Here is a 55502-nt window from a genome sequence, read left to right as displayed (position 1 = left end):
TTCGCGGATGTGGTCATTCTGAATAAGGTCGAGGATGCAGGCCCGCAAAAGGTAGATGCGGCGCGCAAGATCATTCGCAGCCTGAACGCGGATGCAGAGATTATTGAGACTAATCATTCTGAAGTGGCGGCTGAAAAAATCCTCGACACAGGACGGTTTGATTTTGAACAGGCGCATGAACACCCGATGTGGGCGAAGGAGCTTTACGGATTTGCCGATCACGTTCCGGAAACAGAGGAATATGGTGTTGTGTCTTATGTGTATCGTGCGCGTTTGCCGTTTGTGCCGCAGCGCATTCTGGAGGTTTTGAATGGCGATCTGCCGGGTGTGATCCGTGCCAAGGGGCATTTCTGGATTTCCACGCGGCCGGATTGGGTGGCCGAGTTTTCGCTGGCGGGAGCGTTGTCGAGCGTGAAGCCTTTGGGCACGTGGTGGGCCTCTGTGCCAGAAGAGCGCCGTCCGAACCATGATACCGCCCGCGACTATATGCAGGCGCATTGGCAAGAGCCTTGGGGTGATCGCCGGCAAGAGATTGTGTTCATCGGTGCGGGAATTGACTGGGAGGTACTGAAATCACGGTTGGATAACTGCCTTGTGCCCGCTGTTGCGGCTTTGGGACCGGATAATTTGCCGGAGTATGATGATCCGTTCCCGATCTGGAAACGGGCAGAGGATGCAGCATGAGCGCTGTTGCGGAACCGTTGACGGCTGGCGTTGGGATTTGTCTGGATCCAGCGGCGTTGAGCACGTTGTTGGAACCCGATTGCGCCGCTGCGGTATGGCAGCGCGAGATGTCGGTTGATGTTCAGTCGTGGTTGGCAAGCTTGCCAGCCGATTCCCTGCCGCGTGGTCGAGTTGTTGCACCTGTCCAAACCGTTGGGACAATCATCGAGCAGCTTTTTGAAATGGCGGGGGCACCGCGTGGGATTGAGCGTGATTGGCTGACGGCGGATATTGTAGAACTGGCCGAGCTCTTCGCGGAGGTTGTTTCAGCAAAGTACCTGAGGGTCAGGTTAGATGTGATCACCACAAATGCATGCCGAAGGTTCCATGTTGACGCAATCACGGCGCGTTTGGTCTGCACCTATCGTGGCACCGGAACGCAATATGGTGTCTGTGAAGGCGAAGGCGATCCGGCGCGCATTGAAACCGTGGCCACCGGCGCGCCGATCTTACTGCGGGGGACAAGGTGGCCTGCAGGGGAAGCGCCAAAAGTGTTACACCGGTCGCCGCCGATTGAGGGAACGGGTGAGATCCGTTTGGTTCTTGTTCTTGATCCTGTTGCGGTGCCGGACGAACTTGATGTTTATGACGCGCAATCGCTGGCAAATATCGGGACGCTCAATTAGGGGCATTTAGAGTTAAGTGATCATATCGACTAAGGCTAGGGCGGGCGAACGCTCTGCGAAGCATGGTGACGCCTCGAAGGACCAAAACCTTCTGTCGCTGAGCCTCCGAAGGCTTGTCTTGACCCAACCCTCACCCCCGTCTATATGCCCCTGGTCGGCAATGAGCCGATTCATTTTTAACGCCGTGTGCCTGATCTTCGCTGGGTCAGGTCTTCCGGCAAGGAGACAGCGATATGAAACTCAATGAATTGCGCGATAACCCAGGCGCGGCCCGTTCCAAGAAACGTGTTGGCCGTGGTCCAGGGTCTGGTGTTGGTAAAACAGCCGGTCGCGGTATCAAAGGTCAGAAATCCCGTTCCGGTGTAGCCATCAAAGGCTATGAGGGCGGCCAGATGCCTTTGTACCAGCGTCTGCCAAAGCGTGGCTTCAACAAGCCAAACCGCAAGTCTTTTGCTGTTGTGAACCTTGGTCTGATCCAGAAGTTCATCGACGAAAAGAAAATCGACGCCAAGAAAGACATCACAGAGGATGCTTTGATCGAATCTGGCCTGGTGCGTCGCAAAAAGGACGGTATCCGCGTTCTGGCCAAAGGCAATTTTTCTGCCAAAGCCAACATCACAGTGACTGGCGCATCCAAAGGCGCAATCGCAGCTGTCGAAAAAGCTGGCGGTTCACTTACGGTCACAACTGCAGCAGCGGCTGAGTAAATCCTTGTGAGCGGCCTATCGGTCGCTTACATATCTTTCAGATTTCCCAAACGCCGCTGATCGGGGAACCGAGGCGGCGTTTTTTATGAGAAGAGAGACATATGGCTTCAGCAGCAGAGCAGATGGCACAGAACATGAGCTGGGGCGCGATCGGTAAGGCGACCGAACTGCGTCAGCGTATCTTCTTTACCATCGGTCTTTTGATTGTGTACCGCTTGGGCACGTACATTCCTGTTCCGGGTATCGACACAGCGCAATTGCAGGCCTTTATGGCCGAAGCTCAGGCCGGCATCGGTGGTATCTTGTCGATGTTCACCGGCGGTGCGCTGTCCCGCATGGGTATCTTTGCGCTGGGCATTATGCCGTACATCTCTGCCTCGATTATCGTGCAATTGCTCGGTTCTATGTGGGAACCGTTGAAGCAATTGAAAAAAGAGGGTGAGCAGGGACGCCGCAAGCTGTCTCAATATACCCGCTACGGTACGGTCGTTTTGGCCACTGCACAGGCGTATGGCCTTGCGGTCAGCCTTGAAGCTGGTGGTTTGGCTGCCGATCCGGGCCTGTTCTTCCGCATGTCTTGTATTATTACGATTGTCGGCGGCACTATGTTCCTGATGTGGCTGGGTGAACAGATCACGGCGCGCGGCATTGGTAACGGTATCTCTTTGATCATCTTCGTTGGCATTATTGCTGAAATCCCAGCTGCGATGGCCCAGTTCCTGAGCCAAGGTCGTTCTGGCGCGATCAGCCCTGCGGTGATTGTCGGTGTGATTGTGATGGTTATCGCCGTCCTGACCTTTGTGGTCTTTATGGAGCGGTCGTTGCGGAAGGTACACATTCAATATCCACGTCAGCAGCGCGGTATGAAGGTCTATGACGGCTCTTCCAGCCACCTGCCAATCAAGGTGAACCCAGCCGGTGTTATCCCTGCGATCTTTGCCTCTGCCCTGCTGTTGTTGCCGACAACGATCAGTACGTTTGGCGGGAGTAGTGAAGTCCTTAACACGATCCTTGCTTATTTCGGTCCTGGTCAGCCGCTTTATCTGATCTTCTTCTCGGCCATGATCATCTTCTTCACATACTTCTATACCAAGGAAGTGGCGTTTAAGGTGGATGATGTCGCTGAGAACTTGAAGAACCAGAACGGCTTTGTTCCCGGTATTCGCCCGGGCAAGCGGACAGCGGAATACCTGGATTATGTCGTAACCCGCATTCTGGTGCTTGGTTCCGGTTATTTGGCACTTGTAGCATTGCTACCAGAAATCCTGCGCGCGCAGCTCTCGATTCCGTTCTACTTCGGTGGTACGTCGATCCTGATTATCGTGTCTGTGGGGATGGATACGATCCAACAGATCCAGTCGCATCTGCTGGCACACCAGTATGAAGGCTTGATCGAGAAGTCGCAGCTGCGCGGTCGTCGCGGCGGCGCGAAGAAGAGGGGGCCTGCGCGCCGATGAACATTATTTTGCTTGGCCCGCCAGGTGCGGGTAAGGGAACCCAAGCGGGGCGTTTGGTCGAAGAACGCAACATGATCCAACTGAGCACCGGCGATATGCTGCGGGCTGCGCGGACATCAGGCACAGAAATGGGCAAGATGGTTGCGGGCGTTATGGATCGTGGGGAGCTCGTTACGGATGAGATCGTGATCGGTCTGATCCGTGAGCAATTGGAAGCAGACAACGACGCGACTGGGTTCATCTTTGACGGGTTTCCACGTACATTGGCACAGGCTGACGCTTTGGGCGAGTTGCTAGCCGAAATGGGTCAGCCGCTGGATGCCGTCATTGAGCTTGAAGTGAATGACGAAGTTCTCGTCGATCGCATTGTTGGCCGCGCGAAAGAGGCGGCGGCAGCTGGCCAGCCTGTGCGGGCAGACGACAATGAGGAAAGCCTGAAGGTCCGTCTGATGGCGTATTACAAGCAGACCAGCCCTTTGATCGGTTACTACTATGCTAAGGGCAATCTGACATCGGTTGACGGATTGGCAAGCATTGATGATGTGGCTGCGTCGATCAACGGCGTGTTGGGTTAAACGCGATGGGTGCGAAGGCCGGAGCCGTCTTAGCCGTTGCCGTTGGCTGGTTTTTGGCCTTTGGCATTTTCATGTTCCTGCGGACGTTTGAGAACACCATGATCCTATGGCTCTGGTTCCTCGTCGTGATCGCGTTTTTGCCGCGCGAGACCTACAAGGTGTACAAGCTGCTAACACAGAAAGACGACGAGTAATTTGCAGCTTACGGTTCCGGTACCTGAGGAATTGAAAGTATCGCATGCAGAGTTCGAGAGAATTCTGGCGGAACGCAAAACACAAAAAGTGGCAGCATTAAAATCAGGTGGTTTGATTGTGGGCCTTTGTTTTTGTGCCTGCTACTCGGTCATATATTTTGTCAACTGGCCCGATTTTCTATCACTAGCGCCTTTTCTAATAATCTTCTATTTCCAAGGCTTGTGGCAAGAAAAGCGACATGAATTTGAGCGACGTTTAAAGCCGATACAAAAGATTTTTCACGCAAAGGGATACAGCATTGTAGAGGATGCGGGGCGGGGTCGTGGAGCTCTTGTTTTAAAAGACTATCCCGACAACCCACAAAGCCCTTGACGCAGTTTAGGTTCGCACCTAGATAACGCCATCTCTGATGAGAATCAAAAAACCGTTAATGGGTCGCTCCCAAGCGCGGTTGACCACCTGATATGACGCAGCCCGGCGCCCTAAATGGTCCGGGCTTCCGTTGTGAAAAAAGGGTCTGGAGTTACGGACCCGCAACGAAAAGGAAAAGCACACGTGGCACGTATTGCCGGCGTAAACATCCCGACTGCAAAGCGGGTTCCAATCGCCCTGACATATATTGCTGGTATCGGTCCAACGACCGCCAAGCAAATCTGCGAAGCAACAAAAATTGATGAGACACGTCGTGTAAACGACCTGTCCGACGCTGAAGTTGTTTCTATCCGCGAATTCATCGACGCAAACCTCACCGTTGAAGGTGACTTGCGCCGCGAAGTTCAGATGAACGTAAAGCGCCTGATGGACCTTGGCTGCTACCGTGGCCTGCGCCACCGTCGTAACCTGCCAGTTCGTGGCCAGCGTACATCTACAAACGCACGCACTCGCAAGGGCCCTGCAAAGGCCATTGCTGGTAAGAAGAAATAAGGAGACGCACCGATGGCACGTGATACCCGTCGCGGAGGCAAGCGTAAGGTCTCCAAGAACATCGCAGCTGGCGTTGCACACGTAAACTCCAGCTTCAACAACACAAAAATCCTGATTTCTGACGTGCAGGGCAATGCGATCTCTTGGTCGTCTGCTGGCACCATGGGCTTCAAGGGCTCTCGTAAGTCCACACCTTATGCGGCTCAGATGGCTGCTGAGGATGCGGGCAAGAAAGCACAGGAACACGGCGTGAAAACGCTTGAGGTCGAAGTGCAGGGTCCGGGTTCCGGCCGTGAAAGCGCGCTGCGCGCACTGGCTGCTGTTGGGTTCAACATCACATCTATCCGTGACGTGACCCCAATGGCGCACAACGGCTGCCGTCCACCAAAGCGCCGCCGCGTCTAATTTTTCTTTATGGGACCGCGTGCATTTGCACGGCCCCATTCCGTCATTTTGAAACCTCGGGCGTTGGCCTTTTGATCATGAAGGGCTGACAGGAATGGAGGGATACATGATCCACAAGAACTGGGCAGAGTTGATTAAGCCAACTCAATTGGAAGTGAAGCCGGGCAACGATCCTGCGCGTCAGGCAACTGTCGTTGCTGAACCGCTTGAGCGTGGTTTTGGTTTGACACTTGGCAACGCGTTGCGTCGCGTTCTGATGTCATCTCTGCAAGGTGCAGCGATCACTGCCGTTCAGATCGACAACGTGTTGCACGAGTTCTCTAGCGTGTCTGGTGTACGTGAAGACGTCACAGACATCGTTTTGAACCTCAAAGGCGTTGCAATCCGTATGGAAGTCGAAGGTCCAAAGCGTTTGAGCGTTCAGGCCAAAGGCCCCGGCGTTGTGACAGCTGGCGACATTTCCGAGACAGCAGGCATCGAGATCCTGAACAAGGATCACGTGATCTGCCACCTCGACGATGGTGCGGATCTGTACATCGAACTGACTGTGAACACTGGCAAAGGATATGTCTCTGCGGACAAGAACAAGCCAGAAGATGCACCAATTGGCATGATGTCCATCGATGCGATCTATTCACCTGTTAAGAAGGTCTCTTACGACGTTCAGCCAACTCGTGAAGGTCAGGTTCTGGACTATGACAAGCTAACAATGAAGGTCGAAACAGATGGCTCGATCACGCCTGATGATGCAGTTGCTTATGCGGCGCGTATCCTTCAGGACCAGCTGTCCATCTTCGTGAACTTTGATGAGCCTGAATCAGCTCAGCAGGGTCAGGAAGATGATGGTCTGGAGTTCAACCCACTTCTGCTGAAGAAAGTGGACGAGCTGGAACTGTCTGTTCGCTCTGCAAACTGCCTGAAGAACGACAACATCGTCTACATCGGCGATCTGATCCAAAAGACCGAAGCAGAGATGCTGCGCACGCCAAACTTTGGCCGGAAGTCTTTGAACGAGATCAAAGAGGTTCTGTCCGGTATGGGCCTGCACCTCGGTATGGACGTCGAGGACTGGCCACCAGACAACATCGAAGATCTGGCGAAGAAATTCGACGACCAGTTCTAAAAATTCGGGCAGGCTTTAGGGCCTGCCCAACCAATGCCGGTGCGAACCGGGAACATCTGGGCAATCCCGCCCCAAGGAGAGTGGCAGACACGCATCTGACCGCCAGACAAAGCATAAAGACTTAGGAGAGTAACAAATGCGTCACGCACGTGGATACCGCCGCCTGAACCGCACACATGAACACCGCAAGGCGCTGTTCGCGAATATGGCCGGCTCGCTCATTGAACATGAGCAGATCAAGACAACTGTGCCAAAGGCGAAGGAACTGAAGCGAGTCGTCGAAAAACTCGTAACACTTGGAAAACGCGGCGATTTGCATGCCCGCCGTCAGGCAGCCGCTCGTTTGAAACAGGACTCGCATGTTGCAAAATTGTTCGACGTTTTGGGTCCGCGTTATGCGAATCGGAACGGCGGGTACGTTCGCGTCATCAAAGCGGGCTTCCGCTACGGTGATATGGCTCCAATGGCCATTATCGAGTTCGTTGAGCGTGATGTGGACGCCAAAGGCGCTGGTGATCGCGCTCGCCTAGAAGCAGAAGAGGCCGCTGCGGTCGAAGAATAGTCTGTTTCCCAAATTGGCATAAAAACAAGGGCCCTCGATACAGATGGGCCCTTTTTTGTTGTCTTTGTGGCGACAAAGAAATCGATAAAGAGTTTATTAATACTTTTCCAATCTACATCGCCAATAAGTTAACTTTTCCGTGGCGAGTTTTTGAACTTCAAACGTCGGATTTAAGGCGGCTTAATCAACTTTACGTTGCGTCATTCCGCTCATCAATTTTTGAGCCCAATTTATGGTTGACCTGAATACGACCAACTTGTCTAAAAAGATATGTCTTTGCAGTCGGGTATAGACCAATATATGACTCGCTTGGCTGCGTTGGCACCCGGGGGCTTTTCATATTCGTTGCATATTCGCTTTGCGATGCCACTGTTAAGCAACCAGACGTTCCCACAAGGCTGGACTGATCGTTACGCAGAGGAGGCTTACGCGCTTCGAGATCCGATTATCGCTTGGGGGTTTAGCGAGACCGGCGCACAAAGATGGAGCGCAATAACAATCCCTGATCCGTTTGACATCCTGGGTCAGGCCCGTGAATTCAATATGAATTATGGAATTTCTATTTCCTGCGGGCCAATGAAATCGCGGACAATTGCCTCGGCAGCTAGAAGCGATCGTGAGTTTACAGACGACGAGATGGACGCCTTCTCGAAGATGATAAACCACCTCCATGATGTAACACAGCCGCCAGAGGCTCTTACGGATGCTCAAATCGAGGCCTTGAGGTGTATTGCTGAAGGGGATCGTCATGCAGCCGCCGCGGCGCGTTTGAACATTTCGGAAAGTGCATTGAAGGCACGTTTGTCCTCGGCGAGGTCCAGCCTTCTAGCTCGTACAACAGCCGAAGCGATACAACGCGCAAGAGATTATCGACTGCTCTGACTTTTCTATTGCTGCGAATCTGCTGAATGGGTCAAAATCGACGCATACGTGGGGTTATGCATGCAAGGAACGACATTGTCATTTTCGAACATTCACCGACATGGTGAGTTGTTCGGCAAGATCATGGAGGCGCGGAAGCCAACTCAGTTGCCAAGCAACTGGGAAGACACTGGCACGGGCAATCATGATTTTGATCAGTATGACACTCCACAGTCCCGCTGGCTGGCGATCCAGAGCGATGATGGCGACGTGCTGGCGAGTTTGCGCCTGACGCCGACCACAGCTCAAAGTGGCGTTTACAGCTATATGATCCGCGACGCGCAAAAGGGTCTTTTGGAAGACGTCCCGAAGGATTTGCTTTTTGAGGACGCCCCTGTCGATGAAGGCACTTGGGAGATGACCCGGGCAAATCTGAAGCCGGGTATGTTTGGTGTGGACCGAGACGTCGTTCGATATCGGCTTTTGCAGCAGCTTTCCGAGACGGCTAAGACTGAAAAGATCGCGAAATTTGTAGCCTTGCTTCCCACCAATTGGAAAAGCTGGGCGTTGGATCATGATTTCAAGATCAAGCCTGCCGGGCGCGTTTGGCGGGTCGGAGGCCGTGATCTTCAGGCGCATATTCTCAGCGTCGGCTGACTCACCATCCCTTCAATTGCGTTTGTCGTAGCGGTAGTGTGTCGCCATGGCCGATCTATTTTCACAAGAAACTTCCATTGCACCGCAAGCTGGCCCGCTTGCGGATCGTCTTAGGCCGTCGAATCTGGCCGAGGTGATCGGCCAAGAGCAGGTGATCGGACCAGAGGCGCCTTTAGGAGCGATGCTTGCTGCCGGTTCTTTGTCATCGCTGATCTTGTGGGGGCCACCGGGTGTTGGGAAAACCACAATCGCCCGATTGCTCGCGAATGAGACTAACCTGCACTTTGTGCAAATCTCCGCGATTTTCACCGGTGTTCCTGACCTGCGCAAGGTATTCGAAGCCGCCAAGATCAGACGGCAAAATGGACAAGGCACATTGCTGTTCGTTGATGAGATCCATCGTTTCAACAAAGCGCAGCAAGACGGGTTCCTTCCCCATATGGAGGACGGCACGATCTTGTTGGTGGGTGCTACGACCGAAAACCCAAGTTTCGAGTTGAATGCGGCGGTGTTAAGCCGTGCGCAGGTTCTGGTTTTGGAGCGCTTGTCGCTCGCTGATTTAGAGCGTTTGGCACAGCGAGCAGAGAAAGAGCTGGACCGGAAATTACCCTTAGACGGCCCCGCTCGAGAAGCTCTCCTAGAGATGGCAGATGGGGATGGTCGCGCGCTGTTGAACTTGATCGAGCAAGTGACGGCTTGGAAAGATGACACGGTTTTGAAAGTCGATGCGTTATCGTCCCGATTGATGAAACGGGCGGCGGTCTATGACAAATCGGGGGAAGAGCATTACAACCTGATCAGCGCCTTGCACAAGTCTGTACGCGGGTCTGATCCGGATGCCGCGCTTTATTGGTTTGCACGGATGCTCGAGGGTGGAGAAGACCCGCGTTATCTGGCGCGGCGGATCACCCGGATGGCTGTCGAGGATATTGGCTTGGCTGATCCGCAGGCGCAGACGGTCTGCTTGCAGGCATGGGAAACCTATGAACGGCTTGGGTCGCCTGAGGGTGAGTTGGCGATTTCGCAAGCGCTCGTCTACCTCGCGCTCGCGCCGAAATCGAACGCGAACTACGTGGCTTATAAGGCGGCGCGGAAGGCAGCGAAATCTACAGGGTCGCAACCGCCGCCAAAGCATATCCTGAACGCGCCGACGTCATTGATGAAGGATCAGGGATATGGCGACGGCTATGCCTATGACCATGACGCTGAAGACGGGTTTTCGGGCCAGAACTATTTCCCCGATGGTATGAAACGAGGGGTTTACTATTTGCCCGTCGATCGCGGGTTTGAGCGGGATTTGAAGAAGCGCGTGGAGTATTTCGCCAAGCTACGAGCGAAGCGGCAATCATCTGAGAATTGACAAGCTGACCGGAAAGAGCGAAGGCGGTGCCATGTTTGCATCCTTCCTTTCTGTAGCCCTTGGCGGTGCCATTGGGGCCTCTCTTCGCTTTGGTCTCGGCCTCGTGATCATACGCGCGTGGGGCGGTGGGTTTCCTGTGGCGATCATCACGGTGAATGTTATTGGGTCGTTCTTGATGGGGCTTTTTGTGGTGCTTTCGTTCCAACGCGGTTGGGAAGGTCTGAACCTGTTTGTTATGACCGGAATCTTGGGCGGCTTCACAACGTTTTCGGCGTTTTCGCTTGAGGCCTATACACTGTTTGAAAAGGGGCAAGCGGGTGCGGCGCTCGCTTATGTAGGCTTGTCGGTGGTGGGCTCGATCCTTGGGCTTGTGGCCGGTGTTCTTTTGGCGCGAGAGGTGTTCGGATGAGCGGTGTTCAAACACGGACGATCGGGCCTGACGACGGGGATCAGCGCTTGGATCGCTACATGCGGCGCTTGTTCCCGCATCTGACACAGGGCCGGATTGAAAAGATGTGTCGCAAAGGGGAGCTCCGCGTCGATGGTGGGCGGGTGAAATCGAACACGCGTCTTGAGGTCGGGCAGGTGGTGCGTATCCCGCCGCTGCCGAGTGAGGAAGAGGTTGAAGCCGCGCGGCAGTTGCAAAAGTCGGGCGTGTCGAAGGCTGATGCGAAACTGATCCAGTCCTGCGTGATTTACCGCGACGATCATATAATCGCGCTGAATAAACCGCCGGGGATTGCGACGCAGGGCGGCAGCAAGACGACGCGACATATAGACGGCATGGCCGAGGCTTTGACCTTTGGATATGACGAAAAACCCCGTTTGGTGCATCGCTTGGATAAGGACACGTCTGGTGTTCTTTTGCTGGCACGCACGCGGATGATGGCGAAGAAACTGACCGAGAACCTCAAGCATCGTGAGACGCGCAAGATTTATTGGGCGGCGGTTGCCGGGGTGCCAAACCCGCGGGCCGGGACGATCAAATATGGACTGGTGAAAGCTCCGGGTCATGGTAGGGGCGGCGAGAATGAAAAGATGCGCTGTGTGCATCCGCGTGATGTGCCGCATGTTGAGGGCGCAAAGCGGGCGACGTCGGATTATGCGGTGATGACCACCTTGGCCAATCGCGGATCATGGGTGGCTTTGGTGCCGATCACGGGACGGACACATCAATTGCGTGCGCATATGGCCGAGATCGGGCACCCGATCATTGGCGACGGCAAATATGGCGGCTCGCATCAGGAAAACTTAGGCGATGGCTGGGGCGCCGGCATGGGCAGCGAAATCGGGCGCAAGATGCATCTTCATGCACGGACGCTGATCATAGAACATCCTGAAACCGGTGCGGAATTGCATCTGACTGCGCCGCTGCCAGAGCACATGCAGCATACGTGGGATTTCCTTGGCTGGGATGTGACGCATGCGCCTGTCGATCCGTTCAATATGCCGGAGTAAGCCATGAGTGAGTGGAAAGCGAAACGGTTTTGGTCTGAGGCGGCCGTCAAGGCAAGCGAAGATGGTTATTCAGTCTTGCTAGATGGTCGGCCTGTGAAGACGCCTGCGAAAACGCATCTCGTGGTTCCAACGGATGCCATGGCCCAAGCGATTGCGGCGGAGTGGGACGCGCAAGAAGAGGCGATTGATCCGCTGACGATGCCGGTGACGCGGGGTGCGAATGCCGCATTGGACAAGGTATCGGTTCAGTTCAAAGAAGTCGCTGAAATGCTAGCAGAATACGGTGACACGGATTTGCTTTGCTATCGCGCCGAAGGGCCGGAGGGGCTAGTCCAACGGCAGACTTCCCTCTGGGACCCGTTGCTTGATTGGGCGCATGACACTTATGACGCGCGCCTATTGCCCGCTCAGGGTGTGATCCATGTTGCACAGGACGGGGCCGCATTGGCGAAGCTATCTGCACCTGTTCAGGCGATGACGGCGTTTGAGCTCGCTGGATTTCATGACCTGGTCAGCATTTCTGGATCATTGGTTCTGGGGCTTGCAGTGACTCACGGGCGCCTGCCTGCAGAGGAAGCCTGGGCGCTCTCTCGGTTGGACGAGGATTGGCAGATCGAACAGTGGGGCCCAGACGAAGAAGCTGAAGCTGTGGCGGATAAGAAGAAAGCAGATTTTTTGAACGCTGCAAAATTCTACCAACTGTCGCGAAGTTAGGTCTTTACGTAGGGTCAACTACTAAACCTAGTGAATTCACGATTTTTTTTGGGCTCGAAAGGTCCGTTTCGGACCTGAGCCACTTGACGAGTCGGGGTGATTCCAGTCACTCTTTACCAATTGGGGGCTGTGCCCTCATTTTTCGGGACGGTCCCATGTTTGGGACCACAAAAAAACTGACCGCCCCAGTCACTCGGGGCGGAAACTCAGGAAGAGGTAAATATGAAAAAAACCGTACTTTTCGGTGCGCTGACCGTAGCAGGTCTGGCAGCAGCTGGCGCTCAAGCCGCCACACTCGACGACGTGCAAGCACGTGGCAAGCTGAACTGCGGTGTTACAACCGGCGTTCCAGGCTTTGGTGAGCCTGACGCGAATGGCGTATGGCAAGGGTTCGACGTGGCTGTTTGCCGCGCGGTTGCCGCTGCTGTTCTGGGCGATCCAATGGCTGTTGAGTTCGTTCCAACAACCGGTAAGACACGCTTCACTGCTCTGGCAGCAGGCGAGATCGACATGTTGGCACGTAACACCACTTGGACATTCTCACGTGACGTTGACCTGAAGTTCGAATTCGTAGGTGTTAACTACTACGACGGTCAGGGCTTCATGGTTCCAAAAGCATTGGGCGTAAACTCTGCTAAAGAACTCGACGGTGCGACTGTATGTATCCAAACTGGTACAACAACAGAGCTGAATCTTGCGGACTTCTTCCGCTCCAACAACATCTCTTACGAGCCTGTTCCAATCGAAACTGGTTCTGAAGCTGTTCAGCTGTTCACAGCTGGTTCTTGTGACGTTTACACAACTGACGCATCCGCTCTGGCTGCTCAGCGTGCAAACTTCGCGAACCCAGGTGACTACGTTGTTCTGCCTGAGATCGTATCCAAAGAGCCTCTCGGCCCACTTGTACGCCACGGCGACAACGAATGGGGCGACATCGTTCGTTGGACTCTGAACGCACTGATCACAGCTGAAGAGCTGGGTGTAACATCCGACAACATCGATGAGTTGGCATCTGCACCAGGTTCCAACCCAGAAGTTAACCGTCTGCTGGGTACAGAAGGCACACTGGGCGAAATGCTCGGCCTGTCTGCTGACTTCGCGAAAAACGCGATCTCTGCTGGTGGTAACTACGGCGAAATCTTCGCTAACAACATCGGTGAGAGCACAAACATCGGTCTGGCGCGCGGTCTGAACGCGCAGTGGACTGAAGGTGGTCTGATCTACTCTCCACCATTCCGGTAGGATAGACCTCAAAGGGCGCGGTCAACACCGCGCCCTTTTTTCATCTTCTGATTGAAGATGGCCGACACGCCAAAAGAGCGTGAAAACCAATAAGTCATAGCCAACAAGGGGCTACTATGTCGACGACGACCGATCCGGATACGCGCCCGGACGGCTTCCGCCTAGGAATGCTGATCAATGATACGCGTTACCGGTCTTACACCTTTCAATTCATAGCGCTGGTTCTTCTGATCCTAGGCTTGGGGTATCTGATCTCGAACCTTCTGGATAACCTTGCGCGTGCTGGTCTTAACATTTCTTGGGCGTTTCTGGGTGAACCCGCAGGATATGACATCAATCAGCGTCCCATCGAATATACATCTCAATCAACGCATGCTCGGGCCTCTATGGTCGGAGCGATCAACACACTCATTGTCGCGTTTCTGGCCTGTATCTCGGCCACTGTGATCGGTGTTGTTGCCGGTGTTTTGAGATTGTCCAACAACTGGATCGTTTCAAAACTGATGAGCGTCTATGTGGAAGCATTCCGCAACGTTCCAGTTCTGATCTGGATCTTGATCATCTTCCTCGCCATGTCAAATGCGTTGCCGCAACCGCGGACGTTCCGAGGCGACGATGCGACATCGAGTATGCTGTTCGACGCCATCGCGGTTACGAACCGGGGTGTCTATATTCCGTCGTTTGTAAATGGCGCGGGCTCGCTGATCTTCTGGATTGTTGTGATCGCCTCTATCGTGGGGGTCTTCTGGTATCGCAAATACGCGAAGAAAGTCCTTTATGCGACGGGCCGCATGTTGCCAACGTTCTTGCCGTCTCTCGGTATTTTGATCGTTCCTGGACTTCTGGCCTACTTCATCTTGGGTCGTCCGGTCACATTGGAGTATCCAGAGCTTTCTGGCTTTAACTTCAAAGGCGGTATCCACCTTCGCCTTTCATTGATTGCGCTGTGGTTCGCCTTGGCGATCTATACAGGCGCCTTTATCGCTGAAAACGTGCGTGCAGGTATCCAAGCGGTCAGCAAGGGCCAAACGGAAGCTGCTGGCGCGCTGGGCCTTCGCCCGGGTCGGATCATGAACCTTGTGATCTTGCCGCAAGCGCTGCGCGTTATCATTCCGCCGCTTATCTCTCAGTATCTGAACATTACCAAGAACAGCTCTCTCGCGATTGCTGTGGGGTATATGGATATCACGGGAACCTTGGGCGGTATTACATTGAACCAAACCGGTCGTGCGATCGAAGCAATCTTGCTTCTGATGCTGTTCTACCTCGTGGTGTCCCTATCGATTTCCGCGATCATGAACGTCTACAACAACCGAATGAAGTTGCAGGAGCGGTAAGATGGCATCTGAATATTCATACGTACGTACGGATTTCCTTGGGGAATCCCCGCCACCTGCCCGTGAAACCGGCGCAATTAAATGGATGCGAGAGAACCTGTTCTCAGGCTGGCTGAACACAATCCTGACTGTTCTGGCGATTTACTTTGTCGTCTGGCTCGTGGTCGGTGTTTGGCCGTGGTTCGCCAATGGCGTTTGGGACGCTGACAACCTAGCTGAATGCCGGGCCATCCTTGATGGAGCGACTGGCGCTTGTTTTGCGGTGCTTTCGGATCGCTGGACACAGATGCTGTTCGGTATCGCCTATCCGGCGGATGGGTTCTGGCGTCCGACCTTGGCGTTCATCCTGTTGTTCCCAAGTGTCGCTCCGGCTTTGTTTGCGCAGTATGTTCCGCGTAAATTCCTGATCGCAACGGCGCTTTACCCCTTCTTGGCCTACTGGCTGATCTGGGGCGGAACCATCATGATCCCGATCGTAACATTGATCGGCTTGATCGCGGCTTACTTTGCCTTCATCCGTCTAGAAAGAGCCTCTGGCTTCTTCATGGGCCTTGTTGGCGGTGTCGTTGCCGCAGCGATCATTTGGTATCTGGGTGGCTTTGTAACAGATGCGATGTCTGGCTTCCTTGCTTTGCCAGAGGTCGCCAGCCGCGACATGGGGGGCTTTATGCTCAACATGATCCTTGGTGTGGTCTGTGTGTCGCTCTCGCTGCCTCTGGGCATTGTTCTGGCGCTGGGACGTCAGTCTTCGATGCCGATCATCAAAGGGATCTGTGTGATCTTCATCGAGTTTATTCGCGGGGTGCCGCTGATTACGTTGCTCTTCGTGGCGAACGTGGTTTTGGCGTACTTCTTCCCGCCGGGCACAAACCTCGATTTGATCCTGCGGGTTATCATCATGATCACGATGTTCTCGGCGGCTTATATCGCTGAGGTGATCCGTGGTGGCCTCGCAGCTTTGCCAAAGGGCCAGTATGAAGCAGGCGACAGTTTGGGGCTGAACTATTCCCAGGCGATGCGCCTGATCATCCTGCCGCAAGCGCTCAAAATCTCCATCCCGGGGATCGTGAACGTGGCCGTGGGCCTTTTCAAAGATACAACGCTCGTATCGGTGATTTCGATGTTTGACCTTGTTGGTGTGATCCGGGGACCAATCCTCAGCTCGACCGACTGGACGGGCGTCTATTGGGAGGCCTTCGGCTTTGCTGCGCTTCTCTTCTTCGTCATCTGCTACGGCATCTCTCAATACTCGCAGTGGCTCGAACGCCAACTCCAGACAGATCATAGGTAATCCCCATGGCACAAACACAAATGAAAGTGAGCGACGAGGTCGCGATCCAAATCAACCAGATGAACAAGTGGTATGGCACGTTCCACGTGCTGCGCGACGTCAATCTGACAGTGAACCGAGGCGAGCGGATCGTTATCTGTGGTCCATCCGGTTCGGGTAAGTCGACGTTGATCCGGTGCATCAACCGTCTGGAAGAACATCAGGCGGGCGACATCATCGTGGATGGGACAGAGCTGTCCTCTGACCTGAAGAACATCGACAAGATCCGGTCAGAGGTTGGCATGTGCTTCCAGCACTTTAACCTCTTCCCGCATCTGACGATTTTGGAGAACTGCACGCTGGCCCCGATCTGGGTGCGCAAGACGCCAAAGAAAGAGGCGGAAGAAACAGCGATGCATTTCCTTGAGAAGGTGAAGATCCCAGATCAGGCGATGAAGTATCCTGGCCAGCTGTCTGGTGGTCAGCAGCAGCGCGTCGCGATTGCGCGGTCCTTGTGCATGAAGCCACGGATCATGCTGTTTGACGAGCCGACATCGGCGCTTGACCCAGAGATGATCAAAGAGGTGCTCGACACCATGATTGAACTGGCTGAGGAAGGCATGACCATGCTTTGCGTCACGCACGAGATGGGCTTTGCCCGTCAGGTTGCGAACCGCGTGATCTTTATGGACCAAGGCCAGATCGTAGAACAGAACGAGCCAGAAGAGTTCTTTAACAACCCGCAGTCCGAACGGACGCAGTTGTTCCTGAGCCAGATTATCGGTCACTGATCGGGTCTGAGAATTAAGGGAAAGCCGGGCCTGCGGGCTCGGCTTTTTTTGTGGGAAATGCCTTGGAGCGGATATTGAAACTCAGAGAATATGTCGATCAAGGCCTTGCCGATGCCGAGATCATTGTCCTGTTGAATATCGTTGCCCATGGTTTTCGATATCCCTTGAAGGTAGCAGAGTTCGACGTTGAAAGGGTCTGTGTCTTCTGCATTTGCCAGAACGGTTAGAACGCTTCGACCATCTTCGGTATCAACGTCCAAAATGTTGCACAGCGGGTCGGTGACGACCAAACTGGAGATAGCGTTAGAGAGACCTTTATCGTTGAAATCGGTCAACTGGCTTGGGATTGGCTCCCCTTCGACGAACTGAGCGGACGCAAGCAGGATGAGGACGTCATGCTGGAAACCTAACGAGTTGTTCTCGGCCTCGCTGACGGTTTTTAGGAGCTTCAAGATCGATCCCGAGAAGTGTAGTTGGTCGCGTTTTGGCGCTACGACCAGAACGTCGGCACCCATGACTTTATCCGTAAATGCGGACAGTTCTTCTTAATCGGCGAAACTCAAGTTTTGCGCATTGATGTGGGAAGGAGGCGCGATAATCGAAGCAAGAACTAAAGCTGCGATTAGATTTCGGGGCTTGGATTTTCCGTGCATTTGAAGAAACCTCAATAGCGATTTTTGACGTCTTTGACGTTCTCAATTTTTGTTGCGCTGTTCAGGTTCGGGATCAAGCGCGAAGCGCGCCGAACCAACACCTGACCGTACCTGCGGTCTGGTGTTTAGGGTTCTGTTGATTTCAGAAAGTCTGTGGAATGTGCTTGGCGACCATTAAGCGCTGTCGGAGGGAGGGCGGAACACCAGCCCACGGTCAGGTGTTGGTTCGGCTTGGTCTGAATGATCAACCTACTCTGGCTTTCCTAACCAAGTGTCTCACTCCAAAATACGTGATCCAGATGAAGAAAAGACTGGCAGCGGTCATGCTCCAATTCGCGTATCTCAGGAAAGTTGCCAGTTTGGGATCATCAATCTGCTCCATAGTGCTTAAGCCAAGTTCAATTAGCTCCGCCCTTCTGAGATCGGAAAGTGTCAGAAACACAATGCTTAGCAAGGCGGATACGACAAAGCCAAAAATGGAAAAGCGAAGCGCATCGTGCACGGAATTCCAAGTCTTTTCTGCCATGCTGAATTACCCCAAATCCCGCGGCACAATGAAATCCAGGCAGCGTCCCTGACCAATCCGCACCCCCGCCTCAAAATCAATCACTGTCGTCGCACAGGTTGGATAGTCGCTGAAGCGGTCGTGCTTGGGGCGGTCCTTCACCAACCCATGGGCCAGCATGGCGATGCCGGGGTTGTGGCCGATGACGGCGATGGTCTCGTCCGTTTCGCGCAAGATTAGATCAAGGATCGTGTCGGGGCTGGCGTGGTAGAGCATCGGCTTGAACACGACAGAGGCGTTGCAGCCAAGCGCTCCGAACAAAAGCTCGGCGGTTTCCTTGGTGCGGGCGGCGTCGGAGACCAGCATCCGGTCGGGCAGGTAATCCATCCGGCGCAGCCAATTGCCTATAGTGGCAGATGCTTTGCGGCCCCGCTCGGTCAGCACCCTTTGGTGATCATCGGCGAAGGGATCATCCCAGCCGGATTTCGCATGGCGGATCAGGATCAGGCGCTTGGTCATAGGAAGGCTTTCATATGGAACGCGGATTGTTCAGGCAGCCGACGGTCGCGCCCAATAGCGCAGGCGCGGCGCGACAGGCAGCCGCCTTTGCGGCAGTCTTGCCCCTGTGGCGAGGCGACGTGCGTTTTGCAGGCCGCCACATCGTAGCCGTCAGCCAAGGCATCGACGGGGCAGGCGGCTGCGCACATCGCTGTGGCGGAAAGAGCAGGGGCCGTGTTTGGGGCAAGGGGCCAAAGGGCGGGCAGCCAAAGCGCCCCCCGGAAAGAGGCAAAGAGCCCGCGTTCGTCATGAGCCAGAAAACCGATGGCAGAGTTGGCAAAGCGGCCAGTTTGCAGCGCCCATGTCTGGAACGGACGGTACGGCGGACCTTGAAACGGGAAGAACGGTTTCGCGCCGAGGTCTTGTGCAACTTCCGTTAGGACGCGCAGCGACCAGCGGTCCATCGGGTTGGTGTCGCCGTCTTGGTATTCAGGGCTTTGTTTGAAGGCGGGCCAGAAGGTGGGTTCATCCGGCCCGATAAGGCACAAGGTACCGCCCTCCATCGGGCAATGGCCCAACGATGTCAGGTGGTGCGGTGCAAGGGCGCGGGCGAGGTCATCTTCTGTCACGACGCGAAGTCTAGCAGCCTTGCGCGTGGCGGAAAGGTAAAACTACTCCAGCCGTGTCCAAGACCGAGGGATGGTTCCCAGCTCATTGGCTTCAAAGGCAATGCCGGTGTCGGTACAGCCGTATATGCCGGTTGAGGTGCCCCAGCCGCCATCGGCTTGGGTGATTGGGATGTCCATTCGTTGGCCGAAAACCTCGGCGGACCCGACAAGCGAATATTGTGCCGCGACCGCGCGGTAATTGTGGCCATCGTTGGCGTTCATGGCGCCTTCGGAGAAGCCGTTCACGCTGACCTCCATCGCGGGCATTTCTGGCGCTTGGATCGCGTATGTCATGTTGTCAGATAGTAGGGTCAGGTTTCCGAATTCATCAATGTCCATGATGGTTTGGCCGCTGAGATAGGTGGCTTGGGCGTTCATTTGTTTTGCCAGAACGGAGGCCATATCAGCACCGTCCGCTTGCCATTTTCTGACAAGGCTGGGGTCAATGGCGAGTGCGGGGGTGGCCGTGAGTGTAAGGACGAATGCGAAAGGTGTTTTGGTCATGAAATCTCTCCAACTATGGCTACAGCAAAGCACGGTAGCGTTGCTGCGCATAGTCAGAGTTTCGTGACCTTAGCGGATAAGCGATCCAGCGCCGTGATCGGTGAAAAGCTCAAGCAAGCAGGCGTTAGGTGCGCGGCCATCAAGGATGACAACGGCGCGGACGCCTTCCTTGATCGCCTTTGTTGCGGTTTCGGTTTTAGGGATCATGCCGCCCGCGATGGTGCCATCCGCGATAAGGTCAGAGATTTTGAGCGCGTTGATTTCAGTTAGCACCGCGCCGTCTTTGTCTTTGACCCCTTCCACATCGGTCAACAGCAAAAGGCGATCCGCCTTCAAAGCGCCCGCAATGGCACCGGCGGCGGTGTCGCCGTTGATGTTCATCGTTTTACCGTAGGGGCCGACGCCAAGCGGGGCGATGACGGGAATCGCGCCAGCAGCGAAGAGATCGCTCAAGATGGTTGTTTCCACCTTGCTGGGTGTGCCGACAAGGCCGAGGGCTGGGTCGGCGATGTCACAGGTGATCAGGTTTGCGTCCTTACCGGACAGACCGACAGCCTTGCCGCCTTGGGTGTTGATTGCCTGCACCAGCCGATTGTTTACCTGACCGGACAGCACCATTTCCACAACGTCCATCGTGTCCTGGTCCGTGACCCGTTTGCCGTTCACAAACTCGGACTGGATGTCGAGTTTATCGAGAAGCGCGTTGATCATCGGACCGCCGCCGTGGACGATCACGGGGTTCACGCCGACCTGCCGCATCAGCACGACGTCGCGGGCGAACTCGGCCATCGCTTCGTCGCTGCCCATGGCGTGGCCGCCAAGCTTGATCACCACGGTCGCACCGGCATAGCGCTGCATGTAGGGCAGGGCTTGGCTGAGTGTTTTGGCGGTGGCGGTCCAATCAAGGTCCATGTCTTGCGTCCTCATGCGTCGATCCCTGCGATAATCGCCCGAAGGGTGGGTATGCCTTCCCCCTTTTCCGAGCTGGTCAAGATCAGCTCAGGATAGGCTGCGGGGTGTTTTGACAGCGCTTTGCGGGTTTTGGCAAGCGCGTCGTCGAGCGCGCCCTTTTTGACCTTGTCGATCTTGGTCATCACCACTTGGAAGGTCACAGCGGATTTGTCCAAGAGGGTCATGATCTCCTCATCCACTGCTTTGGCCCCGTGGCGGGCGTCGATCAGCACGAAGACACGGCGCAGGGTTTGGCGGCCGGAGAGGTATTGTTTAAGCAGGTTCTGCCATTTTTCGACCACCGCCACGGGCGCGTTGGCAAAGCCATAGCCGGGCAGGTCGACGATATAGCGGTCGCGGGCGGTGAAGAAGTTGATTTCTTGCGTGCGGCCAGGCGTGTTGGAGGCGCGGGCAAGGCCCTTGCGCCCTGTGAGCGCATTGATCAAAGAGGATTTGCCGACGTTAGAGCGGCCAGCGAAGCAAACCTCCACCCGATCTGCGGGGGGCAGGCCGGACATGGCCACGACGCCTTTGAGAAAGTCGGTTTCGCCTGCAAACAGGAGCCGGCCTTTTTCGAGTGCGTCTGCGTCTGGCTCTACTACGAGTGGGAAGGTAAGGTCCATTAGATCACCTTTGCCGTATCGCCGCAGGAGACGCTGCCGCTGTCCACCACGGTTGCGTAGACGCCAAAATCTTGATGGCCAAAGCCTTCGTTCAGCGCGGCCAGAGTGTCGGTGTCTCTAACGCCGGACGCAGGGTTGGCCATGGTGTGTTTGCAACGTTGGATGGGTTCGATGACTTCCAGGACCGCACCGCCGATCTGGATGCGTTTGCCGATCCATTCAAATTCTTCCCAAAGTGCTGGCCCATCGAGCCAGATGTTGCCGCGCCAGCGTTCGCGCTCAAGAGGGCGACCAATGCGCCCTTCGACAGCGCGGTGGCTTGCGTTGGTCATGATTGAAACGGTTGGGTAGTCCGTGTCCGTCATGCCGCGATTGGGAACGGCGGCCAATCCGAAAGGTTGCCTTTGATCCGCAGGGCAGATGGGGCGGACCCAATCGAGGAAACGTGTATGATCCTCGGCCTTGTCAGGCCAGAAGGTTAGCTCACCAAGTTTGCTGTGCCGAAGGGTCAACGCCTCTTTCTCGGCGTCCAACTCGGCCGAGATACCGGCAAGGCTGGGGGTGCTGGCTCCGATCATAAAGTTCCGGCACATGACCCAAGCGGGGTTGTCCGCATCAAATTTGCTGTCCCCGTGCGTGACCGCCCAATGCCGATCCCACGGCATTGTTTGGCCCGCTGTAAGCTCCACGGTGTCGATGTGTTCTCGGCCGTGGCTCTTGATGGGGTAGCGCCAAAGGTCCGAGACTGTGAACATCACTTGCCCTTTGATTTGCTATCGTCCGCATCCGGTTTCGAGGCGCGCTTGAAGCCATCTCGGATGTTGCCGAAGATATCCGGCTTCGCGCCGACGGATCGCATGATCGAGTATTGCTGAATAAAGGTAATCACGTTGTTCGCGATCCAGTAGATCACCAGACCGGAGGCGAAGCCGCCCAGCATGAACATGAAGACCCATGGCATCCATGCGAAGATCATCTTTTGCGTTGGATCGGTTGGGGCCGGGTTCAGCTTTTGCTGAAGCCACATGGAGATACCCAGAAGGATCGGAAGGATACCGATGAAGATCAGCGCCATGAATGATGTTGGTTCAGGTGCGTCCCATGGGAACAGGCCAAACATGTTGAAGATCGACGACGGGTCCGGCGCAGACAGGTCTTTGATCCAGCCGATCCATGGCGCGTGGCGCAATTCGATCGTGACGAAGATCACCTTGTAGAGCGAGAAGAAGATCGGGATCTGGATCAGGATCGGCAAACAGCCGGATGCCGGATTGACCTTGTTGTCTTTATAGAGCTTCATCATGCCTTGCTGCATCGCCTGACGGTCTTCGCCGACCCGCTCTTTCAGCGCTTCCATTTCTGGCTGAAGCTCTTTCATCTTCGCCATGGAGACATAGGACTTATAGGCCAGCGGCAGTACGATCAGCTTGATCACAAAGGTCAGCGCGATGATCGCCCATCCCATGTTGCCGATCATGACGTTCAGTGTGTGCAGCAGCCAGAAAATCGGCTTGGTCAGGAAGAAGAACCAACCCCAGTCGATGCTGTCAAGGAAGCCTTCAACGCCTTCTTCTTCGTAAGCGCGGATCGCGTCCCATTCTTTAGCACCGGCAAAGAGGTGGGTGGTGATCTCTGACGTTGTGCCAGCCGCAATTGTCATCGGCGCCAGAACGGCCTCGGCCTGATAGATGTCGCGGTTAGCGAAGTACCGTGTTTCTGAGCGGAAACCTGTGCCTGGATCAGGGATCAGGGTTGTCATCCAATAATGGTCTGTCCAGCCGATCCAGCCTTGTTCAGCGACGTCGATCCGGCCTTCGTTCTCGGTGTAATCAACGATGTCGTCATAGTCGGTTTCTTCCAATTCGCCATCGCTCATCCGGACGAGACCTTCATGCAAGATGAAGAAGTTCTTTAGATCGGAAGGTTCACCATATCGACGCAAAAGGCCGTACGGCCGCGCCGTGATGTCGGCGCCGTTGTTTTCAACGCTTTGCGTAACGGTGAACATGAACTCTTCATCAACAGAGATCGTGCGGCGGAAGGTTTGACCTTCGCCGTTATCCCAAACCAGCGTGACCGGTGTATCGACGGTCAGGGTTTCACCGCTTTCCAAAGACCAGAGTGTTTCTGGTGTCGGGACTGCAGTTAGCCCATCAAGGCCGATCCAGCCGTAAGCGGCGAAATAAGCCTCGCGTTCCCCTTCTGGCTTGAGCAGTTTGACGGTTGGGGAGCCCTCTTCGATGGTCTCTTGATAGCCGAGCAGGGACAGGTCATCGATACGGCCACCTTGTAGGGAAATCGAGCCCAGAAGCTTACCAGTCTCAATGTCGATCCGGCCTGCTTCGACCACATCTTCGGATGGTGCGACGGTGGTTGTTGTCGTTTCGGTTCCGCTTGCGGTTGGCAAGGTTGCGTCAACGTTCTGCGTTGCGACGGATGCATCTTCGACAGGTGGTTGCACTTCTTCTGGCGGGAATAGCCAGAACCATACGAGAATAACTAAGAAACTCAACGCAGTAGCGAGGATTAGGTTTCTATTCTGCTCGTCCATGAAAGGAACCACCCAGTTGCTGAAAACAGTGGGGTTGGTTCAACCTGTCTGGGGCGAAAAGGTCAAGTAGATTCGGGGTTTTTCCCGCTCAACTCTAGCCCCGCAAAATCAAAGAGTTTCGGGTCAAGAAGGTGACTTGGCCGCGCGTTCATTAAGCTGCGAAACATAACCTGTCGACGACCGGGGCTGTTTTTCTCCCAGCCGTCGAGGATTTGTTTCACTTGTTGGCGTTGCAGCCCGTCTTGGGAGCCGCAGAGGTCGCATGGGATGATTGGATAGTTCATCGCACGCGCGAATTTTTCGCAATCCTCTTCGGCCACATGGGCGAGTGGGCGGTAGACGTAGAGGTCGCCTTCTTCATTCACCAGCTTCGGCGGCATCGTGGCCAGGCGGCCGCCGTGGAAGAGGTTCATAAAGAACGTCTCGAGTATGTCATCACGATGGTGGCCGAGGACGACAGCGGAGCAGCCTTCTTCGCGGGCGATGCGATAAAGGTTACCACGGCGCAAGCGGGAACACATCGCGCAGTAGGTGCGGCCTTGCGGCACCTTATCGACGACGATGGAATAGGTGTCTTGGTATTCGATACGGTGGGGCACCTGCATCTTTTCCAGAAACTCTGGCAGAACAGTTGCTGGGAAATTCGGCTGACCCTGATCGAGGTTGCAGGCGAGGATATCGACGGGGAGAAGGCCACGCCATTTCAGCTCGTGCAAGACGGCAAGAAGGGTGTAGCTGTCTTTGCCCCCGGACAGGCAGACCAGCCAACGGGCATCGCGTTCGATCATGCCGTATTGTTCGATTGCTTCACGGGTATATCGCACGATGCGCTTGCGCAGCTTTTTGAACTCCGTCGTTGTCGGAGCACCGTGGAACAGCGGGTGAATATCTGTGTTGTCGTCGAGCATGGCATGGCCCTAGCGCGAGTGGCGCAGTTCTCCAAGTGGAAAGTGCTGAAGTGGTCCGTTTGCGGACGTCGTCCGTAGAAGAGGAAAGAAGGAGACCACCCCATGCGCCTGATCCTAGCCTTTGTCGGCCTGACACTCGCCGCTTGCACTGGAAAACCGTCATTTGACGACCCGACGTTGAGTGATCGCAAGTTGAACCTTGAGGAATTCTTTGTTGGCGAATTGGTGGCTTACGGGCAGTTTCAGGACATTCTGGGCACGGTCCGTCGCAGTTTTGTCGTAACCATCAATGGCAACTGGGATGGTGAAACGCTGACGCTGGTTGAAGACTTCGTTTATGAGGATGGTGCGACGGAGCAACGTATATGGTCGCTGGTGAAGACTGGGCCTGATAGTTGGCAAGGTACGGCGCCAGGTGTGATTGGCGTTGCGACGGGGGTTGAGCAGGACAATCGGTTCAACTGGCAATATGAGATTGATTTGCCTGTGCCGTCCGCAGATGGGACAGTTGAAACGATCCGCGTCGTCTTTGACGATTGGATGTGGTTGCTTTCAGGCGACCGCTTGCTGAACCGCGCTTATGTGAAGCGGTTTGGGGCTGACATTGGTGATGTGGTTATTTGGTTTGAGCGGTGAAGTTTGCCGGCAGAACCGCAGCTTAGTCTTTGAACCTGAGGTTCTGAAGACTGCCATAAGCTTAGTTGGTTATGTTGGGATTTCCAATTGGTTCATCGCATCCCGGAGAGCGGCATCAGATCGCATTTTTCGGCGGTGCGGTGTCATCAGACGGATTTCTAAAGGAACTCCAAAGCGGTTTGAGAGCACTTGACGCAGCAGTCCCGCTTCTATGAGTCCCGCGGCGCAAAGATCAATACAACCTGTTACACCCAATCCCTGACAGGCAAGGCGAAGCTGCGCAGACGGATGAGAAACTCCGATCGCGGATGCGCAGGTTACGACACCCTTTGGATTTGATAGGCGGTACTGAAAGGGTCGACTTCGCTCCGCGTCGACAATAGCGGGCAGTTCGGAAATGCGTTTGATGTTGTTTGCGTCTTCCTCCGAAATCAGTTCTGCACTCGCAACCAGGATGGCGTTCGCCTTACCTGTCCATACAGTCCGCAGCTCTTGTTCTTGAGGAAATGTTGGTGCAATTCGCAGAAAGTAGTCTCGTGCAAATCTACTGTGATCGATCAATTCATCCTCAGCAAAGATCTTCAATGACAATCGAGGGTGGTGCTTGACCAAATACCGGACAACCGAGCCGAAGCAGGTATTTGCAATTTCTGTCGGTACACTTATCCGACATGCTTGGTCCAACTCGTCAGAAGCATCAGGGCCTAGCGCCTCATTCATGAGGTCCACGATCCCAGACGCAGAAGCATAGACACGCTCACCTTCTGTGGTCGGTGTCACACCCAATTTGTGGCGGATGAGCAATGACGTACCAAACCGGTTTTCCAACAACTTTACTGAGTCACTCAGTCCTGAAGGTGATATCCCGAGTGCCTCAGAGGCTGATTTCATCGACCCCGCTTCGACAATTCGGGCGAAGTTGGCCAAATGGCGAAGGTAGCTATGCATTCTAATTTTCCGATTTTATAGCTTCTAGTATTCTGAATATCAGAAATTTATTCGAAGCTCTAGTTTCCTCCTAGTCATAGAAGGAGAGCGACAATGAAATCCAAAATTTTGATGGTCGGAACAGCTATCTTTACTGCGCAGCTGGGCAGCCCTGTTGTTGCGCAATAAACAAATGGTGCAGGTCTAGACGGGCAATACGCATCCATTGCTTGCGAGGTGCGTCCCCAGCCTAACCAGGATGGTTCGATAGGCGAATGGTGGCTGACGCGTGACATCACCATCACCGAAGATCGAATAGAGGGAATTTTCACGAGTTACGCTGGTCCGGGCTGTGACTTTGCCTTGCAGGAGCTTCATTTCGGAGGAGGTATCGACATCGTTGGTCCGTCTAATGTGATGGAAGGCGCTGTAGAGGCTGACCTGACAATTGATGATTACGTAAAGATCAAAACCCTTGCGGACGATTTTGCGGCTTTTCTAAACAGCGCACCGAACGGTACTTGCCTATCCCCGGACTGGACCGTCGGACAAGAGCGTGACATTTTGCAAGAGGGCTGTTTGGTGCTGGGGGTTCAACCCAACACACCCACCGTTGAATACGAAATTCTTGCGACGAGAGATGACGTGATCTTTTTCGGCGCACGACCTACGGATGGTACGTTTATTGTGTCACCAGATAAGCGGCCGCGCGCTCTACTTGTCGGTGCAGCTCGCAAGTAGATAATTTTGGCGAAACGGCCGTCGGCGTTTCTTTCACCCTTTGGCCGTTTCGTCCTACACAACTGCGAATATTCGCTCGTCTGCGTGCCGCTTTAGTGGGAACAGCGCGCAGTCCGAGGGACGGTGATTTTTGTCACTTGACGCAGTTGTGATTTTCGTCGCGCTAAAGTGGAAGTACCGTCAAGATAGATAGCTGAATTTTCACTCTTTCTAGAGTTGTAGGTCCGAATCGAAAAGTAGGTTACGCTTTCCACAACGCAAACGCGTAGCCAATTTAGGGAACAACATTTTAGGGAGATCGAAGATGGCCGATAAGCCAAACATTCTTGTCCTTTGGGGCGACGATATTGGATTTTGGAACATCAGCTTCAACAATCGCGGGCAGATGGGGTATCGCACTCCGAACATCGACCGCGTTGCAGAAGAAGGTGTGGCGTTTACCGACTATTACGGACAGCAAAGTTGTACCGCAGGGCGGGCAGCATTCATTACCGGACAAAACCCGATCCGGACTGGATTGACGAAAGTTGGGATGCCTGGCGCTGAAGTTGGTCTGCAGAAGGAAGACCCGACGATTGCCGAGCTTCTCAAGCCGCATGGCTATTCAACGGGCCAGTTTGGTAAGAACCATCTTGGCGATCTGGATGAATACCTGCCTACGATGCATGGGTTCGATGAATTCTTTGGAAACCTCTATCATTTGAATGCCGAAGAAGAGCCGGAGCATCCGGACTATCCCAAGAACCCTCAGTTTAAGGAACGCTATGGTCCGCGCGGTGTGATCCATTCTTGGGCTGATGGCAAAGGCGGTCAGAAAATCGAAGATACGGGTCCGCTGACGAAGAAACGGATGGAAACTGTGGACGACGAATTCCTCGCCGAAGCGATCCGCTTTATTGAGGATGCGCATAATGCGGGCGATCCCTTCTTTGTCTGGTTCAACACCACGGGCATGCATTTCCGCACGCACAGACCTGACAAACACGCCGGAAAGAGTGGGCAGGGTGAATACAACGATATGATGGTTGCCCATGATGAGACCATCGGCGTGTTGTTGGATAAACTTGATGAGTTGGGGATCACCGACAATACGTTCGTGATGTATTCAACCGACAACGGTCCGCATTTCAACACGTGGCCAGATGCCGCAATCACCCCTTTCCGATCAGAGAAGAACACGAACTGGGAAGGTGCATGGCGGGTGCCAAGCTTTATGCGCTGGCCTGCCAAGATCAAGGCCGGCTCTATCGTGAACGGGATTGCGAGCCATCAAGACATGCTGCCGACCATTCTTGCTGCCGCCGGAGACACCGACATCAAGTCGAAGCTCTTAGACGGGCATACGATCGGGGATATGACCTACAACGTTCATATCGACGGGTTTAACCTTCTGCCGTATCTGTGCGGCGAAGAAGAAGAGAGCCCTCGTGAGACACTGTTCTATTTCAGTGATGATGGAGATTTGCTTGCGCTACGCCACAAAGATTGGAAGGTCGTCTTGATGGAGCAGCGGGCAAAACTGCTTGCGATTTGGGCAGAGCCATTTGTGCCTCTAAGGGTACCCAAGATGTTTAACTTGCGACGCGACCCATTCGAAAGAGCGGATGAATATTCGAACACGTACTACGACTGGCTTATCGATCATGCCTTCCTCATCTACGGTATGCAGGGCCTCGTCTCGGCTGAGATCGACAATTTCATCAAATATCCACCACGGCAAAAACCAGCGTCGTTCAATTTGGATACCGTGATGACTCAGTTGCAAGAGGCTGGTAGCGGCGCGGGTCACTAAGTTACGCGGCGATTAGCCTAAGGACGCGAAATGCACCGGAACCCGATATGCGTGGTTCCGGTGTCGATCATATGGGGGCGCCGTGCCGCTGGTCTGTATCGTAGGCAGTAGTTGGGCGCGCAGAGGTATGAGCCACCTTTGACGACCTTGCGCGGAACCTGCCAATCGGGCGCCGCTGGATCGAAGCTGTTGTCGCGCTCGCCGCCGCGTGGGTTGGTTGGGATACAACAGGGCTTACCCGGTTCTGATGGGTGAGCCTCTTTCCACCAGTCGTTTGTCCATTCCCAGACGTTGCCAGCCATATCGTTCAAGCCGAATTTGTTTGGAGGGAATGACCCCACCGGGGCTGTCCCTTCAAAGCCGTCTGTCACAAGGTTTTGCCACGGGAATTCACCCTGCCACGTGTTTGCGAATGGTCGGCCTTTTGGGAAGTGTTCGTCGCCCCAGACGTAGTCCTTTGCCTCCAATCCACCCCGAGCGGCGCGTTCCCATTCAGCCTCTGTCGGGAGGTCTTTGCCGATCCAATCCGCGTAGGCTTGCGCGTCTTCATGCGCGATATGAACAACGGGATGGCGGCCACGAGATTTGACGTGGCTCTTTGGGCCTTCTGGATGTTTCCAGCAGGCACCCGGGGTCCAGCGCCACCAAAGATTAACCTTTTCAAGGTCAACGGGTCCGGATGTTGGTTGAAAAACCAACGACCCGGGGACGAGGTTTTCTGCCGGTGCGCCTGGAAAGTCTTCGGGATTTGGCGCGCGTTCAGCGACGGTGACATAGCCCGTCTTTTTGATGAACCGCGCAAACTGGGCGTTTGTGACCTGAAACTTGTCCATCCAGAAGCCATCGATAGTGACCTGATGCGCAGGGGCTTCTTCTGGGTAATGTTTGTCAGACCCCATTAGGTAGGTGCCGCCAGGCACCCATTGCATTTGAGGGTGCGGAGGTCGGCCGAGCGGTGCAATTGATGCGTCGTCCATCACTCGGTGTCAGGTGCTTGTGTCGACGCATAAGCCGCGTCGAGAGAGGCCAGCTTCACCTCGCTCGCGGGGAAGATGTTCGTCGAACCTAGTTTATCTGCTAAGCCGGATGTCTTCAGGTCGCCCATAAGTTCCGCGCTGACTTCGGCCAAAATCAAACGTACCTCTGCGGCGGTCAGATCATCTACGAAGTTTTTGAGCCAATCTATTCCTGTGAGGCTTTGCAATTCTTGGTCTTGGCAGGACAGGATCAGGGTTGCACCTTTGGCGTCCTTTGAGTCGGGTAACAACTCGGCAAAGGAGTAAACGGAAGCAAAATTGAGCGGTCCTCGCATTTCGAGCGCAGTAGTCTTGGATGGCTCCAAGGTTTCCGGCGCTGGGCGCTCGATCCACTTTCCGTCAGACGTTGGTTCGAGCGCGAAAAACTTCACGCGGTTTGACGCGTTCACCGAATAGGCGATTAACGAAAGGATGACCCCGCCGAAGATGGCGACGGTAAGGTCATGTGATACGCCAAGGATGATTGTCGCGACTGCGATCAGAGTGTTGTATCGCGATGTATTCCAAGCTCGAACAAGAACGCGCCCTTCCTTAATCATAATCTCTGCACCGATGACGATCAGAAGGGCAGCGAGTCCGGCAAGCGGGATCAACTCTGCTGAATTCCCAAAGAGGATCAGGACTGCGGCAAGCAGAAGTCCGGAAAATACACCGGAGAGACGCGTTTGTGCCCCTCCACTGGCGTTGATGCCTGTACGAGACAAAGAGCCGCCGGCAGGCATCGCTTGGAAAAAAGAACCTGCAAGGTTGCCAAGCCCTTGGCCCAAAAAGTCCTTAGACATGTCGGACTTTTTGCCATTTGGGTTAGGGTACGCAGCCCCGACACCTGAGCTTTCGGAGAGGCCGACAACAGTGGCCGCGAAAGCGCCGGCGAGGAGAACAGGGATAAGAGTAAAGTCAGGCAGCACAAAGGAGGGCAGAGCATCCAGCCCCCTTGGGACTTCTGCGATATCGCCGACCAATTCGATCCCTGCCAGCCCAAGTAGCGCGACAGCGAGCGTCGTAAAAAGGATCACCAATACATCTGCATAGCGTTTGATTGGTGTGGCTTTGACAGCTAACAAAAACGCGATGCCTGCGATGCCAAGAATGGTTGTTGTGCTGCTCCAAGCACCGGGGTTTGAGAGGATTGCGATGGCTTGCGAAAATTTGCCCTGTGTCCCCTCGGGGTGATAGCCGACTAGGTCTTTGAGCTGCCCAAGAACTATGAGTAGTGCCGTGACGAAGATGAAGCCCGCCATCACTTCGCGTGAGACAAACTTGATCATGCTGCCCATGCGGAGCGCGCCGAGAAGCGTCATCATGATGCCTACGAGAAATGTGAGTGTGGCAAGGGCTCGGATAGGGTCATCCGTGTCCAGTCCGGCCAGTTGATCTCCTGCGACAAGGGCGAGCGCGTTTGTTAAAGTTACGATTAGAAGTGATGTGCTGCCGGTGAGGGATGCTACGATGGTCGTCAGCATGCCGGTATATAGGCCGTAGACGGGGTTCACACCGGCGACCAGCGCATAGGCCATACCTTCAGGGATGGAGACCAGCGCAACGGTCAGGCCAGAACTCAGGTCAGGGCCGAGGCTGTTTTTCTTTTCTGCCACGTGAGCGCCTCCCTTTGGCTCTTCGTGCTTCGGTCATGGTCAGGCCCTTTGCATAGGGTCCTTTTGCACAAGGCAGACGCTACCCAGTGGAGGTTGTTTTGACTAGCCCAATGGTTGTCATTTCGAGAATAGGCAATTTTTTCTTTACAAAACTAGTTTTATAGTTATTTTTGGGTCATGACGATAAAGACGCCCCATGCGCGTGCGCTTGCCGCACTTGGACACGACGCTAGATTGGCAATCTTTCGATTGCTGGTTCGGTTCGGACCCGATGGTTTGCGTGTTGGAGACATAGGCGAGCATCTCGACATGGCTCCTTCCACTTTGGCGCACCATTTATCGACTTTGGTGGACGCGGGATTGGTCGTTCAAGACAAGGTTGGGCGCGAAGTGTTTAACAAAGCTGATTTTGACGCCGCTACACGCCTTGCGCAGTTCATAACGTCGGAATGCTGCCAAGGTGTTGCCATAGAGAAAAAGGAAGATGCGGCATGAGATGCGACGAAAATTTTTTCGAACCTAAAACAACTAATAAACTAGATATTTAGAAATGAGCACATCATCCGATACATCAGTCCAACCGGGCACTGCGCTCCTTCAATTTCTGTCGAGTCAACGTGTTTGGGTGGCGTCAGGACTCATTCTTTTGGTGCTCGCGGTTTTCGATACAGAGCAAGCGATAGAGAGCACTGTCTTTGCCTCAACGGCTTTGATCGGGATTGCGCCATTTCTCATCTTTTCAATCGCCATCGCGGCCTATGCCAATGCGACGGGTGCCGATAATCTGATCGCAAAAGCCTTTGTCGGCGCGCCTGCAATGATGATTATCATGGGGGCATTGGCTGGCGGCCTATCGCCGTTTTGTTCGTGTGGCGTGATCCCGTTGGTCGCTGCCTTACTGACAATGGGTGTCCCGCTTTCGGCAGTGATGGCGTTTTGGTTGGCGTCGCCAATCATGGACCCATCGATGTTCTTCTTAACGTCCGGCGTGCTGGGATTTGAATTTGCGGTGGCCAAGACCTTTGCTGCGATTGGATTGGGTCTATTTGGCGGCACGGTCATTCACCTGTTGAGCCGCGGCGGGCATCTTTCAGATCCTTTGCGAGACGGCGTTGGAAATGGGGGTTGTGGCGGAGCCAAAATGCGGGCGCCGAAACCTGTTGTATGGTCGTTCTGGGTGGAAAAAGAGCGTAGACGGACCTTTGCCAAGGTGTCGTTGGACACGACGCTGTTTCTCGCCAAATGGCTGGAGCTTGCGTTCATCTTGGAGAGCTTGATGTTGGCTTGGGTTCCTGCGGAAACGGTGACTAAGGCGCTGGGTGGTTCTGGTATTGGACCAATTTTGACCGCGACCTTTGTGGGTGTGCCGGCCTATCTGAACGGATATGCAGCGCTGCCGTTGGTTAGCGGTTTGATAGAGCAGGGTATGTCGCTTGGTGCTGGCTTGGCCTTCCTCGTGGCCGGTGGTGTGACGTCAATCCCTGCAGCGATGGCGGTTTGGGCTTTGGCAAAGCCTCGTGTCTTTGCGCTTTACATTGGCTTTTCGTTGAGCGGCGCATTCATGGCAGGGCTGTTTTATCAGCTTTGGACGATTGTTTAAGGATCAAACCTTAGAAGGGCTCCGACTGCGTTACTGGTCGGAAGCTCTCTCGTCTCCAACGGAATAGCGGATTTGAACATATCCGCTGGGACAGACAACGACCGAGGGATTACTCAATCGCACGTCTTGTGGTGTCTTTCCAAAAAGGGGCTGCCCTTCGCCGATCAGGATTGGCATTTGGGTAACGATGATTTCGTTCATCAGACCGTGTCTGATAAATGATTGAATGGTCGATCCCCCATCGACATAAGCGCCTTTGTGGCCTTCTTGTTCGAGTCGATTCAATAGGGCCGGAAGATCACCGGAATACATCTCAACTTTGCCTTTGAGGTTGTCTGGTGGCTCTTTCAGAGACCGACTGAGTGCGATGATTTTCAAGTCGCCATAGGGCCATTGCTCGGGCGTCAGATTGAAACTGCTTATGGCTTCCATCGTCTTACGCCCCATGATCATGCAATCGACTGATGCTATGAACGTTTCGAAGTCAATGTAGCCTTCACCAACCCCCTTTTCCGGATCGCCGGCAATTTCGAGCCAATCGATGCCACCATCCTTTCGAGCAATAAACCCGTCAGCGGTCGCGGCGATATATACGGAGCATTTCATGGCGTTCTCCTTTTGGTTGAAGATAACAGTGGGGAGTCATCTTTTGCAAATTCGGCGGTGAGTGTTGATCGAACCGTCATTCCAGCGCTAGGGTCGCTGCATTTAGAGAAGGTCTTTTTCTATGGAATATTTCGCTAGCCGCAGGAATGTCAGCGGCCCCGGGCCAGTCTTCGGGAATAAAGTCGGGTCAAGACCCGTTTTTGTCAGCGCGACGGTGTCATCGGCTGGTCAAGTCGTACCTAGTGAACTCAGCAGCCATGCGTGGGCGGATCGGGTGCTTTCGACCAGTAGCAATGGGCACGTCGTCATTCTGGTTCACGGATTCAACATTTCCCAAAATGATCTTGGCAGCCGTCTAACGGCTATTCGACAAACCCTACAACACGCGGGATACAAAGGGGCGGTTGTTGCGTTCGATTGGCCATCTGATGGGTCGTATTTCAAATATAGAGATGATTGGGTCGATGCACGCGCATGTGCAGGGTTTTTGATTGCGGATACGGTTGAGTTGCTGCTTCGACATCGGCCGACAGCGAAGATCCACTTCATTGCTCATTCGATGGGAAGCTATGTGACAACGCGTGCCTTCGCGTTGGCAACGGGAACCGCACAAGAGCCAAAGCTGGCGAATAGCGTGGGGCAGGTCATTTTCACAGGGTCTGACGCAGACCGCGCATGGTTTGATGATGATGCTTGGGGGGACGCCTCCGTTCGAAGGTGTGCAGATCGGTTAACCAACTACTGGTCGGAGCATGATCAGGCCTTAAAAGTGTCTGAAGATGTATATCATCGGGACACGTTTCGGTTCGGTCGGCATCAGACTTTGCACTCTGGTGCGGATCGCGTGGTGTCGGTTTCTTGTGGAGACTATTATACTGCAAAATATGCGCAGGTCGTTGACCCGAGCTTTACGCACAGGTGGTACTATCGAGACAGCACGTTCTATCGCGATTTGCTGACGACACTGAGGCATCCCAACTCCACCAACTACGCCACACGTGTTTCCGCAGCTGATGGGTTTCAAGCGCTAAAGAATGGCTAAAGTTTCGCCTATACCCTGTTGACTGGAGGGAATTCATAGCGACCGCTTATGATCTTAGACTGCGGTTGATAGGCGCGGAACATAAGATAGAAGGGTTCATTCGGCGCTGGTAACCAGTTCGAACTTTGATCGCCGCCGGGGTCATCAGTTTGAATGTGGATTTCCAATGATCCATCTGGGTCATATGCAATACCCGATGTTCGGTCGCCGATGGAATATCGACTGATCTTGTTCGGAACCATCAGTCGCTTTGCGAGATCATAGAGAGAGATCGACCAGAAGGCATCTACAGGTGGGAGGTTATCAGCCTCAAATCTCAATGTGTAACTCCCTTTTGAACCATCCAGTTTCTTGCCATCGCTATCTACATATAAGGCAGGGTAATAAGCCTCGATTGGAGTCTGCTGGAAAATTGACTGCCATGCGATGACCGCCCGCAACATGTAATCTGTTCCAAAAAACTCATCTGCTATTGGTGGCAATTGCCAACCATTTACTTCATTGCCAATGTTTGTGGCGGCAGCCTCAATCGCTGCAAGGCCGTCTTTGGCACTCAATGCCAGTGCCGCTTTCATTTCGTCGCTTAGATCTGCTGAGACGAAACCATAGTCTGCGCTTAGTCCAATTCTCGAAAACATGCCCAGCAGGCCTGCTTCATGAGTCGGTGGTGGATTAAGGGCCATAGGGTCGCCTATCTGTGCGAATGCAGCTAAGGGTCCTTCATAAGTCGGTAGGGTTTCCATTTCAGGTGTATCGGGCCGTGTTCCCGCAAGGTGGTGGCTTAGTGGTAAGAGACTTGAAGCATTTTGAAGTTTTCGCGTGTTGGGGACATCGGCGTCACCATCGACGCCAAGCCGAAGGATTACGAATATTGTATTGGTTGGAGATTGAATGACTTCTATTCCAGCTGGCAACTTGCCAGCCCAGCCCGGCCCGACAATCGCGACGGTTTGCTTGGGACTTCCGTGCGTGCGTTGACTGACATAAGCGAAGTTATTGGAATAGGCGTCAATGATCTGAGTTGTGTAGAAACGATCGCCAGTGTCGGGTTTTACGTAGATCAGCGGCTCCTCCTTTAGGTTGCCCCAAATCCAGCTGTAGATCGTGTCATTGTTTGTAGATTGGATGTCCTCCATTTCCGGACCAGCAAGCTCTGTTGCATGGGCTCAAATCCCGCGAGGCGCCTTGAACCGAATCCCATCCACTTCCATAGTAGCGGTCATGCCGCTGCGAGCGCGTTCGTTTACGATCATCGGATAGCCATAAACAAAGGCCTGAAGCCCGATCGCATAGGCCTCTTTTCCTTGAACGGTTAGAGAGTCGATGGATGTTGGTGAACTAGACGATGTCGTCATATCTTTACCCCTTGGCTAGAGAGCTTGGACGGTCGACGATTACCAAGTTTTTCTTGCGTCTTTTGTCAGGCTACAACTCTTAGGTGAAAAGGCAAGGATCGACAGCGCCTAACAGAAAGGGCCCTCTCGATCAATCCGGCACGTTATCTATCCCCGATCCGCCCCATGGGTGGCAGCGCGCGATGCGGCGGATCGTGAGGTAGGTGCCTTTGATGCCGCCGTGTTTGCGGTAGGCTTCTAACGAGTAAGCCGAACAGGTTGGTTGGTAGCGGCAGCCGTGCCCGACCCACGGGCTGAAGAGCAGGCGGTAGGCCACAACGGGGCGCGAGAGGATGTAGGCGAGCGGGGTCATGAATGAATTTTAGCCAAGGCGCGTATCAGATCGGTTTGCAACTGATCAAAAGATAGGGTCGCGGTGATGTCTTTGCGACCCACAAGCACGTAGTCCCACCCATCATGGCCATGCTTTGGCAAGACTCTGCGTGCCACTTCGCGAAGGCGGCGCTTGGCACGGTTGCGGGCGACAGCGTTACCGACTTTCTTTGAACAGGTATATCCGACACGAATGCCATCCGCTTCGCCATCGCGGCGTTTGCGGGCTTGTAGGTGGATGCCGTGGGTGGCGTAGCGGCGGGCCTTGGAACAGGCGACGAAATCGGCGCGTTTTTTCAAGACCTGCAGACAAACAAAAACCGCCGGCGCGCCTGTATCGGGTGCGGCCGGCGGTTTCATTGGGTTCTGGTCCGTGTGGGCGCTTATGCGCTCAACTTGGCACGACCTTTGGCGCGGCGCGCGTTCAGGATCTTACGGCCAGCTTTTGTCGCCATACGGGCGCGGAAACCGTGACGGTTCTTGCGAACCCGGTTGGAAGGTTGGAACGTGCGCTTCATCGCGTGCTCTCCGATTCATATGGGCGAACCTATGTAGATTCGAGCCTGATCAACATTTCAGTCCTGTCCTTTAGAGCCGGAACTGGGGGCTGTCAACGGACGAGGCGCCCTAATTCTGCAACAAAGACAAGTTTTTCAACCGTCCAATTGTTACAGTTTGTGAGCAAATGCCTTACGAAACTGAAAGTTCGCTCACAACCTCATCAAGCGCCCGTGAGGTGGGTATTCTGGTTTTCATTTGCAGTCCATCTAGGGTGCAGACACCCCGACCCGAGGACGAAAAAGTGAGTACTATGAGCGAACCAAACGAAAACGCGTTTCTGCGCAAACTGCCGCTGATTATCATCGTGACAGTTGCCATCATCGGTGCGTTTTTCCTGCGCGATTATCTTTCGTTTGAAGCCCTACGCGACAATCGCGAAGCGCTGCTTGCTTTCCGTGATGAGAATTACATCCTCACCGTCGCTGTCTTTATTCTGGCCTACGTCGTGATCGTTGCCTTTTCCCTCCCAGGGGCGGCGATTGCGACGCTAACCGGCGGGTTCCTTTTCGCTACTTTCCCCGGTGCATTGTACAATGTGATTGGTGCAACCGTTGGCGCGACTGCGATCTTCCTCGCTGCGCGCTGGGGGTTCGGCGAAAAGCTGGGTGCAAAGCTTGAAGGCTCTGAGGGTGTTGTAAAACAGATCAAAGACGGGATTGACGAAAACCAATGGTCGATGCTGTTCCTGATCCGTTTGGTTCCTGCGATCCCATTCTTCTTGGCGAACCTCATCCCATCCTTCCTTGAGGTTCCGCTGCGCCGCTTTGTGATCTCTACCTTCTTTGGCATTATGCCTGGCTCGATCGTATACACCTCTGTCGGTGCGGGTCTTGGTGAAGTGTTTGAAAGCGGTGAGACGCCAAACCTCGGGATCATCTTTGAACCTGCAATCTTCCTCCCAATCGCAGGCCTATGTGCGCTGGCCCTACTGCCGATCGTGATCAAAGCCATCCGTGGCAAGAAAGAAGCCTAAGTTATGAACCGTATTAAGACTGATATCTGCATCATTGGCGGTGGCTCTGGTGGGTTGTCCATCGCAGCCGGTGCCGTCCAGATGGGCGCCAAGGTTGTCCTGCTTGAAGGGCATAAGATGGGCGGTGATTGCCTGAACTATGGCTGCGTACCGTCTAAGGCCCTAATCGCTTCTGCCAAGAAGGCTTACGCCATGAGCCACGGTGGTGAGCTTGGTGTGGCGGATGCTAAAGCGAAGGTCGATTACGCCGCCGCTAAAGATCACGTTGCCAATGTCATCGCGACGATTGAGCCGCACGATTCCGTGGAGCGGTTTGAAGGACTTGGCGTAAAGGTAATCGAAGAATTTGGTCGCTTCATTTCCAAAACTGAAGTGCAAGCCGGTGATACGATTATCGAAGCGCGCCGGTTCGTCGTTTCAACCGGTTCAGCGCCTTTTGTGCCGCCGATCCCCGGGTTGGAAAATGTGACCTACTACACAAATGAAAACATCTTTGACCTGCGCGAACAGCCCAAGCATCTGATCGTCATCGGTGGTGGCCCGATTGGGTTGGAAATGGCGCAGGCGCACGCACGCCTGGGGTCCAAAGTGACCGTGATTGAAGGCATGAAGGCGCTGGGCAAGGATGATCCTGAACTGGCAGCGATTGCGTTGTACAATCTGCGCGCTGAAGGCATTGAGATCGTTGAAGAAGCTCAGGCCGAGAAGATTAGCGGCGATGGCAAGACGATTACCGTCCACACGCCAAAAGGTGATTTTTCAGGATCGCATTTGCTGATGGCCGTTGGCCGGAAGGTGAATATCGACAAGTTGGACCTCGACAAAGGCGGAATTGCCCATGATCGTCGTGGCTTGAAGGTAGGGCCGAACCTGCGGTCGGTGACCAACAAGCGGGTTTACGCGGCGGGCGACGTTGCGGGTGGTTTGCAATTCACCCATGTCGCTGGATATCACGCCGGTGTTCTGATCCGTTCCATTTTGTTTGGCTTGCCGAGCAAGCAGCGCACTGACCATATCCCTTGGGCGACTTACATTGATCCAGAAATGGCGCATGTTGGCCTGACCGAAGTGGATGCGCGCAAGAAATACGGCGGCAATGTCGAGGTGGTGCGCTTTAATTACGACGGCAATGATCGTGCGATTGCGGAACGCAAATCCACTGGCCTTATCAAAGTGATGGTCGTAAAGGGCCGCCCAGTCGGTGCGTCGATTGTCGGACACCTTGCTGGAGAGCTGATTGGCATGTGGGCGATGGCGATTGCGAACAATATGAAGATGTCAGCCATCGCAAATACTGTTTTGCCTTACCCTACGATAAGTGAGGTTAACAAACGCGCAGCAGGTGCCTATTTTAGCCCGAAGCTGTTTGAAAGCGATCGGGTTAAATCCATCGTTGGATTTGTCCAACGCAGGCTTCCGTAAATAAGGCCTTCGGGGAGGGGCAGACATGAACTCACTTTCAGGACGTTTCCTGATTTTGACCATCATCTTTGTGATGCTGGCCGAGGTGTTCATCTTTGTCCCCTCCGTTTCGCGATTCCGGCAGGATTATCTTATTGACCGGTTGGAGCGCGCGCAGATTGCGTCGCTCTCGCTTGAGGCGGACGATATGATCAGCCCGGATCTAGAGGCAGAGCTTCTGGAGAATGCTGAAGTTTTCAACGTCGTGCTACGACGCGATGAAATCCGGCGTTTGGCGTTGTCCTCGCCACTTCCCCTGCCAATCGAGGAGAGCTTTGATCTGCGTGACCCTACTGCGATGACATTGATCGGAGATGCATTCGCGACGCTGCTTGATCCAGAAGACAAGGTGATCCGTGTGATCGGGAACCCGGTTCGCGATGGCGGTCTGTTGATTGAAATCACGATGATGCAGATGCCATTGCGGGAAGCGATGATTGACTATGGCCAGAACATTCTTGTGCTCTCGGCTGTTATTTCGATTATTACCGCTGGGCTTTTGTTTGTTTCCGTTCAAATTCTCGTTGTGCGCCCTACCAAGAGCGTTGTGGAGCAAATGCAGCGTTATGCTGCTGCGCCGGAAGACGCCCGTCGCATTATTGAGCCGCAAGCCGGGGTGAAGGAACTGCGCGACGCGGAAGAAGCCTTGCAATTGATGCAGACCCAACTGACCGGCGCGCTAAAGCAAAAAGAAAGACTCGCGCAGTTGGGGAGCGCCGTTGCCAAGGTGAGCCACGATCTGCGCAACATATTGACCTCGGCACAGCTTTTTACGGATCGTATAGAGTCGTCAGACGATCCGCTCGTTAAGCGTATGGTGCCTAAGCTCGTGAACTCCATCACGCGGGCGGTGAACCTGTGCGAGACAACGCTTGCGTTTGGTCGTGTGGATGAACCCGCACCGACGCTGACAATCACAGAGCTTCACCCGATCGTTGCAGATGTTTTGGATAGCGAAAGGCTATCTGCGGATGCCGCAGACATCACCTTTGTCAACGAAGTGCCAGTGAGCATGAGGATACGTGGCGATGGTGAGCAGCTGTTTCGCGTGATCAATAACCTAGTCCGCAATGCCCGTCAGGCGATTGCTGCGACACGTCAGCCCGGGACCATCTCGGTGAGAGGCTGGGAAGATGATCAAGCTTGGCACATTACGGTGTGCGACACCGGCCCAGGTTTGCCTGTGAAGGCGCAAGAGCATTTGTTCCAGCCGTTTCAGGGCGGTGTGCGGAAAGGTGGCACCGGTCTTGGTATGGTGATCTCAGCTGATTTGATCCGCGGGCACGGTGGCAAGCTGGAACTGGAACGCACCGACGAAAACGGCACAGTCTTCTGTATCCGCTTGCCGAAGGCTGATGTCGATCTGGTTTGAAAATAGCCAGAGATTCTTTTCCCAGACCCCTTGCATCGCTGACCCGCAAGGTCTAAATCGCACCTCACGCGGATTGGTAGCTCAGCTGGATAGAGTACTTGACTACGAATCAAGGGGTCGGGGGTTCGAATCCTCCCCAGTCCGCCACTCCCACTTTTTCGAAGATCTTATTCAGTTTCGTCTGACCTAAATTTTCTATTTAAAATAGAGGAAAGTAGAGATTTCGACGTTATCCTAGCGTTCTTCCACTTTGTCCTGTATTCATTTCTTGTGTGGTACAAAAAGTGGTATTTTGAATGGTAGCGCTGAGCGGGAAGCTCACGAAGAAGCTGGTTGAGAATCTCGGTCCGGGACGACACGGAGATGGGGCGGGGCTCTATTTGGTTGTCGATCCTTCCGGTGCCAGACGCTGGATTGTGCGGGTAACCGTCAAAGGACAGAAGAACCGCAAAGGTGCTCCGCTTAGAACAGACTTCGGTTTGGGTGGCGCAGATGTAGTGACACTGAACCAAGCCCGAGAACGAGCGCTTGAGTATCGGCGTATGGCCAAGTCAGGGCTTAACCCGCGCTACAACACCAATCGCGAGATCCCGACCTTCGAAGAATTGGCACAGCAAGTTCATATCGAACGGCTTCCTACATGGAAGAACCCCAAGCACGGCCAGCAGTGGATCAACACACTCAGAGACTATGCCTTCCCTAAGATCGGCAGAATGCCCGTCGATAGCATCGGTCAGCCAGAAGTCTTGATGTGCCTTTCTCCCATTTGGACATTGAAGCATGAGACGGCCAAGCGGCTGGCTCAGAGGATCAAGGCGGTGTTGGATGTGGCCAAATCGCGCGGCTACCGAGACGGCGAGAACCCTGTGACTGCTGTGAAGGACGCTGGTGTCCTCCCGAAAGTCAAAGCCAAGCCCGTTCATCATGAAGCCATGCCGTGGCGCGACGTGCCTGCGTTCTATGGGGAACTAGAGAAACGCACGGCCACAGCAGCCAAAGCGCTGCAGTTCACGATCCTAACAGCTTGCCGCACCTCTGAGGTGTTGGGCATGACTTGGGAGGAAGTCGATTGGGATGGACAGCTTTGGATCATTCCGGCCGAGCGGATGAAAATGGGCGTTCAGCATCGCGTGCCACTCACTGATGAGATGATCCGTATCCTCGAAGTTGTGAGACCTCTTGGAGGTGTCTATGTCTTCCGAGGTCAAAGACGAGACGCACCTCTGTCCAACATGTCGATGCTGATGTTGCTACGCCGTATGGGACGTGAAGACTTCACGGTCCATGGTTTCCGCAGCAGCTTTCGGGATTGGGCATCAGAAGAGTCGGGGTTCCCGCGTGAAGTTGCAGAGGCGGCCTTGGCGCATCAGGTTGGGTCTGATGTGGAGAGAGCGTACGCGAGGTCGGATTTGTTGGAGCGGCGACATAGATTAATGAGTATATGGAATTTGTTTTCCACAGACTACGAGCCCTAAACGTTTTTTCACAGACCGTTTACGGAAAAAGGTGTTGAGCCGGTCAAAAATTGGTTAATATTGGGTGCCATCTTTTAACTATCAACAGGAATAATAGATGGCAGAAATCTTCGACAGTAAACGTATCTACTTCCCCGAAGACCCAGAACTCCGAATTCTTGGCACAGTGGAAAAGCTTGCCCAATGGCGGCATTTTAACCGTGGCCCTGCGTTCATCCGGATAGGCCGGCGGATCGGGTATCATGGCTCCGACCTCAATGCATATTTGAGCGCGCAACGCGTCGATCCAAGCAATGAGGCCGCCTAATGAAAAACCCCCACCTCGCGTGCGAGACAGGGGCTTTTCGAGTGACATTATCTGCCACCGTAGCAAGTAAAGATAATGTCACACTGGGACGTCCTCAAGCAACCCCTTCCGACCAGCGCTACCGTTGGTGCCCGCGCAGTAATTCCGTTCAGCGGATGAACATCAGGGAGGGCCGGATCATTGATATCTAAGTTGATCAATCTGGGCCCTCTTTTGAGGTGCTGCCATGGGTAAGAGCAACAAGAGAAAGGGAGAGGGGCAATACGCCCCTCTGCCATACGGGCTGCTCAAGAGCGACGCCTGGAGAGACCTCTCGGGCTCCGCTGCGAAGGTGTTTTTGGAACTCCACACGCGCTATAACGGCAGCAACAACTGCAGGCTAACCTTGTCCTATGCAGAAGCGTCAGAGGCGCTTGGACTTGGCAAAGCAACGGTGCAACGTGCCTTCGGTGAATTGGCCGAGAAAGGCTTCCTCGTTTTGGAGCGTGAAGGCAATTGGTACCACCGCCGCACCCATGAATGGCGGATCACAACAAAGCCCGTGCAACGCTCAAAAGGCAAAGAGTTAGCGACCAATGATTGGCATCGCTACAGGCGCACAAAAACAAAACGCGGTTCTAGTTTGGAACAACAAGGGGGTGCTGTGGTTCCATTCCAGAACCGTAAGCCTGTTCTTGGTTCCAAATCAGAACCCGTCAGGGCCAAAAATGGCAGTTCTCTCGGTTCTAAATCGGAACACTAATATAACCACTCCCTATAAGGAAACGCCAATGAGTGACGTCCCAGTTGTGAATGAAAACAAGTCGAGCAGTAAGCTCTACCCAAAGCTCGTCAAAGACGGTGAGAACGAATACCGAGCGGAAGTTCCTGAAGGACTCAGGATGAACGGACTTCTCGGCACGGAAACGATCGATGCTGCGCATGGCATCTTCCAAACGGCACTTCATGCGCTTGGTAAATCTGCCGAGCAGTACGGATCGATGGCCTCTGCTATGTTTGCAGAGTTAGAATCGCGCGATGCGATTGAGGCGATGCTCATTGCACAGATGACAGCGACGCATGTCACAATCTCGACGCTAACTGAGCGGTTAACCTATCAGACCTCCACAGAGATCAGAGAAAGCCTCGAACGCTCTGTAACGCGGCTGAGCCGAACCTTCATTGCTCAAATGGACGCGCTGAAGCAGCACCGCGCCAAGGCTCAACAAACCGTTCGTGTTGAGCGTGTCACGGTGAACGAAGGTGGACAGGCCATTGTGGGCGATGTCCGCGGCGTAGGGGGTGGTTGAGGTGAAAACTAACGTTAACCTCATAAACCCTGTTGAGCGCCTCCAGAACGCCCCAAGGTGTATCGCTCGTGCAAAGAGCACAGGTCAAAGATGCAAGTGTCCCGCGAAGAGAGGTTGGTCCGTCTGCCGCCTTCATGGCGCTGGTGGCGGCGCGCCGCGCGGCAAAAAGCACCCGAACTACAAACATGGGATGCGAACCAAAGAGATGGAAAACGTGCGTAGGCTCGTGCGGCAGCTTTCGAGCGGTTCTGACCTCTGAACTTGGACACTGGTTAAGGTGCGGGGAAGTGGAACCTGTCGCTAATGGAGGTAGATTACGCACTCCATTCCAAAACATTTCAATGAGGGGGTAGTGTAACCCAATGACGGTGACTACGACCATAATGCCTTGTGCCAAGAGCGGACATCTGGCCTCACTGCAGCGAATGACTGGTTTGAGCCCAGACCTACCAAATGCTGTGGTGTGAACGAATGAGCGGGATGGGCGGGAAGCTGACTTTCGCTGCGGACGTGAAAAAGTGGTTGGTTCAGGTCAAAACCGGACGTCTACTTGGCGGGTTTTTGCGATGTCAAAGTGCGGTAGCTCGTTTCAGCCAACGATAAAATTGAACTGATGTTGTTTTGGCCTGTTGTTCTTTTGAAATTTCAAGCCAATACCCGTTGGGTCCGGCAACCGTGGTTGGTGAAATCTGCTTCAGACTTCCTGCGATCAACTCATATTCAATCATGTTTTTGTCCACCACGGCGACGCCGACAGAATTCTTGGCCGCTTGAATAGCAAGCTCAAGAGATGCAAATTCCATCGCCGGCCCGGTTGGCAGATCTGGATAATTCGGTTCAAGTGCCAGCCAGTCGTCCCAAAGGGGAAAAAAGATCCCTTTGTCAAAGACATGCAGCGGGGAACTTGCGCGCATAGCAACGCGATCTTCAAACAGCTCACGAGAGCACACGGCGACATGCTGTTCCTGAAACAACTGGACATGTTCTGACCCAGCATGCGGATGCTTGCCGAAATGAATGACGCAATCCATGCGGACATTGGGCCAAGGTTCCGTATGAACGGCGAGGTCAACACCCTCAAATCTTTGCGGATACTCGCTCAGACGCCGGGTCAGCCAACGGGCAGCTAAGGTTGGTGGCGCGAGAAGGTTGATCTTTTGTCGCGCGAAGGAATTGGTTGCATCGTTGATCGCATCATCCAGCAGGCCAAAAGTCGTGAATATCCTTTGATGAAGGGCGCGACCTTCCGGAGACAAAGCGATGTTGTTGCCTATGCGGTCGAACAGTTTGAAATCGAGACTGTCTTCCAGCGCCTTTATCTGCCGGCTGACCGCACTTTGGGTAACACCAAGCTGTTCGGCAGCACCCGTGACACTCAGGCAATCACCGACGATTGAAAACGCCCTCAGGGAGGTGAGACTTGGAGTGTTCCTGGAGGCCATGATGCGGCTGGTGCTGATTGAGTGTGCATGCTTTTTATTCCATGTACGCATCTAAGTCATTACCAAAATGAATGACAATTCCTAATGTTCATTTGCCGGACTCACTTACTTCGACCAAGACATGTCGGACTCAGGAAGACGAAGAGGCCTATCCGGTATGGCGAATGATCAATCACCTCGCGGCCGCCGTGGCCGTCGCCGCGACAGCGCGATGCCGTCTCCGGCCCTCGCACAACCGCCGTTCAGGCAGCTGAAACGATCCTATCCTGCCACGAGCTTAATTTCGGATGATCAGGTCGAGCACATCCATCAAGCCTCTTTAAATCTTCTGTCAGAGACTGGTCTGGACGTTCTCCACGAAGGCGCTCGAGCCGTTATGAAAAAGGCCGGGGCAGACGTGCGCGACGGCGAGGAGCGGGTTCGCTTTGACCCTGATCTGATCAATAATTGTATTGCAACAGTTCCGTCTGAGTTCACGTTGCATGCCCGCAATGCCCGACACAACGTGACCATGGGCGGCAACAACGTTGTCTTCAACATGATGGCGAGTGCACCGAACTGCTCGGATACTGACCGGGGCCGCCGGGCAGGCAACCAAGAGGATTATCGCAACTTCCTACGATTGGCGCAAATGCACAACGTGCTGCATGTGACGGGCGGGTATCCGGTGGAGCCCGTCGATATTCACGCGTCTATCCGCCATCTTGATTGTATCCAGGATTACATCACGCTGACCGACAAGGCCTATTGCATCTACTCCCTTGGGGAAGAGCGTGTGGCCGATGCGATTGAGATGACGCGGATTGCTCATGGTCTGACACATGATCAGATGCGTGATCGGGCCTGCATGTTCTCGATCATCAACACGAACTCTCCTTTGCAGCTCGATATTCCGATGATGCAGGGCGTGATGGCTTTGTCCGAGATGGGTCAACCTGTCGTTATCACGCCTTTCACACTGGCAGGCGCAATGGCGCCGATCACGATTGCAGGGGCCGTAACGCTGCAAAATGCCGAGGCGCTGGCAGGTGTTGCCTTGTCTCAGATGGTGCGACCGGGCGCACCAGTGATGTACGGCGGCTTCACGTCCAATGTGGATATGAAGACAGGCTCGCCCGCGTTTGGCACGCCTGAATACATGAAAGCGCAGCATATCGGTGGGCAGCTGGCGCGGCGCTATGGGATTCCTTATCGATCGTCCAATGTGTGCGCGGCCAATACAGTGGATGCGCAAGCGGCATATGAGGCGGTCTTCTCGCTTTGGGGGGCCATTAATGGCGGTGCCAATATGCTGATGCACGGGGCTGGATGGCTCGAAGGGGGCCTATGCTGCTCATATGAAAAGGTCATACTTGATATCGACCTGCTGCAGATGGTTTCCGAGTTCCTTCAGCCAGTTTCGACCAGCCCGGACGATTTGGCATTGGAAGCCATAAATGAGGTCGGACCAGCGGGTCATTTCTTTGGCACCGACCACACGCAGGCGCGGTATCGCGATGCTTTCTATTCCCCGATCCTGAGCGACTGGCGCAATTTCGAGAACTGGGAAGAAGCCGGGTCACCGATCGCAATCGAAAAAGCCAATGCCGAATGGAAAACCCGTTTGGGAGCCTATGAGGCTCCGGCGCTTGATCCCGCTATCCGAGAGGAACTCGATGCCTTTGTTACCAAGCGCAAGGCGGAAGGTGGCGCGGCCACCGATTTCTGATCTGCCTTTGTTGCCTACCAAAACCTAAGGAAGTCCAAGACATGCCAACGATTCAAAAGGACGAGACGACAGGCGCAAAAAAACTGCCATCACACGCCAAAGTCGTTGTCATTGGCGGCGGCGTGGTTGGGTGTTCGATCCTGTTCCACTTGGCCAAGTTCGGCTGGAAAGACGCGGTGCTGCTTGAACGTGACGAGCTGACATCCGGTTCCTCCTGGCACGCGGCTGGAGGCATCCACACCATCAGTTCGGACCCGAATATCTCACGTCTGCAATCCTATACGATCAATCTGTACAAAGAGATCGAAGACCTGTCGGGGCAGTCTGTGGGGCTGCACCAGACTGGCGGATTTTATGCCGCCTCCACCAAGGAATGGTATGACTACCTGAAGGGTGAGCGTTCGAAGGCGCGCTACATGGGGCTGGATCAGGAATTCATTTCGCCCAAGGAATTGGCCGAGCGTCACCCGCTGATCGATCCGGACCACTACCATGCGGTCCTGTGGGACGCTCAGGACGGCCATCTGGACCCGTCCGGCACGACCTATGCGTTTGCCAAGGCAGCCAAGGTGCATGGCGCGCAGTATTTCACCCACTGTGGCGCTACAGACATGACGCAGCGCCCCGACGGAAGCTGGGACATCTTCACGCCCAAAGGCACGATCAATGCAGAGCAGGTCGTGAACTGCGGTGGCCTGTGGGCGCGAGAGGTGGGCCATATGGCTGGCATCCATCTGCCTGTTCAGCCGATGGAACACCATTACCTGATTACCGAGCGCATGGACGAAGTTGTGAACTTCGGTCAGCAGTTGCCGCATGGCATCGATTTTGAGGCCAACGTGTACTGCCGCCAAGAAGGTCAGGGCATGCTGCTGGGCACCTACGAGGCCAAGGCGACCCCGTGGAAGGTCGGCGGCACGCCTTGGGACTTTGGCCATGAACTTCTTCCGCCGGATCTCGATCGCGTGGCGGACCGTCTTGAAACCGCGTTCGAACGTCTTCCGGCGATGGCCAATGCGGGTATCAAGGATGTGATCAACGGTCCGTTCACCTTTGGTCCCGATGGCAATCCGCTAATCGGTCCCGTTCCGGGCATGACAAACTACTGGGTAGCGGTTGGCGTCATGGCGGGCTTTTGCCAGGGCGGCGGCGTTGGCCTGACCCTTGCGGAATGGATGATCGACGGAGAGCCATCCATTGACGTCTGGGCGATGGATGTCGCGCGTTTTGGTGAGTTCGCGACACCTGACTGGGGCATGATCAAATCGTCAGAAAACTACGAACGCCGGTTCGTGATGACCTTCCCGAACGAAACCCTGTCCAAGGGCCGCAAGCAAAAGACGACCGCGCTCTATGATCGCATGATCGCCAAGGGGGCGGTGATGGACCAGGGGTTCGGCCTGGAACATGTGCTGTGGTTTGCGGATGGCCCCGACGACGCGCATGAAGTTCCAACCTTCGAGCGCAACCGGTCGCACGACTATGTCGCGCGGGAAATCAAGGCCGTGCGTGAGGCAGTCGGTGGAATCGAGATCGCCAACTTCGCCAAGCACGAATTCAAGGGTGCCGGTGCGCGGGACTACCTGAACCATATCCTCGCAGGATACGTGCCCAAGCCTGGCCGCTTGTCGCTAACACCGATGTTGACGCCCAAGGGCAAGCTCTACGGCGATCTAACAGTAGCTTGCCTCGCCGAGGATCACTTCATGCTGTTCGGGTCGGGAGCCATGCAGGAGGCGCACCGCCGCTGGTTCGAAAAAGACCTGCCCGCCAGCGTTGCTTATGCCAATGTTTCCGACGATTGGCACGGCATCGCGCTGTCCGGCCCGAAATCGCGGGACCTGCTGGCCCGGATCACACGCGACGACGTTTCCGCTGAAGCCTTCAAGTTCCGCGACCTGCGGCAGACGTTCGTCGGTGGTGTGCCGGTGATTATCAACCGGATCAGCTTCTCCGGCGAGTTGGGTTATGAGATCTACTGCAAGCCACAATACTTGATGCGCCTTGCCGACGCGATCGAAGAGGCCGGTGCCGATCTCGGCTACCGTTGGTATGGCGCGCGTGCGCTGCTGTCGATGCGGCTCGAAAAGGGCTGGGGTGTCTGGACGATGGAATACCGTCCCGACTTCAACGCGGTCGAATCCGGGATGGATGTCTTCATCAACTGGAAGAAGGATTTCGTCGGCAAGGAAGCTACGTCGAAGGCGCGCGATGAGGGCGTTTCGCAGAAGTTGGTGACAATGACCATCGACACTGACGGGATCGACGTCGCCCATGACGAGGCGATCCTGAAAGACGGCACGCCGGTCGGCTACGTCAGTTCGGGCGGCTATGCGCACCATGTCGGCCAGTCGATGGCGATGGGCTATGTTGCCGCCGAATTCGCGACCCCCGGAACAACGCTCCAAGTGGAAATTCTGGGCAACTTCTACGACGCACAGGTTCTTTCGGGGCCAATCTACGACGCCAACGGCGCGAACATGCGGTCTTGATAGGAGGCGAACCATGGGGCGAGCAGAAAAAGACATCGAAGCAGCGGTCAGCGAACTGGTTGCGGTGAACCGTTTCGTATTTCTGTTGATGCCGGGATTTTCGGCGTTGGAGCTCGGATCCGGGATCGACTCGTTGGCTGCGGCGAACGAAACGCTGGGCAAGACCTTCTTTCAATGGAAAACCGTCAGCGAAACGGGCGACAGCATCGTCTCTTCTTCGGGCTTGGAAGTGGCCGTAGATAGCCCTCTGCCGGATATCCAGGGTGGTGATTGCATCGTCGTTTGCTGTGCCTTCAATTCACAAAACTACCGCAAATCCGGAAAGGCTGTGGCTTGGCTGCGACGCGCCGCGCGACAAGGCGTCCGGCTTTGTGCTGTGGGAGGCGGCGCTCTCCTTCTCGCCCGCATCGGCATAGCCACCGAGGGACGCATCAGCGCACACTGGCGCATGAAACCAGTATTTGAGGAAGGATATCTGGACCTCGAACCGTCCTGCACGATTTTTGAAGAGACCGCGAACATCGTTTCTTGTGGCGGAGGCGCAGCCACCTTGGATCTTTTTTCTGCGTTGATCCGCCAAAAGGCAGGCCTGGAAACCTCGGAGCAGGTTGCTGATCATCTGCTTTGTGGGTCTCTGCGTGACGGGGATTGTCGCCAGAGCAATTCGAGCCCGCTCCGCCTGAAACACAGAAACGAAAAGTTATTCAAAGCGACAACCTATATGCAAGATTGCATTGAGGAGCCTGTTTCACCCTCAGTCATCGCCAGTCAGGTTGGAATATCTACGCGGCAACTGGAACGGTTGTTCAGTCGCTATCTCGGAGTTAGCCCCAAGACCTACATGATGACGCTCAGGCTCGAAAAGGCGCGGGCTTTGCTACAACAGACCCAAATGCGCGTCATTGACGTTGCCACTGCGTGCGGGTTCTCAACGCAAAGTCTTTTTTCCAAGAGATACAAGAGGCACTTCGGAATTTCGCCTTGCAATGAAAAGGCGATGCTCGCGCACTGAGATGGTACAACTGCAGAAAACAACGAACGATATGAATATGAATGGCGCCTGCTGCCAAAAAAACACCCTCCGTTCTATTTGAATTCTGGGTTCTGAGAGGAAGCAAGACATGAACACTCATTACAGGGACCGCCGCAAGATTGACCCAAGCCAAGGCACTCACCTGGGTGACGGCACCGAAAACGACGGCAACCGAGTTGAGATTGGGCCAACGGCGCTTGCCCATACCGAATGGCGCGAGGCTGGGCTGCCGTTGCCCGACCTGGCCGAGATGCGTAAGGCCCGACACCAGCGCCTAACTGATGCTATCGTGGCACGCGGTTACGGCGGGCTTTTGATGTTCGACCCGCTGAACATACGCTACGCCACCGACACGACCAACATGCAGCTCTGGAACACCCATAACCCGTTCCGCGCCTGCCTGCTTTGTGCGGATGGCTATATGGTGCTTTGGGATTACAAGAACGCGCCGTTCCTCGCCGAGTACAATCCGCTCGTCCGCGAAAGCCGTTCCGGCGCTGACATGTTCTATTTCGCCCGCGGCGACCGGATCGGCCCGGCGGCCGATGCCTTCGCCGCCGAAGTGGCGGACCTGCTGGCAACCCATGCGCCGGGGCATACGCAAATCGGCATCGACAAAATCCAGCCCGCAGGGCTCGACGCGATCCGCCGCGCGGGCCTCGACTATCGTGATGGCGAGGAAGTGACCGAGCGCACGCGGGGCATCAAGACAGAGCACGAGCTGCGCGCCATGCGCTGCGCCATTCATTCCTGTGAGCGCGCCATGGCCGTCATGGAGGACTTTGCGCGCACCGAAATCCCCAAGGGCGGCGTGACCGAGGACGATGTCTGGGCCGTGCTCCATGCCGAAAACATCAAGCGGGGCGGCGAGTGGATCGAAACACGGCTGCTGACATCCGGCCCGCGCACCAACCCATGGTTTCAGGAATGCGGGCCACGAGTCATCTCAGAGAATGAAATTCTCGCCTTCGACACCGATCTGATCGGGCCGTATGGCATCTGTGCGGACCTCAGCCGCACTTGGTGGATCGGTGACGACTTGGCCCCGGCCCATATGCGCGAAAGCTATGCAGAGGCGGTAGAGCACATCCGTTATAACACCGCACTCCTGCGGCCGGGTCTTCATATGGAAGACCTGACGCGGTCACTGCATGTCCTTCAGGACAAGTATGATGCGCTCAAATACTCTTCTCCGATGCACGGTGTTGGCATGTGCGACGAGTGGCCTCTAATCGCCTATCCAGACCGACTGGTGGACGGTGCCTTTGACGCCGTTCTGGAACCTGGCCTGACACTGTGCGTCGAGGCGCTGGTGGGCAAAGTTGGCGGTGATCATATGGTCAAGCTGGAAGATCAGGGCGTCGTTACAGATGATAGCTTCGAAACGATGTCGGTCTATCCGTGGGACGAACGTCTGTTTCCCGGTAGCTAAGCTGACGCCCCCAGAGCGTAGGAATTCGAAACATGCGGTACATTTCGACACGCGGACAGGCGGCGGAGCTTTCCTTCAAAGAGGCGCTGCTGGTGGGGCTGGCCAGTGATGGCGGGCTCTACGTGCCCGCGGCGTGGCCGAAACTGAGCTTTGATGAGATCAGATCGCTTCGGGGCAAGCCCTACGCAGAGGTGGCTTTTTCGGTGATGTCGCCCTTTGTAGGCGAAGAGATCGACGATGTCGACTTGCGGCGGATGATTGAAGAGGCCTACGCGACTTTCCATCATCCCGCCGTGACGCCTCTGGTGCAGATGGGACCAAACGACTGGCTTCTAGAGCTGTTTCACGGGCCGACCCTGGCATTCAAAGACGTCGCCATGCAGATCCTTGCGCGTCTCATGGATCATGTGCTGACCGAACGCGGAGAGCGGCTTACCATTGTTGGGGCGACGTCCGGCGACACAGGTGGGGCGGCACTTGAAGCGTTCAAAACCTGCCACGGCATAGACACGTTTTTCATGTTCCCCAATGGCAAGGTATCGGATTTCCAGCGACGCCAGATGACAACCATCGGCGCTGAAAATTGCCATGCAATAGCGATCGATGGCAGCTTCGATGACTGCCAGTCGATGGTGAAGGACATGTTCGGCCATCAGTCCTTTGCCAGCACGGTCCGGTTGTCGGCAGTCAACTCGATCAACTGGGGTCGCGTGATGGCACAGGTTGTGTATTACTTTACCGCTGCGACCGCGCTCGGCGCGCCGGAACAATCCGTCAGCTTTACTGTACCGACTGGGAATTTCGGCGACATATATGCCGGTTTTGTCGCCAAGCAGATGGGCCTGCCGATCAGTCGGTTGGTCATCGCCACGAACGAAAACGACATTCTTGCGCGCACTCTGACGACGGGCGATCACCGGCTTGGGTCCGTTAAACCCACGATCACCCCTTCGATGGATATCCAGATTTCATCGAATTTCGAGCGTTTGCTGTTCGAGGCCGCAGGGCGGGATCCGGCGGCGGTGCGCGATCTGATGGCGGCACTCAAGGACAGCCGCAGGTATAGCCTGCCAGACAAAATGCTGCGGTTTATCCGCGACAGTTTTGACGCCGGTGCGGTCTCTGAGGTTGAAACGCTGGAAGAGGTTGCGCGGATTTGGAAGTATGCAGGGTATCTGGCCGATCCGCACACCGCAGTTGCCGTCAAGGTCGCGTGTGATCATGCAGTTCCGGACGTGCCGATGGTTACGCTTTCAACCGCGCATCCCGCAAAGTTCCGCGACGCGGTCCGCAATGCGACCGGAGAAGAAGCACGTCCGCCGGCTTGGGGCGATGTTTCCTCAGGACGCACCGAGACCGTTGAACATCTTGCGGGTGACAGGGCCCGCGTCGAAGAATTCATTCTGAAACACGCGCGCCTGACGCGTGGTTCAGTTAAAAGTCTCACCTCCGAAGGAGTGACGTCATGACAACCAAATTTCTGGCCCATCTGAACGCGGAGCTGAGTGGCCTCAAGGACGCCGGTCTCTATAAATCTGAAAGGATCATCGCGTCTCGGCAGGCTGGTACCGTTGCGCTTGAGAGCGGTCGGGAAGTAGTCAATCTTTGCGCCAACAACTACCTTGGACTGTCCGACAACGCCGAATTGATCACGGCCGGTCAGGACGCGCTGGAACGCTATGGCTACGGGATGTCCTCAGTCCGGTTCATCTGCGGCACGCAAGAGGAACACACCGAGCTCGAAAGGCGCATCTCTGGATTTTTAGGATTTGAGGACACGATCCTGTATTCGAGCTGTTTCGATGCAAACGCCGGGCTTTTCGAAACGCTTCTGGGGCCCGAGGATGCGATCATCTCGGATGCGCTTAACCATGCGTCGATCATTGATGGCGTGCGCCTGTGCAAGGCCAAACGATACCGCTATGCCAATTCCGACATGGACGATCTGGAGGTGCAGCTTCAGGCCGCCACGGAAGTCGGCGCGCGCTTTAAGCTGATCGCCACGGATGGCGTCTTTTCCATGGATGGCTACATCGCTCGGTTGTCCGAGATCTGCGATCTGGCAGACCGCTATGATGCGATGGTCATGGTCGATGACAGTCACGCCGTCGGCTTTGTGGGGGCGACAGGCCGCGGCTCGATTGAACATTGCGATGTGATGGGACGCGTCGATATCGTCACGGGTACGCTGGGCAAGGCGCTTGGCGGCGCATCGGGCGGCTATACTTGCGCGAAACGTGATGTGGTGGACTGGTTGCGGCAACGCTCGCGCCCCTATCTGTTTTCCAACACGTTGGCTCCGGTGATTGCCTCCACTACACTCATGGTGATCGATATGCTGGAAGCCTCAACAGAGCGACGTGACCGGCTGATGGACAATGCATCGCATTTCCGAGCACGCATGGGCGCCGCCGGGTTTGACCTGTTGCCCGGTGAACACCCGATCATTCCGGTGATGTTGCGAGATCCCAAGCTTGCGCAGGACATGGCGGCCCGGCTGGACAAAAAGGGTGTTTTCGTAGCGCCTTTCTCGTTCCCTGTTGTGCCGCGTGGGCATGACCGCATCCGCACTCAGATGTCCGCCGCCCACAGCCGCGAAGAACTTGACAGAGCCATTGATGCGTTCATCGAGGTCGGGCGGGACATGGAGCTGATCCAATGACAAACCAAATGATCGCGCTGGCCAAGTCAAAACCGGAACCGGGTCTTTGGAAGGTTGATGCCCCCATCCCTGAACTTGGCCCGGATGATGTTCTGATAAAGATTAATAAGACGGGCATTTGCGGAACCGACATTCACATTTGGGATTGGGATGCTTGGGCCAGCGCGACAGTGCCCGTCCCAATAATAACTGGCCATGAATTTGCTGGCGAAGTTGTAGATATGGGGCGCAATGTCAGTGGCTTGAAGCTGGGCCAACGGTGTTCTGGCGAAGGCCACTTGATTGGTACCGAAAGCCGGCAATCACGTTCTGGGAAATTTCATTTGGATCCGGGCACGCGCGGCATCGGGGTCAACGTCCAAGGGGCGTTTGCGCAATACCTCCGATTGCCAGCTTTCAACGTAGTGCCCCTGCCGGATGATATCCCTGACGAGATCGGTGCGATACTTGACCCGCTAGGGAACGCTGTTCACACGGCGCTCAGCTTCCCTTTGCTGGGGGAGGACGTCTTGATCACGGGCGCGGGTCCGATCGGGATTATGGCCGCTGCAGTCGCCCGTCACGCGGGCGCGCGCAATGTGGTGTTGACGGATGTGAACACCTACCGATTGGACCTTGCTGCGAAGGTCGTGCCCAACTTGCGTTGCGTCAATGTTGCCAAGGAAGACTTGCACGATGTGGTGCATGAGCTTGGCCTCAAGGAGGGCTTCGATATCGGCCTGGAAATGTCCGGAAACCAAGCCG

The 55502-nt window shown here is 54.8% G+C and carries 60 protein-coding genes, 1 tRNA gene and 2 pseudogenes (2 of these 63 cut by a window edge); 42 read left to right on the top strand and 21 right to left on the bottom strand.

What is annotated here, in order from left to right; translation table 11 throughout:
• The 21 genes from BUA85_RS15660 to BUA85_RS15560 form a co-directional block, all read left to right on the top strand.
• Positions 1 to 684 carry the 3' portion of a GTP-binding protein gene (locus BUA85_RS15660; RefSeq protein ID WP_072902745.1) on the top strand. It extends 528 nt beyond the left edge of the window, so only the last 684 of its 1212 coding nucleotides appear in the window; its start codon lies off the left edge, out of view; it ends in the stop codon at positions 682 to 684.
• Positions 681 to 1349 carry a DUF1826 domain-containing protein gene (locus tag BUA85_RS15655; RefSeq protein WP_072902743.1) on the top strand — a complete coding sequence of 223 codons (669 nt, stop codon included), beginning with the start codon at positions 681 to 683 and terminating at the stop codon, positions 1347 to 1349. The genes BUA85_RS15660 and BUA85_RS15655 overlap by 4 nt, the downstream gene beginning before the upstream one ends.
• A gap of 233 nt (positions 1350 to 1582) precedes the next feature.
• Positions 1583 to 2056 (top strand): 50S ribosomal protein L15, encoded by a 474-nt coding sequence (rplO, locus tag BUA85_RS15650; protein ID WP_072902741.1) that lies wholly within the window; start codon positions 1583 to 1585, stop codon positions 2054 to 2056.
• A gap of 101 nt (positions 2057 to 2157) precedes the next feature.
• Entirely contained in the window at positions 2158 to 3513 is a 1356-nt protein-coding gene (secY, locus tag BUA85_RS15645) for a preprotein translocase subunit SecY (protein WP_072902739.1), read from the top strand.
• Positions 3510 to 4088: an adenylate kinase gene (locus BUA85_RS15640; RefSeq protein ID WP_072902738.1), complete on the top strand. Its 579-nt coding sequence runs from the start codon at positions 3510 to 3512 to the stop codon at positions 4086 to 4088. Before secY ends, BUA85_RS15640 begins: the two co-directional genes overlap by 4 nt.
• 5 nt (positions 4089 to 4093) lie before the next feature.
• Positions 4094 to 4282: a hypothetical protein gene (locus BUA85_RS15635; RefSeq protein WP_072902736.1), complete on the top strand. Its 189-nt coding sequence runs from the start codon at positions 4094 to 4096 to the stop codon at positions 4280 to 4282.
• A gap of 1 nt (position 4283) precedes the next feature.
• Entirely contained in the window at positions 4284 to 4655 is a 372-nt protein-coding gene (locus BUA85_RS15630) for a hypothetical protein (protein WP_131802823.1), read from the top strand.
• A 183-nt stretch (positions 4656 to 4838) separates the two neighbouring features.
• Positions 4839 to 5207 carry a 30S ribosomal protein S13 gene (gene rpsM, locus BUA85_RS15625; protein ID WP_072902822.1) on the top strand — a complete coding sequence of 123 codons (369 nt, stop codon included), beginning with the start codon at positions 4839 to 4841 and terminating at the stop codon, positions 5205 to 5207.
• A gap of 12 nt (positions 5208 to 5219) precedes the next feature.
• Positions 5220 to 5612 carry a 30S ribosomal protein S11 gene (gene rpsK / locus BUA85_RS15620; RefSeq protein ID WP_072902733.1) on the top strand — a complete coding sequence of 131 codons (393 nt, stop codon included), beginning with the start codon at positions 5220 to 5222 and terminating at the stop codon, positions 5610 to 5612.
• 106 nt (positions 5613 to 5718) lie between these two features.
• Positions 5719 to 6735 (top strand): DNA-directed RNA polymerase subunit alpha, encoded by a 1017-nt coding sequence (locus BUA85_RS15615; RefSeq protein WP_072902820.1) that lies wholly within the window; start codon positions 5719 to 5721, stop codon positions 6733 to 6735.
• A gap of 136 nt (positions 6736 to 6871) precedes the next feature.
• Positions 6872 to 7297 carry a 50S ribosomal protein L17 gene (gene rplQ, locus BUA85_RS15610; protein WP_072902731.1) on the top strand — a complete coding sequence of 142 codons (426 nt, stop codon included), beginning with the start codon at positions 6872 to 6874 and terminating at the stop codon, positions 7295 to 7297.
• Between the two features lie 270 nt (positions 7298 to 7567).
• Positions 7568 to 8179 (top strand): autoinducer binding domain-containing protein, encoded by a 612-nt coding sequence (locus BUA85_RS15605; RefSeq protein ID WP_072902729.1) that lies wholly within the window; start codon positions 7568 to 7570, stop codon positions 8177 to 8179.
• Positions 8180 to 8239: 60 nt separating this feature from the next.
• On the top strand, positions 8240 to 8815 hold the full coding sequence (locus BUA85_RS15600; RefSeq protein WP_072902727.1) for an acyl-homoserine-lactone synthase: 576 nt from the start codon (positions 8240 to 8242) through the stop codon (positions 8813 to 8815).
• Between the two features lie 46 nt (positions 8816 to 8861).
• Positions 8862 to 10175: a replication-associated recombination protein A gene (locus tag BUA85_RS15595; RefSeq protein WP_072902725.1), complete on the top strand. Its 1314-nt coding sequence runs from the start codon at positions 8862 to 8864 to the stop codon at positions 10173 to 10175.
• 31 nt (positions 10176 to 10206) lie between these two features.
• Positions 10207 to 10584, top strand: coding sequence for a fluoride efflux transporter CrcB (crcB, locus tag BUA85_RS15590; RefSeq protein ID WP_072902723.1), 378 nt, complete (start codon positions 10207 to 10209; stop codon positions 10582 to 10584).
• Entirely contained in the window at positions 10581 to 11633 is a 1053-nt protein-coding gene (locus BUA85_RS15585; protein WP_072902721.1) for an RluA family pseudouridine synthase, read from the top strand. The genes crcB and BUA85_RS15585 overlap by 4 nt, the downstream gene beginning before the upstream one ends.
• Before the next feature lie 3 nt (positions 11634 to 11636).
• Complete coding sequence (locus BUA85_RS15580; RefSeq protein WP_072902719.1) at positions 11637 to 12347, top strand: ATP12 family chaperone protein; 711 nt, start codon at positions 11637 to 11639, stop codon at positions 12345 to 12347.
• 222 nt (positions 12348 to 12569) lie between these two features.
• A complete protein-coding gene (locus BUA85_RS15575; RefSeq protein WP_072902718.1) occupies positions 12570 to 13589 on the top strand; it encodes an amino acid ABC transporter substrate-binding protein in 1020 nt (339 codons plus the stop codon).
• A 116-nt stretch (positions 13590 to 13705) separates the two neighbouring features.
• Positions 13706 to 14926 (top strand): amino acid ABC transporter permease, encoded by a 1221-nt coding sequence (locus BUA85_RS15570; RefSeq protein WP_072902716.1) that lies wholly within the window; start codon positions 13706 to 13708, stop codon positions 14924 to 14926.
• A gap of 1 nt (position 14927) precedes the next feature.
• Positions 14928 to 16217, top strand: coding sequence for an amino acid ABC transporter permease (locus BUA85_RS15565; protein WP_072902714.1), 1290 nt, complete (start codon positions 14928 to 14930; stop codon positions 16215 to 16217).
• A gap of 20 nt (positions 16218 to 16237) precedes the next feature.
• A complete protein-coding gene (locus BUA85_RS15560; protein ID WP_423219911.1) occupies positions 16238 to 16987 on the top strand; it encodes an amino acid ABC transporter ATP-binding protein in 750 nt (249 codons plus the stop codon).
• Here the strand turns inward: BUA85_RS15560 and BUA85_RS15555 are convergent.
• From BUA85_RS15555 to ttcA, 10 genes are all read right to left on the bottom strand, one after another.
• Positions 16981 to 17502, bottom strand: coding sequence for a hypothetical protein (locus BUA85_RS15555; protein WP_072902711.1), 522 nt, complete (start codon positions 17500 to 17502; stop codon positions 16981 to 16983). The genes BUA85_RS15560 and BUA85_RS15555 overlap by 7 nt on opposite strands.
• Positions 17503 to 17884: 382 nt before the next feature.
• A complete protein-coding gene (locus tag BUA85_RS15550) occupies positions 17885 to 18166 on the bottom strand; it encodes a hypothetical protein (protein WP_072902709.1) in 282 nt (93 codons plus the stop codon).
• Between the two features lie 6 nt (positions 18167 to 18172).
• Positions 18173 to 18664: a SixA phosphatase family protein gene (locus BUA85_RS15545; protein WP_072902708.1), complete on the bottom strand. Its 492-nt coding sequence runs from the start codon at positions 18662 to 18664 to the stop codon at positions 18173 to 18175.
• A complete protein-coding gene (locus BUA85_RS15540; protein ID WP_072902706.1) occupies positions 18661 to 19272 on the bottom strand; it encodes a ferredoxin in 612 nt (203 codons plus the stop codon). The genes BUA85_RS15545 and BUA85_RS15540 overlap by 4 nt, the downstream gene beginning before the upstream one ends.
• A 42-nt stretch (positions 19273 to 19314) precedes the next feature.
• Positions 19315 to 19815, bottom strand: coding sequence for a hypothetical protein (locus BUA85_RS15535; RefSeq protein ID WP_072902704.1), 501 nt, complete (start codon positions 19813 to 19815; stop codon positions 19315 to 19317).
• Positions 19816 to 19884: 69 nt separating this feature from the next.
• On the bottom strand, positions 19885 to 20742 hold the full coding sequence (gene argB / locus BUA85_RS15530; RefSeq protein WP_072902702.1) for an acetylglutamate kinase: 858 nt from the start codon (positions 20740 to 20742) through the stop codon (positions 19885 to 19887).
• Positions 20739 to 21389: a ribosome biogenesis GTP-binding protein YihA/YsxC gene (gene yihA / locus BUA85_RS15525; protein WP_072902701.1), complete on the bottom strand. Its 651-nt coding sequence runs from the start codon at positions 21387 to 21389 to the stop codon at positions 20739 to 20741. The genes argB and yihA overlap by 4 nt, the downstream gene beginning before the upstream one ends.
• On the bottom strand, positions 21389 to 22144 hold the full coding sequence (locus tag BUA85_RS15520) for an MOSC domain-containing protein (RefSeq protein WP_072902699.1): 756 nt from the start codon (positions 22142 to 22144) through the stop codon (positions 21389 to 21391). The genes yihA and BUA85_RS15520 overlap by 1 nt, the downstream gene beginning before the upstream one ends.
• A complete protein-coding gene (gene yidC / locus BUA85_RS15515) occupies positions 22144 to 23940 on the bottom strand; it encodes a membrane protein insertase YidC (RefSeq protein ID WP_072902698.1) in 1797 nt (598 codons plus the stop codon). Before yidC ends, BUA85_RS15520 begins: the two co-directional genes overlap by 1 nt.
• Positions 23941 to 24002: 62 nt before the next feature.
• Entirely contained in the window at positions 24003 to 24848 is an 846-nt protein-coding gene (gene ttcA, locus BUA85_RS15510; RefSeq protein WP_072902696.1) for a tRNA 2-thiocytidine(32) synthetase TtcA, read from the bottom strand.
• A 102-nt stretch (positions 24849 to 24950) separates the two neighbouring features.
• Between ttcA and BUA85_RS15505 the strand changes: the two genes are divergently transcribed.
• Positions 24951 to 25484 carry a DUF3833 family protein gene (locus BUA85_RS15505; RefSeq protein WP_072902695.1) on the top strand — a complete coding sequence of 178 codons (534 nt, stop codon included), beginning with the start codon at positions 24951 to 24953 and terminating at the stop codon, positions 25482 to 25484.
• A 69-nt stretch (positions 25485 to 25553) separates the two neighbouring features.
• Here BUA85_RS15505 and BUA85_RS15500 read toward each other — a convergent pair whose 3' ends face one another.
• Complete coding sequence (locus BUA85_RS15500) at positions 25554 to 26432, bottom strand: LysR family transcriptional regulator (protein WP_072902693.1); 879 nt, start codon at positions 26430 to 26432, stop codon at positions 25554 to 25556.
• Between the two features lie 195 nt (positions 26433 to 26627).
• On the opposite strand from BUA85_RS15500, the pseudogene BUA85_RS15495 reads away from it, so the two are divergent.
• Both BUA85_RS15495 and BUA85_RS15490 read left to right on the top strand, forming a co-directional pair.
• Positions 26628 to 27152, top strand: a pseudogene (locus BUA85_RS15495) (hypothetical protein); the annotation flags it as partial.
• A gap of 304 nt (positions 27153 to 27456) precedes the next feature.
• Entirely contained in the window at positions 27457 to 28944 is a 1488-nt protein-coding gene (locus BUA85_RS15490) for an arylsulfatase (protein WP_072902690.1), read from the top strand.
• A gap of 17 nt (positions 28945 to 28961) precedes the next feature.
• On the opposite strand, the gene BUA85_RS15485 is transcribed toward BUA85_RS15490, so the two are convergent.
• Both BUA85_RS15485 and BUA85_RS15480 read right to left on the bottom strand, forming a co-directional pair.
• The gene (locus BUA85_RS15485; protein ID WP_072902688.1) at positions 28962 to 29921 is read right to left on the bottom strand and encodes a formylglycine-generating enzyme family protein; all 960 of its coding nucleotides are present in this window, start codon (positions 29919 to 29921) and stop codon (positions 28962 to 28964) included.
• Complete coding sequence (locus BUA85_RS15480) at positions 29921 to 31576, bottom strand: SulP family inorganic anion transporter (protein ID WP_072902686.1); 1656 nt, start codon at positions 31574 to 31576, stop codon at positions 29921 to 29923. Before BUA85_RS15480 ends, BUA85_RS15485 begins: the two co-directional genes overlap by 1 nt.
• 177 nt (positions 31577 to 31753) lie before the next feature.
• Between BUA85_RS15480 and BUA85_RS15475 the strand changes: the two genes are divergently transcribed.
• Both BUA85_RS15475 and BUA85_RS15470 read left to right on the top strand, forming a co-directional pair.
• Positions 31754 to 32071 carry an ArsR/SmtB family transcription factor gene (locus BUA85_RS15475; protein WP_072902685.1) on the top strand — a complete coding sequence of 106 codons (318 nt, stop codon included), beginning with the start codon at positions 31754 to 31756 and terminating at the stop codon, positions 32069 to 32071.
• 55 nt (positions 32072 to 32126) lie between these two features.
• A complete protein-coding gene (locus BUA85_RS15470) occupies positions 32127 to 33176 on the top strand; it encodes a permease (protein WP_072902683.1) in 1050 nt (349 codons plus the stop codon).
• A 30-nt stretch (positions 33177 to 33206) separates the two neighbouring features.
• Here the strand turns inward: BUA85_RS15470 and BUA85_RS15465 are convergent, their stop codons facing one another.
• Positions 33207 to 33782: a dihydrofolate reductase family protein gene (locus tag BUA85_RS15465; protein WP_072902681.1), complete on the bottom strand. Its 576-nt coding sequence runs from the start codon at positions 33780 to 33782 to the stop codon at positions 33207 to 33209.
• A 121-nt stretch (positions 33783 to 33903) separates the two neighbouring features.
• Between BUA85_RS15465 and BUA85_RS15460 the strand changes: the two genes are divergently transcribed.
• Positions 33904 to 34824 carry an alpha/beta fold hydrolase gene (locus BUA85_RS15460; protein ID WP_072902680.1) on the top strand — a complete coding sequence of 307 codons (921 nt, stop codon included), beginning with the start codon at positions 33904 to 33906 and terminating at the stop codon, positions 34822 to 34824.
• An 8-nt stretch (positions 34825 to 34832) separates the two neighbouring features.
• On the opposite strand, the gene BUA85_RS17045 is transcribed toward BUA85_RS15460, so the two are convergent.
• The 6 genes and pseudogenes from BUA85_RS17045 to rpmH form a co-directional block, all read right to left on the bottom strand.
• Entirely contained in the window at positions 34833 to 35267 is a 435-nt protein-coding gene (locus tag BUA85_RS17045) for a DUF1214 domain-containing protein (RefSeq protein ID WP_278246417.1), read from the bottom strand.
• A gap of 360 nt (positions 35268 to 35627) precedes the next feature.
• Positions 35628 to 35975 (bottom strand): annotated as a pseudogene (locus BUA85_RS17040) (DUF1254 domain-containing protein); the annotation flags it as partial.
• Positions 35976 to 35990: 15 nt separating this feature from the next.
• Positions 35991 to 36179: a hypothetical protein gene (locus tag BUA85_RS15450; RefSeq protein ID WP_072902676.1), complete on the bottom strand. Its 189-nt coding sequence runs from the start codon at positions 36177 to 36179 to the stop codon at positions 35991 to 35993.
• Between the two features lie 130 nt (positions 36180 to 36309).
• Positions 36310 to 36531: a membrane protein insertion efficiency factor YidD gene (gene yidD / locus BUA85_RS15445; RefSeq protein WP_072902675.1), complete on the bottom strand. Its 222-nt coding sequence runs from the start codon at positions 36529 to 36531 to the stop codon at positions 36310 to 36312.
• The gene (gene rnpA / locus BUA85_RS15440; RefSeq protein WP_072902674.1) at positions 36528 to 36911 is read right to left on the bottom strand and encodes a ribonuclease P protein component; all 384 of its coding nucleotides are present in this window, start codon (positions 36909 to 36911) and stop codon (positions 36528 to 36530) included. Before rnpA ends, yidD begins: the two co-directional genes overlap by 4 nt.
• A gap of 23 nt (positions 36912 to 36934) precedes the next feature.
• Positions 36935 to 37069 (bottom strand): 50S ribosomal protein L34, encoded by a 135-nt coding sequence (gene rpmH / locus BUA85_RS15435; RefSeq protein ID WP_007204042.1) that lies wholly within the window; start codon positions 37067 to 37069, stop codon positions 36935 to 36937.
• Between the two features lie 293 nt (positions 37070 to 37362).
• Between rpmH and BUA85_RS15430 the strand changes: the two genes are divergently transcribed.
• The 8 genes from BUA85_RS15430 (at position 37363) to BUA85_RS15395 (ending at position 43989) form a co-directional block, all read left to right on the top strand.
• Complete coding sequence (locus tag BUA85_RS15430) at positions 37363 to 38085, top strand: TVP38/TMEM64 family protein (protein WP_072902673.1); 723 nt, start codon at positions 37363 to 37365, stop codon at positions 38083 to 38085.
• Positions 38086 to 38088: 3 nt separating this feature from the next.
• On the top strand, positions 38089 to 39507 hold the full coding sequence (locus BUA85_RS15425) for a dihydrolipoyl dehydrogenase family protein (RefSeq protein WP_072902672.1): 1419 nt from the start codon (positions 38089 to 38091) through the stop codon (positions 39505 to 39507).
• 25 nt (positions 39508 to 39532) lie between these two features.
• The gene (locus BUA85_RS15420; protein WP_072902670.1) at positions 39533 to 40918 is read left to right on the top strand and encodes a sensor histidine kinase; all 1386 of its coding nucleotides are present in this window, start codon (positions 39533 to 39535) and stop codon (positions 40916 to 40918) included.
• A gap of 70 nt (positions 40919 to 40988) precedes the next feature.
• Positions 40989 to 41065, top strand: a tRNA-Arg gene (locus BUA85_RS15415).
• Positions 41066 to 41214: 149 nt separating this feature from the next.
• Positions 41215 to 42393: a tyrosine-type recombinase/integrase gene (locus tag BUA85_RS15410; protein ID WP_072902669.1), complete on the top strand. Its 1179-nt coding sequence runs from the start codon at positions 41215 to 41217 to the stop codon at positions 42391 to 42393.
• A gap of 97 nt (positions 42394 to 42490) precedes the next feature.
• Positions 42491 to 42700, top strand: coding sequence for a hypothetical protein (locus tag BUA85_RS15405; protein WP_072902667.1), 210 nt, complete (start codon positions 42491 to 42493; stop codon positions 42698 to 42700).
• Positions 42701 to 42926: 226 nt separating this feature from the next.
• Positions 42927 to 43442: a helix-turn-helix domain-containing protein gene (locus BUA85_RS15400; RefSeq protein WP_072902665.1), complete on the top strand. Its 516-nt coding sequence runs from the start codon at positions 42927 to 42929 to the stop codon at positions 43440 to 43442.
• 28 nt (positions 43443 to 43470) lie between these two features.
• Positions 43471 to 43989: a hypothetical protein gene (locus BUA85_RS15395; protein WP_072902664.1), complete on the top strand. Its 519-nt coding sequence runs from the start codon at positions 43471 to 43473 to the stop codon at positions 43987 to 43989.
• 569 nt (positions 43990 to 44558) lie between these two features.
• Here BUA85_RS15395 and BUA85_RS15385 read toward each other — a convergent pair.
• Complete coding sequence (locus tag BUA85_RS15385; RefSeq protein ID WP_072902662.1) at positions 44559 to 45482, bottom strand: LysR family transcriptional regulator; 924 nt, start codon at positions 45480 to 45482, stop codon at positions 44559 to 44561.
• A gap of 106 nt (positions 45483 to 45588) precedes the next feature.
• Here BUA85_RS15385 and BUA85_RS15380 point away from each other — a divergent pair, with 106 nt between their 5' ends.
• The 7 genes from BUA85_RS15380 to tdh form a co-directional block, all read left to right on the top strand.
• Entirely contained in the window at positions 45589 to 47139 is a 1551-nt protein-coding gene (locus tag BUA85_RS15380; RefSeq protein ID WP_072902661.1) for a trimethylamine methyltransferase family protein, read from the top strand.
• A gap of 41 nt (positions 47140 to 47180) precedes the next feature.
• A complete protein-coding gene (locus BUA85_RS15375; RefSeq protein WP_072902659.1) occupies positions 47181 to 49631 on the top strand; it encodes a GcvT family protein in 2451 nt (816 codons plus the stop codon).
• 13 nt (positions 49632 to 49644) lie between these two features.
• Positions 49645 to 50643, top strand: coding sequence for a GlxA family transcriptional regulator (locus tag BUA85_RS15370; RefSeq protein WP_072902657.1), 999 nt, complete (start codon positions 49645 to 49647; stop codon positions 50641 to 50643).
• 109 nt (positions 50644 to 50752) lie between these two features.
• Complete coding sequence (gene dddP / locus BUA85_RS15365; protein WP_072902656.1) at positions 50753 to 52096, top strand: dimethylsulfonioproprionate lyase DddP; 1344 nt, start codon at positions 50753 to 50755, stop codon at positions 52094 to 52096.
• Positions 52097 to 52128: 32 nt separating this feature from the next.
• Positions 52129 to 53565 (top strand): threonine synthase, encoded by a 1437-nt coding sequence (gene thrC / locus BUA85_RS15360; protein ID WP_072902654.1) that lies wholly within the window; start codon positions 52129 to 52131, stop codon positions 53563 to 53565.
• On the top strand, positions 53562 to 54758 hold the full coding sequence (locus BUA85_RS15355) for a glycine C-acetyltransferase (protein ID WP_072902652.1): 1197 nt from the start codon (positions 53562 to 53564) through the stop codon (positions 54756 to 54758). The genes thrC and BUA85_RS15355 overlap by 4 nt, the downstream gene beginning before the upstream one ends.
• Before the next feature lie 8 nt (positions 54759 to 54766).
• Positions 54767 to 55502: the 5' portion of an L-threonine 3-dehydrogenase gene (gene tdh / locus BUA85_RS15350; RefSeq protein ID WP_072902816.1), read on the top strand. The gene runs 293 nt beyond the window's last position; only the first 736 of its 1029 coding nucleotides appear in the window; its start codon is at positions 54767 to 54769; the stop codon falls past the right edge of the window.

Origin of the sequence: Cognatiyoonia sediminum, from assembly GCF_900129845.1 — a bacterium.
GTDB classification, from domain to species: domain Bacteria; phylum Pseudomonadota; class Alphaproteobacteria; order Rhodobacterales; family Rhodobacteraceae; genus Cognatiyoonia; species Cognatiyoonia sediminum.
The sequence above is the reverse complement of the archived record's forward strand: the minus strand, read 5'-3'. Positions and strand labels throughout refer to the sequence as shown.

Excerpts from the sequence above, each read along its gene's own strand:
- BUA85_RS15655 (WP_072902743.1), top strand. The coding sequence starts at position 681 with ATGAGCGCTGTTGCGGAACCGTTGACGGCTGGCGTTGGGATTTGTCTG.
- rplO (WP_072902741.1), top strand. The coding sequence starts at position 1,583 with ATGAAACTCAATGAATTGCGCGATAACCCAGGCGCGGCCCGTTCCAAG.
- secY (WP_072902739.1), top strand. The coding sequence starts at position 2,158 with ATGGCTTCAGCAGCAGAGCAGATGGCACAGAACATGAGCTGGGGCGCG.
- BUA85_RS15640 (WP_072902738.1), top strand. The coding sequence starts at position 3,510 with ATGAACATTATTTTGCTTGGCCCGCCAGGTGCGGGTAAGGGAACCCAA.
- BUA85_RS15635 (WP_072902736.1), top strand. The coding sequence starts at position 4,094 with ATGGGTGCGAAGGCCGGAGCCGTCTTAGCCGTTGCCGTTGGCTGGTTT.
- rpsK (WP_072902733.1), top strand. The coding sequence starts at position 5,220 with ATGGCACGTGATACCCGTCGCGGAGGCAAGCGTAAGGTCTCCAAGAAC.
- BUA85_RS15615 (WP_072902820.1), top strand. The coding sequence starts at position 5,719 with ATGATCCACAAGAACTGGGCAGAGTTGATTAAGCCAACTCAATTGGAA.
- rplQ (WP_072902731.1), top strand. The coding sequence starts at position 6,872 with ATGCGTCACGCACGTGGATACCGCCGCCTGAACCGCACACATGAACAC.
- BUA85_RS15605 (WP_072902729.1), top strand. The coding sequence starts at position 7,568 with ATGTCTTTGCAGTCGGGTATAGACCAATATATGACTCGCTTGGCTGCG.
- BUA85_RS15600 (WP_072902727.1), top strand. The coding sequence starts at position 8,240 with ATGCAAGGAACGACATTGTCATTTTCGAACATTCACCGACATGGTGAG.
- BUA85_RS15595 (WP_072902725.1), top strand. The coding sequence starts at position 8,862 with ATGGCCGATCTATTTTCACAAGAAACTTCCATTGCACCGCAAGCTGGC.
- crcB (WP_072902723.1), top strand. The coding sequence starts at position 10,207 with ATGTTTGCATCCTTCCTTTCTGTAGCCCTTGGCGGTGCCATTGGGGCC.
- BUA85_RS15585 (WP_072902721.1), top strand. The coding sequence starts at position 10,581 with ATGAGCGGTGTTCAAACACGGACGATCGGGCCTGACGACGGGGATCAG.
- BUA85_RS15580 (WP_072902719.1), top strand. The coding sequence starts at position 11,637 with ATGAGTGAGTGGAAAGCGAAACGGTTTTGGTCTGAGGCGGCCGTCAAG.
- BUA85_RS15575 (WP_072902718.1), top strand. The coding sequence starts at position 12,570 with ATGAAAAAAACCGTACTTTTCGGTGCGCTGACCGTAGCAGGTCTGGCA.
- BUA85_RS15570 (WP_072902716.1), top strand. The coding sequence starts at position 13,706 with ATGTCGACGACGACCGATCCGGATACGCGCCCGGACGGCTTCCGCCTA.
- BUA85_RS15565 (WP_072902714.1), top strand. The coding sequence starts at position 14,928 with ATGGCATCTGAATATTCATACGTACGTACGGATTTCCTTGGGGAATCC.
- BUA85_RS15560 (WP_423219911.1), top strand. The coding sequence starts at position 16,238 with ATGAAAGTGAGCGACGAGGTCGCGATCCAAATCAACCAGATGAACAAG.
- BUA85_RS15555 (WP_072902711.1), bottom strand. The coding sequence starts at position 17,502 with ATGGGTGCCGACGTTCTGGTCGTAGCGCCAAAACGCGACCAACTACAC.
- BUA85_RS15550 (WP_072902709.1), bottom strand. The coding sequence starts at position 18,166 with ATGGCAGAAAAGACTTGGAATTCCGTGCACGATGCGCTTCGCTTTTCC.
- BUA85_RS15545 (WP_072902708.1), bottom strand. The coding sequence starts at position 18,664 with ATGACCAAGCGCCTGATCCTGATCCGCCATGCGAAATCCGGCTGGGAT.
- BUA85_RS15535 (WP_072902704.1), bottom strand. The coding sequence starts at position 19,815 with ATGACCAAAACACCTTTCGCATTCGTCCTTACACTCACGGCCACCCCC.
- argB (WP_072902702.1), bottom strand. The coding sequence starts at position 20,742 with ATGAGGACGCAAGACATGGACCTTGATTGGACCGCCACCGCCAAAACA.
- yihA (WP_072902701.1), bottom strand. The coding sequence starts at position 21,389 with ATGGACCTTACCTTCCCACTCGTAGTAGAGCCAGACGCAGACGCACTC.
- BUA85_RS15520 (WP_072902699.1), bottom strand. The coding sequence starts at position 22,144 with ATGTTCACAGTCTCGGACCTTTGGCGCTACCCCATCAAGAGCCACGGC.
- yidC (WP_072902698.1), bottom strand. The coding sequence starts at position 23,940 with ATGGACGAGCAGAATAGAAACCTAATCCTCGCTACTGCGTTGAGTTTC.
- ttcA (WP_072902696.1), bottom strand. The coding sequence starts at position 24,848 with ATGCTCGACGACAACACAGATATTCACCCGCTGTTCCACGGTGCTCCG.
- BUA85_RS15505 (WP_072902695.1), top strand. The coding sequence starts at position 24,951 with ATGCGCCTGATCCTAGCCTTTGTCGGCCTGACACTCGCCGCTTGCACT.
- BUA85_RS15500 (WP_072902693.1), bottom strand. The coding sequence starts at position 26,432 with ATGCATAGCTACCTTCGCCATTTGGCCAACTTCGCCCGAATTGTCGAA.
- BUA85_RS15490 (WP_072902690.1), top strand. The coding sequence starts at position 27,457 with ATGGCCGATAAGCCAAACATTCTTGTCCTTTGGGGCGACGATATTGGA.
- BUA85_RS15485 (WP_072902688.1), bottom strand. The coding sequence starts at position 29,921 with ATGGACGACGCATCAATTGCACCGCTCGGCCGACCTCCGCACCCTCAA.
- BUA85_RS15475 (WP_072902685.1), top strand. The coding sequence starts at position 31,754 with ATGACGATAAAGACGCCCCATGCGCGTGCGCTTGCCGCACTTGGACAC.
- BUA85_RS15470 (WP_072902683.1), top strand. The coding sequence starts at position 32,127 with ATGAGCACATCATCCGATACATCAGTCCAACCGGGCACTGCGCTCCTT.
- BUA85_RS15465 (WP_072902681.1), bottom strand. The coding sequence starts at position 33,782 with ATGAAATGCTCCGTATATATCGCCGCGACCGCTGACGGGTTTATTGCT.
- BUA85_RS15460 (WP_072902680.1), top strand. The coding sequence starts at position 33,904 with ATGGAATATTTCGCTAGCCGCAGGAATGTCAGCGGCCCCGGGCCAGTC.
- BUA85_RS17045 (WP_278246417.1), bottom strand. The coding sequence starts at position 35,267 with ATGTTGCGGGCGGTCATCGCATGGCAGTCAATTTTCCAGCAGACTCCA.
- BUA85_RS15450 (WP_072902676.1), bottom strand. The coding sequence starts at position 36,179 with ATGACGACATCGTCTAGTTCACCAACATCCATCGACTCTCTAACCGTT.
- yidD (WP_072902675.1), bottom strand. The coding sequence starts at position 36,531 with ATGACCCCGCTCGCCTACATCCTCTCGCGCCCCGTTGTGGCCTACCGC.
- rnpA (WP_072902674.1), bottom strand. The coding sequence starts at position 36,911 with ATGAAACCGCCGGCCGCACCCGATACAGGCGCGCCGGCGGTTTTTGTT.
- rpmH (WP_007204042.1), bottom strand. The coding sequence starts at position 37,069 with ATGAAGCGCACGTTCCAACCTTCCAACCGGGTTCGCAAGAACCGTCAC.
- BUA85_RS15430 (WP_072902673.1), top strand. The coding sequence starts at position 37,363 with ATGAGCGAACCAAACGAAAACGCGTTTCTGCGCAAACTGCCGCTGATT.
- BUA85_RS15425 (WP_072902672.1), top strand. The coding sequence starts at position 38,089 with ATGAACCGTATTAAGACTGATATCTGCATCATTGGCGGTGGCTCTGGT.
- BUA85_RS15420 (WP_072902670.1), top strand. The coding sequence starts at position 39,533 with ATGAACTCACTTTCAGGACGTTTCCTGATTTTGACCATCATCTTTGTG.
- BUA85_RS15410 (WP_072902669.1), top strand. The coding sequence starts at position 41,215 with ATGGTAGCGCTGAGCGGGAAGCTCACGAAGAAGCTGGTTGAGAATCTC.
- BUA85_RS15405 (WP_072902667.1), top strand. The coding sequence starts at position 42,491 with ATGGCAGAAATCTTCGACAGTAAACGTATCTACTTCCCCGAAGACCCA.
- BUA85_RS15400 (WP_072902665.1), top strand. The coding sequence starts at position 42,927 with ATGGGTAAGAGCAACAAGAGAAAGGGAGAGGGGCAATACGCCCCTCTG.
- BUA85_RS15395 (WP_072902664.1), top strand. The coding sequence starts at position 43,471 with ATGAGTGACGTCCCAGTTGTGAATGAAAACAAGTCGAGCAGTAAGCTC.
- BUA85_RS15385 (WP_072902662.1), bottom strand. The coding sequence starts at position 45,482 with ATGCGTACATGGAATAAAAAGCATGCACACTCAATCAGCACCAGCCGC.
- BUA85_RS15380 (WP_072902661.1), top strand. The coding sequence starts at position 45,589 with ATGGCGAATGATCAATCACCTCGCGGCCGCCGTGGCCGTCGCCGCGAC.
- BUA85_RS15375 (WP_072902659.1), top strand. The coding sequence starts at position 47,181 with ATGCCAACGATTCAAAAGGACGAGACGACAGGCGCAAAAAAACTGCCA.
- BUA85_RS15370 (WP_072902657.1), top strand. The coding sequence starts at position 49,645 with ATGGGGCGAGCAGAAAAAGACATCGAAGCAGCGGTCAGCGAACTGGTT.
- dddP (WP_072902656.1), top strand. The coding sequence starts at position 50,753 with ATGAACACTCATTACAGGGACCGCCGCAAGATTGACCCAAGCCAAGGC.
- thrC (WP_072902654.1), top strand. The coding sequence starts at position 52,129 with ATGCGGTACATTTCGACACGCGGACAGGCGGCGGAGCTTTCCTTCAAA.
- BUA85_RS15355 (WP_072902652.1), top strand. The coding sequence starts at position 53,562 with ATGACAACCAAATTTCTGGCCCATCTGAACGCGGAGCTGAGTGGCCTC.